The 56,084-nt window shown below is 72.0% G+C and carries 54 protein-coding genes and 1 other RNA gene (2 of these 55 running past the window's edge); 19 read left to right on the top strand and 36 right to left on the bottom strand.

From position 1 onward, the window contains the following. A protein-coding gene (locus FCN18_RS28820; protein WP_112276158.1) for a GlxA family transcriptional regulator crosses the window boundary here: on the top strand, window positions 1–250 show its 3' end. 740 nt of this gene lie to the left of the window's left edge; the window shows 250 of its 990 coding nt (coding positions 741–990); its start codon lies beyond the left edge, outside the window; the stop codon is at window positions 248–250. 10 nt (window positions 251–260) lie between these two features. Further along, a complete protein-coding gene (locus FCN18_RS28815; protein WP_112276156.1) occupies window positions 261–953 on the top strand; it encodes an LppX_LprAFG lipoprotein in 693 nt (230 codons plus the stop codon). On the opposite strand, the gene FCN18_RS28810 is transcribed toward FCN18_RS28815, so the two are convergent. After that, window positions 950–2,530 (bottom strand): alpha/beta hydrolase, encoded by a 1,581-nt coding sequence (locus FCN18_RS28810; protein ID WP_170200615.1) that lies wholly within the window; start codon window positions 2,528–2,530, stop codon window positions 950–952. The two genes, FCN18_RS28815 and FCN18_RS28810, sit on opposite strands and share 4 nt — an antisense overlap. An 84-nt stretch (window positions 2,531–2,614) precedes the next feature. Between FCN18_RS28810 and secA2 the strand changes: the two genes are divergently transcribed. From secA2 to FCN18_RS28795, 3 genes are all read left to right on the top strand, one after another. Next, on the top strand, window positions 2,615–4,939 hold the full coding sequence (gene secA2 / locus FCN18_RS28805) for an accessory Sec system translocase SecA2 (protein WP_137096578.1): 2,325 nt from the start codon (window positions 2,615–2,617) through the stop codon (window positions 4,937–4,939). Between the two features lie 155 nt (window positions 4,940–5,094). Further along, window positions 5,095–6,819, top strand: coding sequence for an NAD+ synthase (locus tag FCN18_RS28800; RefSeq protein ID WP_112276222.1), 1,725 nt, complete (start codon window positions 5,095–5,097; stop codon window positions 6,817–6,819). Between the two features lie 137 nt (window positions 6,820–6,956). Next, window positions 6,957–7,502, top strand: a complete 546-nt coding sequence (locus tag FCN18_RS28795; protein WP_170200614.1) for a methylated-DNA--[protein]-cysteine S-methyltransferase — start codon at window positions 6,957–6,959, stop codon at window positions 7,500–7,502. Here the strand turns inward: FCN18_RS28795 and FCN18_RS28790 are convergent. Then, window positions 7,469–8,047, bottom strand: coding sequence for a DinB family protein (locus FCN18_RS28790; RefSeq protein WP_137096577.1), 579 nt, complete (start codon window positions 8,045–8,047; stop codon window positions 7,469–7,471). The two genes, FCN18_RS28795 and FCN18_RS28790, sit on opposite strands and share 34 nt — an antisense overlap. A 27-nt stretch (window positions 8,048–8,074) precedes the next feature. Then, window positions 8,075–8,764: a DUF998 domain-containing protein gene (locus tag FCN18_RS28785; protein ID WP_112276150.1), complete on the bottom strand. Its 690-nt coding sequence runs from the start codon at window positions 8,762–8,764 to the stop codon at window positions 8,075–8,077. A gap of 188 nt (window positions 8,765–8,952) precedes the next feature. On the opposite strand from FCN18_RS28785, the gene panB reads away from it, so the two are divergent. Both panB and pip read left to right on the top strand, forming a co-directional pair. Next, entirely contained in the window at window positions 8,953–9,825 is an 873-nt protein-coding gene (gene panB / locus FCN18_RS28780; protein ID WP_113644853.1) for a 3-methyl-2-oxobutanoate hydroxymethyltransferase, read from the top strand. Window positions 9,826–9,878: 53 nt separating this feature from the next. Further along, window positions 9,879–10,838 carry a prolyl aminopeptidase gene (gene pip / locus FCN18_RS28775; RefSeq protein ID WP_137096576.1) on the top strand — a complete coding sequence of 320 codons (960 nt, stop codon included), beginning with the start codon at window positions 9,879–9,881 and terminating at the stop codon, window positions 10,836–10,838. Here pip and FCN18_RS28770 read toward each other — a convergent pair whose 3' ends face one another. Then, on the bottom strand, window positions 10,839–12,287 hold the full coding sequence (locus tag FCN18_RS28770) for a PucR family transcriptional regulator (protein WP_137096575.1): 1,449 nt from the start codon (window positions 12,285–12,287) through the stop codon (window positions 10,839–10,841). Between the two features lie 75 nt (window positions 12,288–12,362). On the opposite strand from FCN18_RS28770, the gene gabT reads away from it, so the two are divergent. Both gabT and FCN18_RS28760 read left to right on the top strand, forming a co-directional pair. Next, a complete protein-coding gene (gene gabT, locus FCN18_RS28765) occupies window positions 12,363–13,694 on the top strand; it encodes a 4-aminobutyrate--2-oxoglutarate transaminase (protein ID WP_137096574.1) in 1,332 nt (443 codons plus the stop codon). Further along, window positions 13,691–15,118: an aldehyde dehydrogenase family protein gene (locus FCN18_RS28760; RefSeq protein WP_112276140.1), complete on the top strand. Its 1,428-nt coding sequence runs from the start codon at window positions 13,691–13,693 to the stop codon at window positions 15,116–15,118. The genes gabT and FCN18_RS28760 overlap by 4 nt, the downstream gene beginning before the upstream one ends. On the opposite strand, the gene FCN18_RS28755 is transcribed toward FCN18_RS28760, so the two are convergent. Genes FCN18_RS28755 through FCN18_RS28745 form a run of 3 tightly spaced genes read right to left on the bottom strand, consistent with a single transcriptional unit; the run spans window position 15,090 to window position 17,636 of the window. Then, window positions 15,090–15,860, bottom strand: a complete 771-nt coding sequence (locus tag FCN18_RS28755) for a helical backbone metal receptor (protein WP_113644856.1) — start codon at window positions 15,858–15,860, stop codon at window positions 15,090–15,092. The two genes, FCN18_RS28760 and FCN18_RS28755, sit on opposite strands and share 29 nt — an antisense overlap. Beyond that, the gene (locus tag FCN18_RS28750; protein ID WP_137096573.1) at window positions 15,857–16,237 is read right to left on the bottom strand and encodes a DUF4326 domain-containing protein; all 381 of its coding nucleotides are present in this window, start codon (window positions 16,235–16,237) and stop codon (window positions 15,857–15,859) included. Before FCN18_RS28750 ends, FCN18_RS28755 begins: the two co-directional genes overlap by 4 nt. Continuing rightward, window positions 16,224–17,636, bottom strand: coding sequence for an RNB domain-containing ribonuclease (locus FCN18_RS28745; RefSeq protein ID WP_137096572.1), 1,413 nt, complete (start codon window positions 17,634–17,636; stop codon window positions 16,224–16,226). Before FCN18_RS28745 ends, FCN18_RS28750 begins: the two co-directional genes overlap by 14 nt. A gap of 113 nt (window positions 17,637–17,749) precedes the next feature. Here FCN18_RS28745 and FCN18_RS28740 point away from each other — a divergent pair, with 113 nt between their 5' ends. Next, window positions 17,750–18,697, top strand: a complete 948-nt coding sequence (locus FCN18_RS28740) for an ATP-binding protein (RefSeq protein WP_137096571.1) — start codon at window positions 17,750–17,752, stop codon at window positions 18,695–18,697. 236 nt (window positions 18,698–18,933) lie between these two features. Here the strand turns inward: FCN18_RS28740 and FCN18_RS28730 are convergent, their stop codons facing one another. From FCN18_RS28730 to FCN18_RS28685, 10 genes are all read right to left on the bottom strand, one after another. Continuing rightward, entirely contained in the window at window positions 18,934–19,143 is a 210-nt protein-coding gene (locus tag FCN18_RS28730) for a hypothetical protein (protein WP_110335235.1), read from the bottom strand. Window positions 19,144–19,181: 38 nt separating this feature from the next. Then, the gene (locus FCN18_RS28725) at window positions 19,182–20,360 is read right to left on the bottom strand and encodes a hypothetical protein (protein WP_137096570.1); all 1,179 of its coding nucleotides are present in this window, start codon (window positions 20,358–20,360) and stop codon (window positions 19,182–19,184) included. A 21-nt stretch (window positions 20,361–20,381) separates the two neighbouring features. Continuing rightward, on the bottom strand, window positions 20,382–21,374 hold the full coding sequence (locus tag FCN18_RS28720; protein ID WP_112276128.1) for a C40 family peptidase: 993 nt from the start codon (window positions 21,372–21,374) through the stop codon (window positions 20,382–20,384). A 1-nt stretch (window position 21,375) separates the two neighbouring features. Beyond that, on the bottom strand, window positions 21,376–21,972 hold the full coding sequence (locus FCN18_RS28715; RefSeq protein ID WP_137096569.1) for a hypothetical protein: 597 nt from the start codon (window positions 21,970–21,972) through the stop codon (window positions 21,376–21,378). A 9-nt stretch (window positions 21,973–21,981) separates the two neighbouring features. Then, window positions 21,982–24,060 (bottom strand): magnesium transporter, encoded by a 2,079-nt coding sequence (locus FCN18_RS28710; protein ID WP_137096568.1) that lies wholly within the window; start codon window positions 24,058–24,060, stop codon window positions 21,982–21,984. After that, entirely contained in the window at window positions 24,057–26,939 is a 2,883-nt protein-coding gene (locus tag FCN18_RS28705) for an ATP-binding protein (RefSeq protein ID WP_112276122.1), read from the bottom strand. The genes FCN18_RS28710 and FCN18_RS28705 overlap by 4 nt, the downstream gene beginning before the upstream one ends. A 3-nt stretch (window positions 26,940–26,942) precedes the next feature. Next, the gene (locus FCN18_RS28700; RefSeq protein WP_112276120.1) at window positions 26,943–27,470 is read right to left on the bottom strand and encodes a hypothetical protein; all 528 of its coding nucleotides are present in this window, start codon (window positions 27,468–27,470) and stop codon (window positions 26,943–26,945) included. A 15-nt stretch (window positions 27,471–27,485) separates the two neighbouring features. After that, on the bottom strand, window positions 27,486–27,749 hold the full coding sequence (locus tag FCN18_RS28695) for a hypothetical protein (protein ID WP_110335228.1): 264 nt from the start codon (window positions 27,747–27,749) through the stop codon (window positions 27,486–27,488). A gap of 502 nt (window positions 27,750–28,251) precedes the next feature. Next, window positions 28,252–29,121: an SCO6745 family protein gene (locus FCN18_RS28690; protein WP_137096567.1), complete on the bottom strand. Its 870-nt coding sequence runs from the start codon at window positions 29,119–29,121 to the stop codon at window positions 28,252–28,254. A 107-nt stretch (window positions 29,122–29,228) separates the two neighbouring features. Then, window positions 29,229–30,857: a serine/threonine-protein kinase gene (locus tag FCN18_RS28685; RefSeq protein WP_199543475.1), complete on the bottom strand. Its 1,629-nt coding sequence runs from the start codon at window positions 30,855–30,857 to the stop codon at window positions 29,229–29,231. Window positions 30,858–31,042: 185 nt separating this feature from the next. Here FCN18_RS28685 and FCN18_RS28680 point away from each other — a divergent pair, with 185 nt between their 5' ends. Beyond that, window positions 31,043–31,417, top strand: a complete 375-nt coding sequence (locus FCN18_RS28680) for a hypothetical protein (protein WP_228714169.1) — start codon at window positions 31,043–31,045, stop codon at window positions 31,415–31,417. Between the two features lie 14 nt (window positions 31,418–31,431). Next, complete coding sequence (locus tag FCN18_RS28675) at window positions 31,432–31,623, top strand: hypothetical protein (RefSeq protein WP_113644864.1); 192 nt, start codon at window positions 31,432–31,434, stop codon at window positions 31,621–31,623. 123 nt (window positions 31,624–31,746) lie between these two features. On the opposite strand, the gene rnpB is transcribed toward FCN18_RS28675, so the two are convergent. The 4 genes from rnpB to FCN18_RS28655 all read right to left on the bottom strand — a co-directional run bounded on the left by rnpB (window position 31,747) and on the right by FCN18_RS28655 (window position 34,928). Then, an RNA gene (rnpB, locus tag FCN18_RS28670) (RNase P RNA component class A) lies at window positions 31,747–32,138 on the bottom strand. A 128-nt stretch (window positions 32,139–32,266) separates the two neighbouring features. After that, window positions 32,267–33,376 carry a bifunctional RNase H/acid phosphatase gene (locus FCN18_RS28665; protein ID WP_137096566.1) on the bottom strand — a complete coding sequence of 370 codons (1,110 nt, stop codon included), beginning with the start codon at window positions 33,374–33,376 and terminating at the stop codon, window positions 32,267–32,269. Further along, the gene (locus FCN18_RS28660; protein ID WP_112276112.1) at window positions 33,373–34,110 is read right to left on the bottom strand and encodes a zinc ribbon domain-containing protein; all 738 of its coding nucleotides are present in this window, start codon (window positions 34,108–34,110) and stop codon (window positions 33,373–33,375) included. The genes FCN18_RS28665 and FCN18_RS28660 overlap by 4 nt, the downstream gene beginning before the upstream one ends. Then, complete coding sequence (locus tag FCN18_RS28655) at window positions 34,107–34,928, bottom strand: Nif3-like dinuclear metal center hexameric protein (RefSeq protein ID WP_137096565.1); 822 nt, start codon at window positions 34,926–34,928, stop codon at window positions 34,107–34,109. Before FCN18_RS28655 ends, FCN18_RS28660 begins: the two co-directional genes overlap by 4 nt. A gap of 127 nt (window positions 34,929–35,055) precedes the next feature. On the opposite strand from FCN18_RS28655, the gene FCN18_RS28650 reads away from it, so the two are divergent. Beyond that, entirely contained in the window at window positions 35,056–36,291 is a 1,236-nt protein-coding gene (locus FCN18_RS28650) for a cytochrome P450 (RefSeq protein WP_137096564.1), read from the top strand. Here the strand turns inward: FCN18_RS28650 and FCN18_RS28645 are convergent. The 5 genes from FCN18_RS28645 to FCN18_RS28625 form a co-directional block, all read right to left on the bottom strand. Then, on the bottom strand, window positions 36,257–37,492 hold the full coding sequence (locus tag FCN18_RS28645; protein ID WP_137096563.1) for a cytochrome P450: 1,236 nt from the start codon (window positions 37,490–37,492) through the stop codon (window positions 36,257–36,259). The two genes, FCN18_RS28650 and FCN18_RS28645, sit on opposite strands and share 35 nt — an antisense overlap. After that, a complete protein-coding gene (locus tag FCN18_RS28640; protein ID WP_199543476.1) occupies window positions 37,489–38,043 on the bottom strand; it encodes a GTP-binding protein in 555 nt (184 codons plus the stop codon). The genes FCN18_RS28645 and FCN18_RS28640 overlap by 4 nt, the downstream gene beginning before the upstream one ends. Window positions 38,044–38,077: 34 nt before the next feature. Next, on the bottom strand, window positions 38,078–38,437 hold the full coding sequence (locus FCN18_RS28635) for a DUF742 domain-containing protein (RefSeq protein ID WP_112276103.1): 360 nt from the start codon (window positions 38,435–38,437) through the stop codon (window positions 38,078–38,080). Continuing rightward, window positions 38,437–38,853, bottom strand: a complete 417-nt coding sequence (locus FCN18_RS28630) for a roadblock/LC7 domain-containing protein (RefSeq protein ID WP_113644904.1) — start codon at window positions 38,851–38,853, stop codon at window positions 38,437–38,439. Before FCN18_RS28630 ends, FCN18_RS28635 begins: the two co-directional genes overlap by 1 nt. A gap of 69 nt (window positions 38,854–38,922) precedes the next feature. Further along, window positions 38,923–40,356, bottom strand: a complete 1,434-nt coding sequence (locus FCN18_RS28625) for a sensor histidine kinase (protein ID WP_407675799.1) — start codon at window positions 40,354–40,356, stop codon at window positions 38,923–38,925. Between the two features lie 153 nt (window positions 40,357–40,509). On the opposite strand from FCN18_RS28625, the gene FCN18_RS28620 reads away from it, so the two are divergent. The 3 genes from FCN18_RS28620 (at window position 40,510) to FCN18_RS28610 (ending at window position 42,896) form a co-directional block, all read left to right on the top strand. Then, complete coding sequence (locus FCN18_RS28620; RefSeq protein ID WP_112276101.1) at window positions 40,510–40,968, top strand: low molecular weight protein-tyrosine-phosphatase; 459 nt, start codon at window positions 40,510–40,512, stop codon at window positions 40,966–40,968. Continuing rightward, entirely contained in the window at window positions 40,965–41,840 is an 876-nt protein-coding gene (locus tag FCN18_RS28615; protein ID WP_112276099.1) for a fructosamine kinase family protein, read from the top strand. The genes FCN18_RS28620 and FCN18_RS28615 overlap by 4 nt, the downstream gene beginning before the upstream one ends. 231 nt (window positions 41,841–42,071) lie before the next feature. Next, a complete protein-coding gene (locus FCN18_RS28610) occupies window positions 42,072–42,896 on the top strand; it encodes an SURF1 family cytochrome oxidase biogenesis protein (protein WP_137096561.1) in 825 nt (274 codons plus the stop codon). Window positions 42,897–42,982: 86 nt separating this feature from the next. Here the strand turns inward: FCN18_RS28610 and FCN18_RS28605 are convergent, their stop codons facing one another. From FCN18_RS28605 to FCN18_RS28590, 4 genes are read right to left on the bottom strand one after another with little or no spacing between them, the layout of a single operon-like run. Beyond that, window positions 42,983–43,933 carry a cobalamin biosynthesis protein CobD/CbiB gene (locus FCN18_RS28605; protein WP_112276095.1) on the bottom strand — a complete coding sequence of 317 codons (951 nt, stop codon included), beginning with the start codon at window positions 43,931–43,933 and terminating at the stop codon, window positions 42,983–42,985. 49 nt (window positions 43,934–43,982) lie between these two features. Beyond that, on the bottom strand, window positions 43,983–44,984 hold the full coding sequence (nudC, locus tag FCN18_RS28600) for an NAD(+) diphosphatase (protein ID WP_112276093.1): 1,002 nt from the start codon (window positions 44,982–44,984) through the stop codon (window positions 43,983–43,985). After that, window positions 44,981–46,363 (bottom strand): M16 family metallopeptidase, encoded by a 1,383-nt coding sequence (locus FCN18_RS28595; protein WP_112276091.1) that lies wholly within the window; start codon window positions 46,361–46,363, stop codon window positions 44,981–44,983. The genes nudC and FCN18_RS28595 overlap by 4 nt, the downstream gene beginning before the upstream one ends. Continuing rightward, entirely contained in the window at window positions 46,360–47,646 is a 1,287-nt protein-coding gene (locus tag FCN18_RS28590; protein ID WP_112276089.1) for a M16 family metallopeptidase, read from the bottom strand. Before FCN18_RS28590 ends, FCN18_RS28595 begins: the two co-directional genes overlap by 4 nt. Window positions 47,647–47,747: 101 nt before the next feature. Here FCN18_RS28590 and FCN18_RS28585 point away from each other — a divergent pair, with 101 nt between their 5' ends. Next, window positions 47,748–48,554, top strand: a complete 807-nt coding sequence (locus FCN18_RS28585; RefSeq protein ID WP_112276212.1) for an SDR family NAD(P)-dependent oxidoreductase — start codon at window positions 47,748–47,750, stop codon at window positions 48,552–48,554. Here FCN18_RS28585 and FCN18_RS28580 read toward each other — a convergent pair. Next, on the bottom strand, window positions 48,547–49,395 hold the full coding sequence (locus FCN18_RS28580; RefSeq protein ID WP_112276087.1) for an RDD family protein: 849 nt from the start codon (window positions 49,393–49,395) through the stop codon (window positions 48,547–48,549). The two genes, FCN18_RS28585 and FCN18_RS28580, sit on opposite strands and share 8 nt — an antisense overlap. Before the next feature lie 52 nt (window positions 49,396–49,447). Here FCN18_RS28580 and FCN18_RS28575 point away from each other — a divergent pair, with 52 nt between their 5' ends. Next, the gene (locus FCN18_RS28575) at window positions 49,448–50,455 is read left to right on the top strand and encodes a stage II sporulation protein M (protein ID WP_137096560.1); all 1,008 of its coding nucleotides are present in this window, start codon (window positions 49,448–49,450) and stop codon (window positions 50,453–50,455) included. A 281-nt stretch (window positions 50,456–50,736) separates the two neighbouring features. Here FCN18_RS28575 and FCN18_RS28570 read toward each other — a convergent pair whose 3' ends face one another. From FCN18_RS28570 to FCN18_RS28550, 5 genes are read right to left on the bottom strand one after another with little or no spacing between them, the layout of a single operon-like run. Further along, window positions 50,737–52,032, bottom strand: a complete 1,296-nt coding sequence (locus FCN18_RS28570; RefSeq protein WP_137096559.1) for a DUF58 domain-containing protein — start codon at window positions 52,030–52,032, stop codon at window positions 50,737–50,739. Then, complete coding sequence (locus FCN18_RS28565) at window positions 52,032–52,991, bottom strand: AAA family ATPase (protein ID WP_112276081.1); 960 nt, start codon at window positions 52,989–52,991, stop codon at window positions 52,032–52,034. The genes FCN18_RS28570 and FCN18_RS28565 overlap by 1 nt, the downstream gene beginning before the upstream one ends. Further along, complete coding sequence (locus tag FCN18_RS28560) at window positions 52,988–54,067, bottom strand: DUF4350 domain-containing protein (protein WP_137096558.1); 1,080 nt, start codon at window positions 54,065–54,067, stop codon at window positions 52,988–52,990. The genes FCN18_RS28565 and FCN18_RS28560 overlap by 4 nt, the downstream gene beginning before the upstream one ends. After that, window positions 54,064–54,690, bottom strand: a complete 627-nt coding sequence (locus tag FCN18_RS28555) for a DUF4129 domain-containing protein (RefSeq protein ID WP_112276077.1) — start codon at window positions 54,688–54,690, stop codon at window positions 54,064–54,066. Before FCN18_RS28555 ends, FCN18_RS28560 begins: the two co-directional genes overlap by 4 nt. Next, entirely contained in the window at window positions 54,687–55,643 is a 957-nt protein-coding gene (locus tag FCN18_RS28550) for a hypothetical protein (protein ID WP_112276074.1), read from the bottom strand. Before FCN18_RS28550 ends, FCN18_RS28555 begins: the two co-directional genes overlap by 4 nt. Before the next feature lie 130 nt (window positions 55,644–55,773). Here FCN18_RS28550 and FCN18_RS28545 point away from each other — a divergent pair, with 130 nt between their 5' ends. Next, window positions 55,774–56,084, top strand: the beginning of a protein-coding gene (locus FCN18_RS28545; protein ID WP_113644877.1) for a neutral zinc metallopeptidase. 784 nt of this gene lie beyond the right edge of the window; 311 of the gene's 1,095 nt are visible here — the first part of the coding sequence; the start codon lies at window positions 55,774–55,776; its stop codon lies beyond the right edge, outside the window.

The raw sequence follows: 56,084 nt of genomic DNA, 5'->3' as shown, positions 1-56,084 counted from the left end.
GCGCTTCCGGGAGGAGACCGGCCTGCCGCCGCACACGTGGCTGACGCGGCAGCGAGTGCTCCACGCGCGGCATCTGCTCGAGACGACGGACCTGCCCGTCGACCGGGTCGCCGCCGAGTCGGGTCTCGGCAGCGCGGCGTCGCTGCGCCAGCACCTCAACGCGGCGATCGGGGTGTCCCCGCTGGCGTACCGGAAAACGTTCTCCCAGCGAGCGGGAGGCGTGAGCGAAAGGGTCGAAACGCACCGCTAACGTAGGTCGCATGGTGTCCCGACGGATCCTGCTCGTCGTCCTCGCGCTCGGGTTGCTCACCGGCTGCACGTCGGCGCCGGGCACCAGCGGCCCCCTGCCCGACGGAGCCACGCTGGTCGACGCCTCGGCCGATGCCCTGCGCGACCTCGAGAGCGTGCGGTTCGACTTCCGCGTGAGTAGTGCGATCCCCGGGCTTTCCATCCGCGCCGTCGACGGCGTGGCACGGCGCTCGGACGGGCGGTACGGCTACGCGCGCGGTGACGCCGACGTGCAGCGGCACACCGACCGGGCGCAGTACGACTTCCTGCTCTCCGGCGACCGGCTACGGCTGACCGACCGCGACGGCGACCAGTTCGAGCAGGCCGTGCCCGAGCAGTTCGTGCCCGCCCGGATCCTCGACCCGGAGCACGGCCTCTACCAGCTGCTCACCCACGCGACCGCGCTGCAGACCGAGACCCGCGAGGAGCTCGACGACGTGACCGCGTACCGGGTCAACGGCGAGCTGTCGCGAAAGGTCGTCTCGCAGCTCGTGCCGGGCATCCAGGCCGACGTCGACGTGAAGTTCTGGGTCAGCGAGCAGCAGAACCGCAACCTTCTCCGGCTCTGGATCCAGGTGCCGCCGCGGCAGAAGAACGAGGGCTCGGTGATGCTCGAACTCGCGCTCTCCGACCACAACCGGCCCGTCGAGAGCATGCAGGACTAGCAGCGGGCCCCTTCTTCGGGGAGTGTGCCCTCGACGAGGTACTCGACGCCGATGTCGTCGACGCAGGAGACGCCCTGCAGGAACACCGTGTGCTGGTTGCCCTCGTACGTGAGCAAAGCTCCCTTCATCGCCTTCGCCAGGTTGACTCCGGCCTGGTACGGGGTCGCCGGGTCGTTGGTCGTGGAGATGACGAGGGCGGGCGGCACGCCCTCGACGTTCGGCAGGTGGGGCTCCGAGGTGTTGGGCACAGGCCAGAAGGTGCACGCGTCACGGGCCGACGACGGGGGCGTTCCCGGGTCGAGGAACGGCGCGACCTTGGCGTAGCGCTCCTGCGCCTCGCGGATCTTGTTCTTGTCCGTGACCCTCGGGTCGTCGACACAGCGGACGGCGACGAACGCGTCCTGCGTGGTCGAGTACTCGCCGCTCGCGCTCCGCTCGTTGTACATGTCGGCGAGCCCCATGAGCGCGCTGCCCCGGCCCTGCCTCAGCTCGCCGAGCGCGCTGTTGAGGTGCTCCCACAGCTGCTCGGTGTAGAGCGCCTGGATGGTGCCGGTGGTGGCGTCCTCGTAGGAGAGGCCACGCCCGTCGCCGACCTGGACGGGGTTGTCGATGAGCGGGCGGGTGAGGTCCTGGTAGGCCTTGGTCGCGCCGGCGGGGTCGCTGCCCAGCGCACAATCCTGCTGCTGCGCACACCAGCCGGCGAACTCGCCGAACGCCTTGCCGAAGCCCTCGCCCTGCGCGACCAGCGACTCCACGAGGTCCTGCTCCGGGTCGAGCGCACCGTCGAGCACGAGCGCGCGCACGTTCTTGGGGAACGCCTCGGCGTAGGTGTAGCCGATGCGCGTGCCGTAGGAGTAGCCGAGGTAGCTGAGCTTCTCGTCGCCGAGCACCGAGCGCAGCACGTCGAGGTCCTTCACGACGTCGCGCGTGCCGAGGTGGGCCAGCATGTCCTTGCCGTGTTCGGTGCGCTGGGCACACCGCTGCGCGAACTCCCGCTCCTGCCGCTCCGTCTCGGCGACGCCCTGCGGGGTGCCGTCGAGCTCGGAGTCGTCACCGCGATCCGCGTCGCGCTCGTCGCCGGTGAGGCACTGCACGGCGGGCTCGCTCGCGCCGATCCCGCGCGGGTCGAAGCCGACGATGTCGAAGCGCTCGCCCAGCTCCTGGTTCGCGACACCGGGGGCGAGCGAGGCCGCGGCGGTCATCCCGGACGCACCCGGACCGCCGGGGTTGAGCACGAGGGATCCGATCTTGTCGTCGCCGCTGGCCCGCTGGCGCAGCACGCCGAGGGTGATCGTGGTGCCCTCGGGATCGGAGTAGTCGAGCGGCACGGTCAGCCGCGCGCATTCGAGGCCGTCGCCCTGAAACGTGGAGCGGGCGCTGTCCGATGTCGCGTAGGGCGCACAGTCGCCCCAGTCCAGCGCCTGGCCGTAGAACCGGTCGAGGCCGGCGGGCACGGGGCCGGTCGGCCCGGTCGGCTCCGACCTCGGCTCCGAGTCCGAGGCCGACGAGCAGGCCACCAACCCGCTCAAGGCGAGTAGACAGGCAGCCAGGGACAGGTAGCGTTTCTGCGCGGGCACATGTCGATCGTGCCATTGGCACAGGAACTCGACGGCACCAGCATTGCGTTGGGCGTGGCAGAGACTCGAGATGGGAGACCACGGGTGGCGTTGATGAGCCGGGTGGGCAAACGGCTGCGCAGGATCATCCAGCGCCCGGGGAGCGTGGAGCTCACGCGCTACGAGGCGCTGCTCCCCGCGATCGAGAAGCGGGAATCCGAGCTGGAGGGCCTCTCCGACGAACAGCTCACCGACGCCGCCGCCGCGCTGCGGAAGGTGGACTCCTTCGGCAACGAGCAGCTGATCGCCCTGTGTGCGCTCGGCCGGGAGGCGGCCCGCCGCGGGCTCGGCGAGCGCGCGTTCGACGTGCAGCTGCTCGGCACGATGGGCCTGCTGTCCGGCCACGTGGTGCAGATGGCGACAGGCGAGGGCAAGACACTCGCCGGCGCGCTGGCGGCGGCAGGGTACGCGCTGCAGGGCAAGCGCGTGCACGTCATCTCGGTGAACGACTACCTCGCCCGCCGCGACGCGGAGTGGATGCGCCCGGTGTACGAGCGGCTGGGCGTGCGGGTCGGCTGGGTGGAGCCGTCGCTCACCGCGGAGGAGCGGCGCGAGGCGTACTCGGCCGAGGTCTGCTACGGCGCGGTGAGCGAGATCGGGTTCGACGTGCTGCGCGACCGGCTGATCACGCGGGAGGAAGACCGCGCGCAGGCGTCGCCGGACGTGGCGATCGTCGACGAGGCCGACTCGGTGCTGGTGGACGAGGCCCGCGTGCCGCTCGTGATGGCCGGGTCGGTGGACGCGGGGGTCGCCGACGAGGAGGTCGCCAACATCGTCCGACGGCTGCGTCCGGGCCTGCACTACGAGACCGACGCGGACGGCCGCAACGTATGGCTCACGTCGGCGGGCGCGTCGGTGGTGGAGAAGTCGCTCGGCGGGGTGGACCTGTACGACGAGGAGGGCTCCGACCGGCTCGCGTCGGTGAACGTCGCGCTGCACGCCCACGCGCTGCTCACGCGCGACGTCGACTACCTGGTGCGCGACGGCAAGGTGCAGCTCATCAACGCCTCGCGGGGCCGGGTCGCCGAGCTGCAGCGGTGGCCGGACGGGCTGCAGGCGGCCGTGGAGGCGAAGGAGCAGCTGGCGCCATCGGACCACGGCGAGATCCTCGACTCGATCACCGTGCAGGCGCTGCTGGCCGGGTATCCGCAGGTGGCGGGCATGACGGGCACGGCGGTGGCGGTGGCCGAGCAGCTGCGCGAGTTCTACAAGCTCGAGGTGGCGGTGATCCCGCCGAACACGCCGAACATCCGCGAGGACTCGCCTGACCGGATCTACGCGTCGCCCGGCAAGAAGCTGCGGGCGATCGTCGAGGAGATCCGCACCGTGCACGAGAGCGGACGGCCGATCCTCGTCGGGACCCAGGACGTTGCCGAGTCGGAGGAGCTGGCGGAGAAGCTCGCGAAGGCGGGCCTGCCGTGCGTGGTGCTGAACGCCCGCAACGACGCCGAGGAAGCGGCGATCATCGCGGAGGCGGGTACGTACGACCGGATCACGGTGTCGACTCAGATGGCGGGCCGGGGCACCGACATCCGCCTCGGCGGCGCCGACGGGGCGGACCGGGAGCGGGTGGCCGAGCTGGGTGGGCTGCACGTCATCGGCACGGCGCGGTACCCGAGCAGCAGGCTCGACGATCAGCTGCGCGGGCGCGCGGGCCGCCAGGGAGACCCTGGCAGCTCGGTGTTCTTCGCGAGCCTCAACGACGAGCTGGTGCTGGCGAACGCTCCGGACGTACCGGAGGGCATCGAGGCCGACGACGAGACCGGGGAGATCACGGACCCGGCCGCGCACCGGCAGATCAACCACGCGCAGCGGGTGGCCGAGGGCGTGGACCTGGAGATCCACCGCAACACGTGGCGCTACACCCGGCTGATCGAGCATCAGCGGGCCGAGCTGCTGAAGTGGCGGGAGGAGATCCTGGGCACCGAGGCGGCTCGGGAGCTGCTGGAGGCGGCGGAGCCGGACCGGTTCAAGGAGCTGGCGGAGACGCTGGACGAGGACGCGCTCACGCGGGTGTGCCGTGAGGTGCTGCTGTACCACCTCGACCAGCTGTGGGCGGACCACCTGGCGTTCCTGACCGACGTGCGCGAGACGATCCACCTGCGGGCGATGGCGCGGGAGACCCCCCTGGACGAGTTCCACCGCGCGGCGATCCCGGAGTTCCACAAGATCCGTGGCGAGGCTGAGAAGCGGTCGGCGAAGACGCTGGTGGAGGCCGAGATCACCGAGGACGGCATCGACCTCGCGGCGGCGGGCGTGCGCAGGCCGACCTCGACGTGGACCTACCTGGTGCAGGACAACCCGTTCGACTCCGACGCCGAGCAGGCGTTGAAGAAGGTGCGCGGGCTACTGCGGAAAAAGCGCGGCTGAGCGGAGGCTCATCGGGGGAGCAAGGGAGCTTTGCTCTCGTTTCGCGGGAGTAAAGCTCCCTTGCTCCCATTTTCGTGGGGTTCCTGAGGCGGGTGGGACACCCGGGTGCGCGCCGACACATGAGCATCGGCGCGGCCGTGCGCGAGAATGGGGGCATGCCGCAACTGCGCATCGCACTGGCCCAGGTGAACCCGACCGTCGGCGACCTGACCGGCAACTCCGAACTGATCGTCGACTGGGCGCGCAAGGCCGCGGAGGCCGGCGCGCACGTCACCGTCTTCCCCGAGATGTCCCTCACCGGTTACCCGGTCGAGGACCTCGCGCTGCGCAAGGCGTTCGCACAGGCGTCCCGGGCCCAGGTCGAGACCGTCGCCCGATCGCTGGCCGACGCCGGCTGCGGCGAGATGCTGACCTACGTCGGCTACCTCGACCAGGACGAGGAGGGCCCGCGCAACGCGGCCGCCGCGCTGCTCGGCGGCGAGATCGTGGCGAGCCAGTTCAAGCACCATCTGCCCAACTACGGCGTCTTCGACGAGCGCCGCAACTTCAAGCCCGGCCACACGCTCGACGTGGTCCGGCTGCACGGGCTCGACATCGGGATGGTGATCTGCGAGGACCTCTGGCAGGACGGCGGGCCGGTGTCCGCGCTCGGCGAGGCAGGCGTGGACCTGATCGTGTCGCCGAACGCCTCGCCGTACGAGAAGTCGAAGGACGACGTGCGCCTGCCGCTGGTCGCCGGGCGCGCCCGCGAGGCTGGGGCCCCCGTCGTCTACACCAACCAGGTCGGTGGTCAGGACGACCTCGTCTTCGACGGTGACTCGATCGTCGTCGGCGCGGACGGGCAACTGCTCGCCCGCGCGCCGCAGTTCGTGGAGCACCTGCAGGTGCTGGATCTGGACCTCCCCGCGGGCGGCCACTCCGCCGAGGGCGAGTTCGCCGGGCTGCGCGTCAGCCGCCGGATACTGAACGCCGAACCGCTGCCCGCCTACGAGCCGCTGCCGGAGCCGACGATCAGCGAGCCGCTGTCGGAGGACGCCGAGGTGTGGTCGGCACTCGTGACCGGCCTGCGGGACTACGTCCGCAAGAACGGCTTCCGCTCGGTGATCTTCGGCTTCTCGGGCGGCATCGACTCGGCCGTCACCGCCGCGCTGGCTGTCGACGCGCTCGGGCCGGACGCCGTGCACGGGGTGTCGATGCCGTCGGAGTACTCGTCGGAGCACTCCCGTTCGGACGCCGCGGAACTGGCGCGCAGGCTCGGCTGCCACTTCCGGACCGAACCGGTGGCGGACATGGTGAAGGTGTACGTGGACCAGCTCTCGCTCGCGGGGACCGGTCTCGCCGAGGAGAACATCCAGGCCCGCACCCGGGGCATGCTGCTCATGGCGCTGTCCAACCTGGAGGGTCACCTGGTGCTGGCCACCGGGAACAAGACCGAGCTGGCCGTGGGCTACTCGACGATCTACGGCGACGCCGTCGGTGGCTTCGCGCCGATCAAGGACGTGTTCAAGACCCACGTCTGGGCGCTCGCCCGGTGGCGCAACGCCGAGGCAGAGAAACGGGGCGAGACCCCGCCGATCCCGGAGAACTCGATCAGCAAGCCGCCGTCGGCGGAGCTGCGCCCCGGTCAGCTCGACACGGACTCGCTGCCCGACTACCCGCTGCTCGACGACATTCTCGACGACTACGTGGAGGGCGACCGCGGCTTCAAGGACCTGCTCGCGGCCGGCTTCGACGCCGAGGTGGTCGACCGGGTCGTGCGCATGGTGGACAAGGCCGAGTACAAGCGCAGGCAGTATCCGCCGGGCACGAAGATCACCTTCAAGGCGTTCGGGCGGGACCGCCGGTTGCCCATGACGAACGCCTGGCGCGAGACACACTGAGGCCTAGACGGGAGCAAAGCTCCCTCGCTCCCGTCTGGCCGGAGCAAAGGGTCCCCCGCTTCCGAAAAACGGGAGCAAAGCTCCCTTGCTCCCTCAGGGCCGCGATTCTGTCGGACCGGGGGCGTAGCGTGCGGATCGTGGCGACACAGGGGTTCGCGGTGTACGAGACGCCGATCGGGCACTGCGGCATCGCGTGGAACGAGCACGCCGTAATCGGCAGCCAGCTGCCAGAGGGCGGTGAGGAACGGACGCGCGCCCGCATCGCGCGACGCTTCCCGGATGCCGTCGAGCAGGAACCGCCCGAACACGTCCGGCGCGCCGTCGACGCCGTCAGGGCCCTCCTGCGTGGCGAGGACTCACCCGAGCTCGCCCACGTGCCCCTGGACCTCAGCCGCGTGCCGCCCTTCCACGCGCGCGTCTACGAGGTCGCGCTCGCGATCCCGGTGGGGCGGACCATGACCTACGGCGAGATCGCGGCACAGCTCGGCGATCCCGGTTCCGCCCGCGCGGTGGGCCAGGCACTCGGCAGCAACCCGTTCGCGCCCATCGTGCCGTGCCACCGCATCCTGGCGGCCGGCGGCAAGAAGGGCGGCTTCTCCGCGCACGGCGGCACGAGGACGAAGCTGGAGATCCTGGCCATCGAGGGCGTTCACGTCGAGGAGCCCACGTTGTTCGACCTGTAGCGCCACGGCTTCAGGAACGGCGTCTCCGGCCAGCCCTCGGCCGCCGCCATGAGGGGGAACGCGGTGGCCCCGTCGATCGACTCGCGCAGGATGTCGGCGTGCCCCGCGTGGCGCGCCGTCTCCTCGATCACCCGCAACAGCACCCAGCGCACCGACCACGCCCCCACGTCGTCGGGGAACCACGGCACGTCCTTGGGCACGGGCACGGGCCTGCCGAGGTCGTCGATCCCGGCGACGATCTCCTCGGTCTCCGTGGCCACGAGCTCGTACTCGGTGATCACGTCGGCGAGCGTCTCCCCAGGGGCCATCCCGAAGTCGGCTCCGCCGTCGGGGACGTGGCCGAGCACCGTCCTCAGCCAGCCCCGCTCCGTCGCCGCCACGTGCTTGATCAACCCGCCGACGCTGAGCGCGCTGACGGTCGGTGTCGCCCTCGCCTGCTCGTCGGTGAGGCCGTACGCCGCCAGGCACAGGACGTAGCGCTGCTGCGCGAGGTACCCGAGGAGCGCCTCCCGCTCATCGGCGACCGGACCGACCAACCCGGGCATGCCACCTCCTCCCCGTCCGCACGGCGCTCACCCGCGCGAATCCTCCCATCGCGTCCGCACGTGCCGACCCGTGGTGAGCAGGTACGTCCCGCCGCACACGAGCACCGCGGCGCCGCCGAGCAGCTGCATCCGCATCACCAGGCCCACGAACTGGCCGGATGCCGCCACGCTCAGCGCTACGAGCGCCACCCACGCCGCCGACTCCACCGCCACGATGATCGAGGGCACGATCCGCCAGCGCCCCTCCCACCAGAGCAGCAATGTCACCGGGCCGAGCACGTAGACCACGCTCAACAGCACGGAGATCACGAAGTTGAGGTTGTGGGACACCGAGTGCGCGGACTGCCGGCACATCGACTCGATCGACGAGGCACAGTCGAGGGGGAACGCGGCTCGCAGGATCAGCAGCGCACCGAAGACCCCGACCGCCACGATCGTCGTCCGTGCCCGCCACTGCACGGGCGCCAGCCGCGCGAGCGGCGGGCAGGCCAGCAGGAACGCGATTCCCGCCGTGAGCTCCAGGGTGCGGAACAGCTCCCCGTACGGCTGTCCCCGCGCGCTGAGGTCGTTGGGCGCGGCGTGCAGCGGGGAAAGCCCTGTGTCGAGGAAGAACTCGGCCATCCAGCCCACTTGAGCGGTGGTGCCGATGCCGACCAGCCCCACTCCGGCCACGCGGACCGCCGCGAGAGTGTGGATGCGGTTCAGGGTCGGCAGCATGGCGAAGTACTTATCACGCTGGGCGATCAGTCGGGAACCCAACAGGTTCGCCCGGACTCCCCGCTCCGGCGTGTGAAGCTGGTCGCAGGGACTTGGACGGGACCCTTCGCGGTGCCACGCTCGTGTCATCAGCGATCCACGACCCGGGGACCTCGCACGAGGCCTCGAGGGAAGGACGGTCGACGACGATGTCCATGCCTGACAACGCGGGCGAAGTCTCCGCACCTTACGGTTCCGGCCCCTCGGCGCAGGCCACTCCGCCGCGCAAGAAGGTCCGCATTCACCACCTCCGTGAGCTGAAGGAACGCGGCGAGCCGTGGCCCATGCTCACCGCCTACGACATGTACACGGCCGAGCTGTTCGACGAGGCGGGCATTCCGGTGCTGCTGGTCGGCGACTCGGCCGCCAACAACGTGTTCGGCTACGACACCTCGCTGCCGGTGACGGTCGACGAGCTGCTCCCTCTGGTCCGCGCGGTGACGCGCTCGGTCAAGCGGGCGCTCGTGGTGGCCGACCTGCCGTTCGGCTCCTACCAGCTCTCGCCGCAGCAGGCGCTCGAGACGTCCGTGCGGTTCATGAAGGAGGGCCGCGCGCACGCCGTCAAGCTCGAGGGCGGGCGCCGGTTCGCGGCGCACGTCGAGGCACTGACCTCGGCAGGCATCCCCGTGATGGGGCACATCGGGTTCACGCCGCAGAGCGAGCACAACCTCGGCGGCTACCGGGTGCAGGGCCGCGGCTCCGCGGCCGACGACCTCCTCGCCGACGCGCTGGCGCTGCAGGAGGCGGGTGCGTTCTCCGTCGTGATGGAGATGGTGCCCGCCGAAGCCGCCAAGCGCGTGACCCACGAGCTGAAGATCCCGACCATCGGCATCGGGGCGGGCCCGGACTGTGACGCGCAGGTGCTGGTGTGGCAGGACATGGCGGGCCTGCGCCGAGGCAAGGCGCCGCGATTCGTCAAGCGGTACGCGGACGTGGCGGGGGTGCTCTCCACCGCCGCGCAGGCGTTTGCCGACGAGGTCCGCCGCGGCGAGTTCCCCGCCCCGGAGCACGCCTTCCACTGACCCGGGTGCTATGAACGTCGCGGAGACGTTCACGGCTGGAGGCGTGGAGCCACATGGAGGAGCTGTACCCGGCGCTCTCGCCGCACACCTCGGGAATGCTCGACGTCGGCGACGGCCACTCCCTGTACTGGGAGGTCAGCGGCAATCCCGCCGGTAAGCCCGCCGTGGTGCTCCACGGCGGGCCCGGCAGCGGGAGCGCGCCGTTGAGCCGTCGCCACTTCGACCCGGCCGCGTACCGGATCGTGCTGTTCGACCAGCGCGGCGCGGGGCGCAGCACGCCGCACGTCAGCGATCCAGAGGCCGACCTCTCCGCCAACACCACCTGGCACCTCGTGGCGGACCTGGAGAAGCTGCGCGAGCACCTCGGCATCGAGCGCTGGCTGGTGTTCGGCGGCTCATGGGGCGCGACGCTCGCGCTGGCCTACGCCGAGACGCACCCCGAGCGCGTCAGCGAACTCGTGCTGCGTGGCGTGTTCACCGCCAGGCGCAGCGAGCTGGACTGGATCTACAACGGCGGCGCGGCGAACCTCTTCCCCGAGGAGTGGGCCGACTACCTCGCGCCGGTGCCCGAGGACCAGCGCGGCGACCTCGTCGACGCGTACCGGCGGCTGCTCGACGACCCCGATCGCACGGTCGCCGAGCGGGCGGCGGTGGCCTGGAGTGCGTGGGAGGGCGCGATCGTCTCGATCGTGCCGCAGCAGGGCTACCGGGTGGGCTACAGCGCGCCCTCGTTCGCGGTGCCGTTCGCTCGCATCGCGCTGCACTACTTCGCCAACGACGCGTGGCTGGAGGACGGGCAACTGATCCGCGACGCGGGCAAGCTGGCCGGCATCCCCGGCGTGCTGGTGCAGGGCCGCTACGACGCGGTATGCCCGCCGGCGACGGCGTACGAGCTGCACCGCGCGTGGCCGGACTCGGAGCTGGTGCTGCTCGAGGGCGCGGGTCACGCGATCACCGATCCCGGGATGCTCGCCGCTCTGCGCAGGGCGCTGGACTCCTTCGCCGGCACCTGATCAGACCTGCAGGGCGAGCCACAGCTCCGCGCGCACGCCGGGCGAGCCGAGGTCGCGGCCGGTCAGCTCGGCGACCTTCGTGATGCGGTTGCGCAGCGTGTGCCGGTGCACGCCGAGCCTGGCCGCCGCGGCGTCCCAATGCCCGTTGTGCTCCAGCCAGCAGCGCAGCGACTCCAGCAGCTCGCCCCGGCCGGTCGCGTCGTGCTCGCGCAACGGAGCCAGCAGCTCGCGCGCGAACCCTCGGGCCGCGGCCGGGTCGATGAGCGCGAGAACTCCGTCCGCGGCGTGGTCGGCGTGGCGGACCGTCGGCCTGCCCGCCGACCGCGCCGCCTCGGCGGCCTGCTCCGCCCGCCGTCGAGCCAGTTCGAAGTCCACTGTGGACAACGAGATCCCGGCGTGCAGCCCGGTGATCCGCTCCGGCAGGTTCAGGATCTCCGGCTCCTCCCCCAGCACCACCACGGTCTCGCCGTGTTCGGCGAAGAACGCGCGCTCGTGCTCGCTCTCCAGGATCTCCAGTGCCGCGGCCCTCGCCCGAGCCGCGCCCACCAAGACCACCACCGGCCCCGGCCCGGCGGGCGCGTCACCGAAGACGGTGCGGGCGGTGTCGAGCGCCAGCTCCGTCCTGCCGTCGAGCAACAACCGCAGCAGCCCCGCACGCAGGCCCCGGAACATCGCTCCCCGCGCCCGGTCACGTTCCTGCGCAAGCGAGAGGAGAGCGGTCGCCGTGGTGACGATGTGCTGACCGGCCGCGTCGAGCCGCGTGGGCCTGCCCACCGCGAGGAACCCACGTGTTCGCGTGCCCAGCGCCTGCACCACCACCTCCTCGCCCGCCACGGTCGCCAGCCGCGAGCCGGTGCGCACGCGGTCCAGCTCGGCCCGCAGCGGCTCCGCGAACGACCGGGCCGACGCCGGAGCGGACTCCCGCACCCCGCCCGTGCCGTCGAGCAGCAGCACCCAGCCGTCGACGAGCTGCGCGAGCCTGCACACGAGCGCACCGGGGCCGCTGCGCCGCAGCGCGGTCCTGGTCAGCTCCTGCTGGCCCCGGCCGGTGCGCACGACCGACTCGTACTGTTCGGCAGCCAGCGCCGCCGACACCGCCTTGGTGATCGCGATGAACGGCGTGGGCACGGGCACCTCCAGCAACGGCAGCCCCACTCGCTCCGCCGCCTCCACGAGTTCGCCGGGCACCTCGGCGTGACTGAGCCCGACCCCGAAGCCCAGGCCGGTCACGTTCGCGCCGACGAGCCTGCCGACGTAGTCGCCCGCCTGCTCGGCCGCGAAGGTGAGGCCCGTGGTGAGCAGCAGCTCGCCCCCGTCGAGGTACGGCGAGGGATCGGCCAGCTCGGTCGGGTGCACCCACGTGATCTCGCGGTCGAGCCCGGCCCGCCCGGCACGGACCCGCAGGCCGAGCGAATGCCGGGCGACGAGCGCGCGCGGGGTGAGTGCCATAGTGGCCAATTCTAGGCGCGAATTTGGACGATTCGGCAGGCTGACGGCGCTCGAACCCCGACTCATCCTGGGGGCATGACCGCCACGACACACCGCCGCTTGCGTACCGAGATCCCCGGCCCCGCCTCGCGGGCACTGCAGGAGCGCCGCGCGGCCGCCGTCGCGAACGGGGTCAGCTCGGTGCTGCCGGTCTACGTCACCTCCGCCGACGGCGGCCTGCTCACCGACGCCGACGGCAACACCCTCATCGACCTCGGCTCCGGCATCGCCGTGACCAACGTCGGCCACGGCGTGCCCGCCGTGGTGGACCGGATCCGCGAGCAGGCGTCGGCCTTCACGCACACGTGCTTCATGGCGACGCCCTACGAGGGCTACATCGAGGTGTGCGAGGCGCTCGCCGAGCTGACCCCCGGCACGCACGAGAAGCGTTCGGCGCTGTTCAGCACGGGCGCCGAGGCCGTCGAGAACACGGTGAAGATCGCGCGGGCCGCGACCGGGCGGCAGTCCGTCGTGGTGTTCGACCACGCCTACCACGGGCGCACCAACCTGACGATGGCGCTGACGGCGAAGTCGATGCCGTACAAGCACGGCTTCGGCCCGTTCGCGCCCGAGGTGTACCGCGTCCACGGGTCCTACCCGTTCCGCGACGCACCGGGGCTCACCGGCGAGCAGGCCGCGGCTGCCGCCATCGACCAGATCGAGAAGCAGCTCGGCGCCGACTCGGTGGCCGCGGTGGTGATCGAGCCGATCCAGGGCGAGGGCGGGTTCATCGCGCCCGCACCCGGATTCCTGCCCACGCTCTCGCGCTGGTGCACCGCGAACGGCGTCGTGTTCGTCGCCGACGAGGTGCAGACCGGGTTCTGCCGCACCGGCGACTGGTTCGCGTGCGACAACGAGGGCGTGGTGCCCGACCTGGTGGCCACCGCGAAGGGCATCGCGGGCGGGATGCCGCTCGCCGCCGTCACCGGCCGCGCCGAGCTGCTCGACGCCGTCCACCACGGCGGGCTCGGCGGCACCTACGGCGGCAACCCGGTCGCGTGTGCGGCCGCGCTCGGTGCCATCGAGACGATGCGCACCCGCGACCTCGCCGCCGCGGCGCGGAAGATCGGCGAAGCCACGCTGCCCCGCCTGCGCGCCCTGGCCGCCGAGACCGGCGTGATCGGCGACGTCCGGGGCCGCGGCGCGATGCTCGCGGCCGAGTTCTGCAAGCCGGGCACCACCGAGCCCGATGCGGAGGCGACCAAGCGGGTCGTCGCGGCCTGCCACGCCGAGGGTGTGGTGGTGCTGACCTGCGGCACGTACGGCAACGTCGTGCGACTGCTGCCCCCGCTGACGCTGCCGGAGGAGCTGCTCGAAGAGGGCCTCGCCGTGCTGGAGCAGGCCGTCCGCGAGGAGGCCGCCCGATGACCACACCGTTCTGGGTCGCGGGCAAACCGGTGAGTGGCGCCGAAACCGTCACCATCCGCAGCCCCTACGACGGCGCGGAGGCCGGCCGCCACGCCGTACCGTCCACATCGGACATCGAGTCGGCCGTGGCCGCCGCGGACGCGGTGCGACACGAAGCCGCGACACTGCCCGCACACGTGCGCGCCGGTGCACTGGACCACGTCTCGCGCGTGCTCGCGGAACGGGCCGAGGAGTTCGCGGCGCTCATCACCGCGGAGTCGGGCAAGCCCCTCAAGTGGGCACGGGCCGAGGCGGGCCGCGCGGCGTCGACGTTCCGCTGGGCCGCCGAAGAAGCCCGCCGCTTCTCCGGCGAGCTGCAGCGGCTGGACACCGATCCCGGCTCGACCGGGCGGCTCGCACTCGTGCGCAGGGTGCCGAGGGGTCCGGTGCTCGGCATCACGCCGTTCAACTTCCCGCTGAACCTGGTGGCGCACAAGGTGGCGCCCGCGCTCGCGGTCGGCGCGCCGATCGTGCTCAAGCCCGCGCCCGCGACGCCACTCACCGCGCTCGGTCTCGGCGAGGTGCTCGCCGAAACCGACCTTCCCGAGGGCACCTGGTCGATCCTGCCCGTCGGCAACGAGCAGTCCGCCGCGCTGGTGACCGATCCTCGGCTGCCGGTGGTGTCGTTCACCGGCAGCGTGCCGGTCGGCTGGGGCATCCGCGACGCGGCTCCCCGCAAGCACGTCACGCTGGAGCTGGGCGGCAACGCCGCTGTCGTCGTCTGTCCCGATTGGACGGACCTGGACTACGCGGCGGAGCGGATCGCCACGTTCGCGATGTACCAGGGCGGCCAGTCCTGCGTGTCCGTGCAGCGGGTCTACGCACACCGTGACGTGGCGACCGAGCTCACCGAGCGCGTGATCGAGAAGGTGCGCGCGCTCGGCACCGGCGACCCGCGCTCGGCCGCCACCGACGTGGGTCCGCTCATCAACACGGCCGCGGCGGAGCGCGTGGAGTCCTGGGTCTCCGGTGCGGTCGCGGCGGGCGCCCGCTGCCCAGTCAGCGGGCAACGCGACGGCGCGACCGTGGCGCCGACCGTGCTCACCGACGTGCCCGAGGACACGCAGGTGATGGCCGACGAGGTGTTCGGCCCCGTCGTCGCGATCAACACCGTCGACTCGGTCGATGAGGCGTTCCGGCACGTCAACGCGTCGCGCTTCGGACTGCAGGCCGGGGTGTTCACGCGCGACCTGCCCACCGCGTTCGCGGCGTCGGCGCGGCTGGAGGTCGGCGGCGTGGTGATCGGCGACGTGCCGAGCTTCCGCGCCGACCAGATGCCCTACGGCGGGGTGAAGGACTCCGGCGTCGGCAGGGAGGGCCCCGCCTCCGCGATGGCCGACCTGACCGAGGAGCGGATCACCGTGCTGACCGGAGTGCGGCTGTGAGCTCGCGGTGGGCGTCGACGAGTGACGGCCCGTACCAGGTGAGGTAGCGGCCCGACACGAGCACGTACGGCACGCCGGGGAACGCCTCGGGCCCGTCGTCGTCGGTGAACTCGTACGGCTCGTCGGGCAGCACGAGCAGGTCGGCCTCGCCAGAGTCGAACCAGCCGCGCAGTTCGTCGAGCTTCGGGCGCGGGTAGCGGTCGGTGTGGTCGCCGTACACGGTCGCGACACCGAGGCGGTGCAGCACGTCGCCGCCGAAGGTGTCACGGCCGAGCACCACCCACGGCTTGCGCCACACCGGGACCACGGCGCGCGCGGAAAGCGGCGCGGTCTCGCCCCACAGCGCCTCGGCCTCGGTCAGCCAGCCCGGAGCGTCCACGCCGAACGCCTGCGTGAGCAGCGCTCGCAGCGACACGAGCGCGGCAGGGACGGTCTCGGGCGCGGCCATGACCCACACCGGCACGCCCTCGGCGCGCAGCCGCTCGACGTCCTCGGGCCTGTTCTCCTCGGAGTTGGCGAGCACCAGGTCCGGCCGCAGGTCCAGTACCTTGTCGACCTTCGGATACTTCGACCCGCCGACTCGGGGCACGGCCAGCTCCGCCGGGTGCGTGCAGTAGTCGGTGGCCCCGGCGAGCGCACCCGGCACCGCGGCCTCGATCGCCTCCGTCAGCGCGGGCACGAGCGACACCACGTGGCCCGGACTTCCGCGCAGGGGGACGTCGGCACCGAGGTCGTCCTTCATCGGCAGTACTCCAGCAGCACGTCGGCGTGACAGGGTTCGGGGGCGCACCAGCAGCCCAGCGCGCGCCCGGAGAGCTCCCCGTCACGCAGCCGCTGGATCAGCTCCGGCCTGCCCTTCAGGTACTCACGGTAGTGCCTGACCATCGCCGCCCGGTCGGTCTTGGCCTCCTTGACGAACGGGTTGGCGAAGTCGGACTGAGGCCACGAGTGCCGGTTGCCGGAGTGGCCGATGTAGACGATCAGGTCGTGCTCGACCAGCCACGGCACGAGATGCTTGTGCGGGCCGGACTTCCGCACGTTCACCGCGACGCTGTGCCCCGCGAGCACCTCGTCGCGCAGCTTCTCCTCCGCTTTCGTCCACGTGTCACGCGCGCTCAAAGGACACCTTCCTCTTCTCGATGTCCACCGCGGTCAGCCGCACCGTGATCCGGCCACTGTCGGGGAAGCCGGTGCCGCTGCACTTGCCCAGCACGGGCGGGTTCTCCAGGAACACCTCCGCCTTGGTCTCCTCGGCCCGCAGCACCACCGCGTCGAACGTCCGCCCGACGTGCTCGGCGAGGATCCACGCCTCCACCTGGTCGAGGCAGGCGCGTTCCACCCTGGCCGCACGGTTGTCCGAAGCGCTCATCAGCTCGGGCAGCTCGCCGAGCGCCTCGCGCACCCAGTCCGGCACGGGTCTGCCGTGGGTGACCGCGAGGCAGACCTCTGTCGCGAACCGGTCGACCAGCCGCCGGATCGGTGCGGTCACATGGGCGTAGGGGCCGCCGATGCCTGCGTGGGCCGCGGCCGAGGGCCTGCCGCCGTCGAACGACGTGTACCCGGCGCCGCGAAGCAACCGCGTGGTGCCCGCGTAGAGCGCGAGCGACGCGGGGTTGCGGGGGTCGAGCCCGGCCAGCAGCTCGGAGACCGTCGCTCCCCGCGGCCAGTCGATGCCCAGCGCGTGAGCGGAGCGGCGCAGCCAGTTGACCGTCTCGTCGTCGGCCTCTGGCAGCGTCCGCAGCACCCCGACCCCGGCCTCGAGCATGATCGACGCCGCGACCATGCCGGTGAGCAGGGAGATCTCGGCGTTCCACGCCTCGACGTCAGGACGCGGACGGCGGGTGAGGATCCACCCGCCGTCCGGCCCCGCGACGATCTCCTGCTCGGGCAGTTGCAGCTCGACCGCGCCCCGGCGCACGGCCAGCTCGCGACGGCGCCTGCCGAGCGCGGGCAGCGCCGAGATCGAGGGGTGCGCGGTGCCCGCGGCGAGCCCTGCGGCAACCGTCTCGTAGTCGAACCGCTCCGTCGAGCGCACGAGCGCGCGGCGGACGTGCACCGACACGGGCTCGCCCTCGGCATCGGTGTCGATCGTCCACAGCACCGAGGGCCGCACCATGCCGGGCAGGAGGCTCGCGGCGCCCTCGCTCAGCTCGGGCGGATGCAGCGGGACGTTGCCGTCGGGCAGGTACAGCGTCTGGCCGCGCCTGCGGGCCTCCCGGTCGAGCGGCCCGCCGGGCGGCACGAACGCGGCGAGGTCGGCGATGGCGTACTGCACCCGGAAACCGCCCCCGGCCAGCGGTTCGATGAGCACCGCCTGGTCGAGGTCCTTCGAGCCGGGAGGGTCGACGGTGACGAGCGGCAGGTCCGTCGCGTCCTCCCTGGACCCGTCGCCCGCGGGATCGCCCGCGACGGACTCGGCCTCCGCCAGGACGTCGGCGGGGAAGGATTCCGGCAGCTCGAACTCGGCGCGCAGCGAGGCGAAGTCGCCGGCGCCCGGCGTGTGGACCGCGAGAGCCACCCTTGAACCCTAACGCCGTTCCGCCGTTGACATGACCTGATCGGGTCCGAGCCGCCCGGGTGTACCTTGCCACCAAAGCTAATGAAAACCGGTCTCACTTTCAGGAGCTCTTCGTGAAGGTCGCCTTCGTCGGCAAGGGCGGCAGTGGCAAGACCACGCTGGCCTCGCTGTTCACCTCCTCGCTCGCCGATGCCGGACTCCCCGTGCTGGCCATCGACGCGGACATCAACCAGCACCTCGCCGTGGCGCTCGGCGCGAGCCAGGAGCAGGCAGACGCGCTGCCGCCCCTCGGCGACAACCTGCCGCTGATCAAGGAGTACCTGCGCGGCGACAACCCCAGGATCGCGAGCGCGGACGCGATGATCAAGACGACCCCGCCCGGCCGCGGGTCGCGGCTGATGACGCCGAGGGAGCACAACCCGATCACCGACGCCTGCTTCCGCGACATCGCGGGCGTGCGGCTGGCCGTAACCGGCCGGTTCGCCGAGGACGACCTCGGCGTTGCCTGCTACCACTCGAAGACCGGTGCGGCGGAGCTGCTGCTCAACCACCTCGTCGACGGTCCGGGCGAGTACGTGGTGGTGGACATGACCGCGGGCGCCGACGCGTTCGCCTCGGGTCTCTTCACGCGCTTCGACGTGACCTTCCTCGTGTGCGAGCCGACAGTGCGCAGCGTCGGCGTCTACCGGCAGTACACCGAGTACGCGCGGGACTTCGGCGTTCGCCTCGCGGTGGTGGGCAACAAGGTGACCGACGAGGAGGACGTGGACTTCCTGCGTGAAGCGGTGGGCGCCGATCTGCTCGGGTGGGTCGGCACGTCGAAGCACGTACGCGCCGCCGAACGCGGGCAGGCGAGGCCGATCGGCGAGCTGGAGCCGCACAACCTCGGAACCCTGCGCACCATGCTGTCCACAGTGGATGCGACCGAGCGCGATTGGGAGAGGTACCAGGCCCAGGCGGTGGAGTTCCACCTGCGCAACGCGCGGTCGTGGGCGGGTCAGGAGCTGGCCGACCAGGTGGACCCCGATTTCGTCCCGGGCCCCTTGGCGGCAGTGGACTGACGGCGGCTGCCGCGAGTCCCCCGCTCCCGCACGCGAGTCCCCCGCTCCGACACGCGAGTCCCCCGCTCCGACACGCGAGTGGCCCGCTCGGGCACGCGATGGCGCGTTCGGGCGCGCGGGGCGCGCGCTCGAACGGGAAACTCATGGGCTTGAACGGGGGACTCGCCGTCCTGAACGGGGGACTCGCCGTCCTGAACGGGAGACTCGCCGTCCTGAACGGGAGACTCGCGGGCTGGTCAGTCCTCGCTGTCCCAGTCGGCATCGGCTCGGTCGGCGGCCCGGGTCCGCTCGCGGGCGATCTCCAGTGCACGGCGAGCGGTCGCCTCGTCCGGGTACGGCCCCAGGCGATCGATCGAACGCGACAGCTCGCCGTGCTCGACCTCACCGGTCCGGGTGTTGTACCACCAGCCTGCGGCCGGGTTCGGGTCCTTGCTCATCGGTGCCATGTTCCGAGCCTGACACGTGGCCGCCCCGGCGGCCACCGTCAGCGGCGGTACCGATACGGGATCTCCGTGGGTTCGTCACCGGTAGGCCCGAACTCGCCGCCCTGACCCGCCTCACTCGGCTCCGCGCGGCCGGCTCGCTCGCCACCCCGATCCCCCGGCATCTCGTCGAACCAGCCCCGCTCTGACCGCGCTTGCCCAGCGGGCGGCTGCTGCGCCGCCGGCTCCGCCGCGGTTTCCGCGGGCCGTTGAACGGCGATGCCCCGTGGCGGGGTGTCCACGTCGACGTCCTCGGCGGACGGAGCCGACGGCGGCTCCGCGGGCGGCTCGGGCGCCGCGGCAGGTTCCCGAACCGCGGACGATCCGGACGCCGGAGCCGACGGGGGCACCGAACGCGTGGCGGTCTCCTGCTCCGCAGGAGACTCGGCTGCCGAGGCCGAGGGGGACACCGGAGGCGCAGGGGTCACCGAGGCCGAGGGGGACACCGGAGGCGCTGGGGTCACCGCCGCAGGTGGTTCCGGCGCGGCCGCCGGTGCCGATTTGGCTTCCGCGGGCGACGCCGGGGGCTGCTCCACCGACTCCCTCGCCTGCGGCGAGGACACCGAGGGCGCCGTCGGCGGAGGCGGCAACGGTGGAGCCGACGGTGCCGAGGCCGACGTCGTACGCCACACCGGCTGCGGACCGATGTTCATCGGCGCCGGCCTGCCCTGCGCGGGCGCCGGCGCCTGCTGCACAGTCTGCTGTGCACCCCGCACGATCGGGTCGAGGCACGACACCAGCACCGTCGTGTGCTCGGGATCCTCCACCTTCCGGCCGCTGCGCTCGCGGTAGACCATCTCGCCGTCAGCGTCGATCTCCACCAGGTAACCGGCCTCGGCGAGCTGCTCCTCGTCGAGGTCGATGAGCCGCTCCGGCCGCGAAGGCACCACCCGGTAGGTCGGCCACGACAGCCGGGCGTGGGTGTCGTGGAACTGGGCGAGCAGCGCCGCCATCTGCTGCTGCCACGGCAGCGGCATCGACTCCGCGATCGAGCGCGGCAGCACGACGTACCCCGCGTCGACTCCCGGCCAGCCCCGGCGCAGGTGGTCGGCGAGCGGCGTGCTGGACGCGGGCGGAGCGCTTCTCGGCGCCTGCGGGTACCCGAACATGTTCCGAGGGTCGGCGTCGAGTCCGGCGGACTGGCCACCCTGCTTTCCGCGTTTACCCCACTTCTTGGCCACGACACTCACTCCACGTAGTACTCACACGCCAGGCCTGACCGCCTGCGGAACGAGCTCGGCCTCGTCCCACGACACTTCCCTCGTGTGCACCGGCACACCACTCTGCTGCGCTTCCACCATCTTCCCGTCACCGAGATACATCGCCACGTGGTGGATGGTGCTCGGGTTCGACGGGTCGTACGCCCAGAACAGCAGGTCGCCCGGCTGGGCCTGCTCCACCGGCAGCATCGCGCCCGCCTTGTACTGGTCCCTGGACACACGCGGCAGCGTGATCCCGGCCGCCTCGTACGCCCGCAGCATGAGTCCCGAGCAGTCGTACGAATTCGGACCGGTCGCGCCCCAGACGTACGGCTTGCCCTGCTCCCCCAGCGCGAACTGGATGGCCTGTCCCGCCACCTGGTTCGGCGGCAACACCGGTCCGGCGCTCTCACCGCAGCCCGACGCGTTCTCGACCTGGCCCATGTTCTCGACGAGGTGGACCGCCATCGGCTCCCAGTTGTGGTAGCGGTCGGGGAACGCCGAGCGCTCGACGGCCTGCGCGACGTCGCCGGGCCGCATCTCCTCCCAGCCGTCGACCTCTTCCAGCACGTCGTAGAACTTGTTGACCTGGTACGGCGGGTTGGTGACCTGCTCGACCGTGCCCCAGCCCATCGACGGCCGCATCTGGAAAATGCCCAGCGAGTCGCGGTCGCCGTAGTTGAGATTGCGCAGCCGCGACTCGGTCATCCCGGCCTGGATGGCGATCTGCCATGCGCGCGGGGAGAGCTTGCGTTCCTTGCCGATCGAGATGATGAGCGAGACGATGCCCCGCTGCTCCTCGTCGAGTTCGCTCGCGTCGGCCTCGCCCTTGCTCGCCAGGCCGGGTTGCGTCGGTCCGATCGCCGCGTCGCAGCTCAGCGGCGTCACGCCCTGGGCCTGCTGCCGCTGGCTGTCGATGATGGCGACCATCCCGACGGCCAGCAGCACGGTGATGACGGCCGCGGTGACACACCCGACCAGTAGCCCCGCGCGCACGCTAACCCGCCTGGTGGTAGTCGGCGACACGCCAGCCGGCGTTCGTGCTGACCACGGTGATGCTCAGGGTGGGGCCGTCCGTGGGTACCTGGACCTCGACGGAGCTGGTGAAGGAGGCGGTGGCGCTGGGCTCCCCGGTGACCTTCGTGGCCGGGATGTTCGCCGGATTCACGCTCCGCATCACCGGCAGGTACTCCTCCGTAGTGTACGGACGCAGGCCTTCGAGCCATTGTTCGTTGGTGACGCCCTGCGGGTGGTTCACCCAGGCCGCCGCCCAGTTGGCCGCGACCCGCAGCGCGGCGGGTGCTGGCGGCGCGGTGGTGGGCTTGGCGAGCGGCTCGGACAGCCGCGTCGGCAACGGGCTGGTGGTGGTCAGCCGGTCGCCGGTGGCCGAGCCGGCGGCACCGGGCGACTGGCCCGCGGGCGGGGTGGCCCCCGCGCCGGAGTCGCCGACCAGCCTCGGCACCACGATCCCCGCGGCCACGAGCACGGCAACGACCACGATGAACGTGCCGATCAGGTGCGTCGGCGAGCGCAGCGGCCAGCCCCACAGGCGGCGGTACACGGCCGCCCGGCCACGGTTGGTACGAATCGGCATCGCGACCCCCTACCGCACCACGTGGTCCGTGTCGCGGGACTCCCCGTGTTCACTGCCCCGAACCTCGAGTCCCCTGGACGGCCGGTACAGCACGAACACCGGCTTGCCTGCCACCAGCTCCGGTTCGACCCGGCGCGGTTGCGGCGGCACGGTCGCCGGTGGCGGCGGTCCCGGCATCGTCTCGCGAGGCTGGTCGGACGACGCCGACCCGACGCCCACGGACGCCATGCGCGAGGGCACGACCACCGGATCGTCGTCGCCGCGGTCCCAGCCGCGGTCGGTCACCGGCGCGGTGTCGACCCGCCTGCTCGACGCGGTCACCGTCCGCGGCTGGGCGTAGTCGCCCGGCGATCGGCCCGGCACGTAGCTCGCGAAGGCGCCCGCGGGCGCGCCTCCACCCGCGGGCAGCGCGGGACGCCCTTCGGCACCGCCCACCGCGGTCGGCCAGTTCGTCGAGGGGTGAGCCGCCGCCGCTCCGCCGGTGTCGAGGCGCTGGGAGTTGGCGAACACGGTGGCCTCGGGACGGAACCGGCCGCCGCTGGTCGCGCCGGCGTGACCCCTGGTCGCCGCACCGCCCGCCGCCTCGTCGTCGTCACGCACGTTGCGCCAGAACTCGTCCTGCGGCGTCGGCTCGTCGCTCTTCTTGCGGAACCGCGAGAGGAGGCCACCTCTCGGTGTCGGGACGGCGGAGCCGACCATGCTCACCGACATCTCGACCATCTGCCAGAGCCGCCTCGCCGGCCTGCCGACGAGGAACAGCAGGATCGTCACCAGGCCCGCGAGCACGATCTGAGTCAGCATCGACAGCGAGTTGCCCGCCGCGAAGATCGCCTGCAACAGCAGCGCGTGCACACCGGCGAGCACGGAGAGCACGATCAGGTTGAACGCCACCGACCCGATGACCTTGCCGACGCGCCGCAGGACATCGTGATGCAGGATCGCGACGAGCCCGATCAGCGGCGCGGTGAGCGTGAACAGGCGCACGAGGATCTGCGCCAGCAGCACGGCCGCCTTGGCGAACAGCTGGAACAGCGCGTAGACCAAGCTCTGCAGCATCGCGAGGAATCCCGCACCAGTGCGGCTTCCGTCCTCGCCGGTGAAATAGCCGGCGGCCGGACCAAGTTGGGTCGAGATGTCCTTGAACGCCTGCTTCTTCTGTTCGATGACCGCTTGGTTGGCGTCGTCGCCATTGCTGATTTGCTGCACGGTGAACGCCTGAGCGTCGAGCAGCGGCCTGCCGAACTGCTCGGCTTGCGGCGCGTCCGGAGCCCCGAACGTTCCCCTGAGCCAGCTGTTGTAGACGACGTGGGTGTGAAGTTGGGTAGGCAGGATGTCGTCGACATTGCGAGCAGCCGCGTTGTCGACAAAGCCCGCCTGGATATCCGTCGTGGTCTGAACGATCGTGCGGTCGATCTCGTCGTAGTAGCGCAAGAGCGCCAATGACGAGGCTGCGAGCCAGACCCCGCCCAAGGCGAACAACGCCCGCTTGCTCACCGTCGCGAGGTCGCCGCGCCAGATATTTCGGAACATGAAAATGGCGAGCAGCAGCGCCACAACTCCGAACAGCTGCGCGTAGATGTTGCTGTAGACGGCCTCGGCGCCCTTGGAGACGGCGTTGTAGATGGGGTTGAGCAGCCCGCCCTCGAGCACCGTGTAGTGCAGTGAGTTGGTGGCCCCGACGATGTTCTTGCCGATATTGAAGAGCTGGTTGCCCGCCCACGTGTCCACGGTGGTGTTGGGGTCGGTGAGCCCCAGCGCACCACTGTCGCAGTCGTAGACGTTCCACACCATTCCGGCGTAGCTGTAGTCGCGGTAGGCGCTGTGCTCCTCTCCACGAACGTCCGGCGGGTCGATCGCGCCGACCATGCCGGATCCGGGGCGTTCCGGGTTGGGGGCCTCGCAACCCTGTGCGTGGGCGGGGGGTGCCGTGACGACGGCCTGCAGACCGAGGATCGCGATGGTCGCGACCAGTGCCGCGTATCTCTTGCGGCCCCGTGCGGGGCCCTCACCTCGTCGTCGCCTCGTCCGTGCGCCGTGCCAGGCCCAGGCGCACAGGAAAACGACGAGCAGCGTCAGCACGGTGTTCATGCGGCGTCCCGGCCGGTGCCGTTCTTGCCCGCCCTCGCCGGTTGCCTCTCCTCACCCGTCCGCTCCGGCGCACGGTCGGGATCGGCCTCCTCCAGCACCTGCTCCTCGGTGAGGCCGACCTCCAGCTCGGCCGCCCGCTCGAGGTCCTCCTCGAAGTCGTCCTCCGGAAGCGGGGGCTCGGGCACGTGGTACTCGGGCTCCCTCGGCTGCTCCGCGCCGGGCCTTGCCGGGGTTCGGTCCTGTGTGGAGCCGGGCGTGGTGTCGAGCGCGTTGCGCAGGTGCTCGAGGTGCGGCCCGGAGAAGTCGACACGGATCCGCTCGACGCCGCCTGCGCCGTCGGCGAAGATGAACTGCCTCGGGTCGCGGTCGCGTTCGACCTCGCGCTGCGAGCCGGGCCGCCTGCCGAGCGCCGCCACGACCTGCTCGTAGCCGACGCCGACGGGCACTTTCAGCAGGCGCAGCGCGTCGGACTGGGTCTCGTCGTCGTCGAGCCTGCCGACGAACACCGAGTCGAGCAGCGCCACGAAGCCCTGGATCTTCAGGAAGTCGGCGGGAATCTGTGACGACAGCAGCACGCGGACGTTCCACTTCCGCGAGTCACGCGCGAAGCGGTTCATCAGCACGCGACCGGTGGGCACCTCGGAGAGGAAGAACGCCTCGTCGATCCAGACGCCCTTGCGCTGGTCCTTCGGCTTCTCGTAGACCGAGCGCTGGGTGAGCCACGCGGCGAGGTTCAGCATTTCCACGCCGAGCGCCTCGGCATCGGTCCAGTGCTCGCGCCCGACGCCCTCCTTGGGCAGCGTCAGCCCGGCCATCGTGAGCACGGTGAGCCGGTCGTCGCGGGTGTCGGAGTATGGGTCGGCACCGGTCTCGGGAATGAGCAGCGACATGCGTTCGCGCAGCTCGTCGAGGAAGTCCGCGACCACGACGGCGTGCTCGTGATGCTCGCTGGAGTCGCGCCGCAGCGCGTCGATGACCTGGCCGGGGTCGGCGTCGTAGCGGCCACCGACGGTCCGCACCGCACGCAGGAGCACGATCCGGGTCTGCGGCATCCTTGCGACGTCGTAGGGCAGCACGCCCGTGAGCACGTCGAGGACGAGACGACGCCGGGTGGCGCCTGCGAGTGCCCGCTCGCGCCGCCACGCGCGCTCCGGGTCCTCCTCGTCGAGGAAGTGGTCGAGCTGCGGTTCGGCGACCACCCGGTACGGGTTGAGGATGCCGGGCTGCGCGTTGAGCAGGTTGATCGGCCGTGCGTACGGGCGCAGCTCGGGCAGGTCGCACAGCCGCGACAGCGGTCCGGACGGGTCGAGAATCGTCCAGTGCGCCCCTGCGCGCAGTGTCTTGTAGACGATGCCGCCGCCGAGGAAGGACTTACCTCCACCGAGTCCGGCGACCATCGCGGTGAGACCGGAGCCGTCGCGGATCTCCTGCGCCATCCACGGGTCCCAGGCGACGGGACGCCGCGTGGCCGTGCAGGTCTCGCCGAGCAGGATCCCGCGCCGGTCGCCGACCTCGGCCGTCGCGGTCGGCACCGACGAGGCGGCCCAGACCACCGAGCCGCGCCGGAGGTAGGCGCCGTTCGACAGCGGCTCGCCCGGGATGAACTCCCTGGCCATCGCGTACTGCGCCTCGGGGTGCTCGATGGCGACCTTGGGCTTGTAGAGGTCCAGCAGCTGCTGGGCCAGGCGCAGGGCCTCGCGCTCGGTGGGCCCGGACACCGCGAGCCGCCACCACGACCGCACGCGGGTGGCCAGCGCGGTGAAGCCCGACGTCATCTCGTCGTCGATCTCCAGCACGCGCGACGCCTGCCGCGCCAGCGACTGCGGCGGTTCCAGCTCGTGCTCGTCGGTGTAGTGCTTGACCTGCGAGCGCACCTTGTTCATCTGGCGCTGCAGCTCTCCCGCGACCTCTTCGGGCCTGCGAACGTAGATGCGGGCCGACCACTCGACGGCGGCGGGCAGGCGGTCGGCGTGCTGCACCCACGGGTCGTCGACCTCGGGGATCTGCAGGCCGTGCATCTGCCCCACGGTCAGCACGGCGACGTGACGCTTGACGCCCGCGTTGGAGCCGGTGCGGCCGCGCACGGTGACGGTCGGCGCGTACGGGTCGCTGTGGAAGTCGGCGGCGTCGGTGAAGCTCGCGAGGTCCTCCGGCTCCCACGCCGCGCCCGGCACGGCGGGCAGGTTGCGGGGCGCGGGCAGGCCCAGCGAGCACGAGCGGTGCATCAGCCAGGACATCTCCTCGGCGTGCACCGGCCTGCCCTCTAGCCCGCTCGACCCGATGACCTGGTCGAGGTGCTCGACCTCGGAGTCCAGCGCCGTCAGCTCGGCGTCCACGGCCTCGGGCAGGATCTTGCGCAGCAGCGGCGCTGCCCGCTCGACGGCACGGTCCACGACCCGGCGGGTCTGGACCTGCACGCCGAGGTAGACCTCCTTCTCCGCCATGGAGCGGCCCATCAGCTGCTGCTGCTCGCCGACGAGGTAGTCGTCGAAGGACAGCGAGCCCGGCACGTCGGACGGCCGGTCGTGGGCGTTGTGCACGTGCGCCTCGGCCCACATCCGGATGGGGTACGGCCGCGTGGTCACGCGCAGGTGCATCCATCGGCCCTGCAACTCGGCGTACTGGCCCGCGATGGCGGCGATCAGGTCCTTGCGCTGCGAGTCGGACCGAAAGGACCAGCGTTGCGGGGCGAGCCGGTACCAGGCGTAGACCTCGTGGCCGGTCCGGAGCAGGTGCCCGTCGATCGAGCGCGCCGCGATGGACGGCGTGTAGGTGGGTATGGCCTGCTCACCGGGCAGCCGCCTGCCTCGGCGGCCGCCTTCGGCCTGCTTCGACTGTGCCGGCTGCTGTGCCTTCCGGCTGCGGTCGCGACCGAACAAGGACTACCTCCCCACCGGCGCCGAGGTACGGCGGCGGCGTGCTCGTGCTGTGCTGTCTCGGGACGGGTACCGGGCGGGGCTCGCAGTGCTCACCGGCCTTCCTGGGACGGGCGGGTTGTGGTCATAGCGTGGGGCCGGGCGCCGCGCCCTGCCCCTGGCACGCTTCGGCCTCGGCCGCTCGGTGCGCACCTTGATCTTGCTGGCGCTCGCCGCCCCGCCGGTGCCGCTGGTCTTCTCGCGCGGGGCCTGCAGCTCCCTCACCCACATCGCGAACACCGCGCTGAGCGGCCGTTCGTGGCTGATCTTCGCGGTGATCAGTCTGGTGAGGGCGATCGTGATGACGAAGGCCCACGCCGTGGTGAAGAAGCCGAAACCGAAGCCGAGCTGCCGCTCGACGCCGAGGGTGACGAGGAACAGTGGAATCCCGATGCCCCACGCCACATACCGGGCGCGCCACGGGAACGTGGCCTTCGGCGGGCCGAGCCAGACCGCGTCGACCCGGTAGACCTCGTCATCGGTTCGAATGCGCACTGCGGCGGCCCCGGGTCAGCCTGTGAACAGGCCGGCGATCCATTCGCCGACGTTGACTCCGAGACCGCTGACCGCAAGCCCGATGATCGCCAACGCGATCACCACACCGGCGAGCCTGCGCATCACGCCGGCGTTGTCGCCCTTGCCGCCGCCCAGCCAGAGCAGCAGCAGAGCGACCGCGAGCAGTACCAGCGGGACAATGTTGTCGAGGAGCCATTGCCGGACGTTGCCGGTGCCGAGCTCACCTTGCGCCAGTGCCGCAAGCGTCATCGTGGTCATCGCGTACTCCCGAGTGCCCGGAGTGTGGTGTGCGACACACTGGTGTGTGCCACACAGAGGTTCCAGCACTTGCCGTGTTCAAACAACATCATGGCGTTACGACACATAGTGGTCAAAGGGCTACGGGCCATAGTGGACCCTTGCGCCCGGTGGTCATCGCCATTGCGCTCACTGAAACTCGTCCGCCCTCCATCATCGCCGGAACAGCGTCCAGGATTAACCCTGTCCACCCGGATTTCCTAGTGTGCGCATGGACTCACTCACACGCGTAGATCCTTCTCACTGTGAGTACGGGGTTCCACCGGTTGATGATGGCGAGAACAGTGAACCATGCCCCGATCGGCCGCAGCACCGGGCTCCGGTCCGTGACAGGGGTTGCGAGCGCCGTCGTGACCGAGCTCCAACCGAAAGAGCGAAGGGCACTACGGCGCGCACAGTCTGGCCCCCTGTTTTCGGCACTCTCCGTGACGCTTAGCCCGTTGTGGGGGTTTTCGTCAGGAGCTCACTTACGCCCAGCGAAGATGCCTGGTGGGAACGCGCCCTCGGCGAGGGCCTTCCTGCTCAGCTCTCGACCGAGCGCGTGGATCCGCTCCGCCTTGTCCGCGCCGATCCACCGGAACGGCGCGACCGCGGCGGCATTGGTCTGGTCCTCGATCCGCTGCCGCGTCTCGGCGCCGAGTTCGGTCAGTTTCCCTTCCGCGTCGAGCAGTCCTCGCTCGCGCAGGTCGTCGGCGGCCTGGGCCCACTGCTCCTCCGACCAGCCGCGCAGCGTCCTGGCGACGTCCTCGATGAAGCCCTTGCCCGTCGCGGTGTGCGTGATCAGCGCGGGCAGCCCGGCGAGGCCCTCGCTCACGAGCACGGCGATGTGCCCGTCGCCCCGGTACTCCCGCAGGAGGGAGGCGCCGTGCCAGAGGACGAGTACAGGATCGTCCGGCCAGTCCAGCGCGGCATGCGCCGCGTAGAGGACGCGGCCTTCGGCCACACAGCCGTCGGCCGCCTCGCGCACCAGCGCGGCGAGCTCGGTGAGGGTGTCCGATTCGGCGAGCTCGGAGCCGAGCAGTCTGCGCAGCGCGGCGCCCGCGGCGTCGAACCGGGCGCCGATGATCGCCTCCGGGCTCGCGATCGTCCACGCGCGCGGGATGTGGCGGGCGACGAGCTCGGGGTTGAAGTTGTAGAACGTCGCGGCGACCACCTCGGGGCCGACGGGGCCGAGCGGGGCGCCCCTGCTGGCGAAGTACTGGAGCCTGCCCCGGGCAAGGCCGACACCGGCATAGGCCTCCTCGGCCTCGGGCGCGAAGTAGACCATCGAGTGGAGGGGTTCGAGAGCACGGTGACAGCGGGCCGCGGCGGCGCGGGCTTCTGCGTGATCCATGGGGGCGAGCGTAGCGGCGCCAGCCGGCCCGGAACGGTCGGAACTGGACGGAACCAACGGCATTGGACGGACTGGGTTGGCCCGGTGGGCCGACGTGTGATCTCGGCTCAGCCGCCGTCGCCGTGGCCCTTCTTTTCCTTTTCGCCCTTCTTGTCCTCCTCGCCCTTGCGGTCCTCGTCCGCCTTCTCGTCGTCGCCTTCGTCCTTGTCGTCATCACCGCGGTCGTCCTCGGCCGGTAACGGCGGAGGTGCGGGTGCCGTGGTCTGGCTGTGCAGGATGGTGTCGGTGACGAGCCGCGGCGTGCCGTCGATGTCGGCGACGCCGAACTGGTGGAACTCGGTCACCGTGGTGCCGTCGGCCATGGTCAGCGTGACACCGGCGTGAACGGTGCCCTGGCCGGTGGCGCGGGGCGCGGAGATGATCTCGACGGCATCGACTCCCGCCCAGTAGCCGTCGAACCGGTCCTTGCCCTGCGCGCGGAGCGTGGGCGCGAGGTGTGTCCAGGCGCGGTCGGGGTGCTCGGGCAGCGCGGCGTAGAACGCGGAGACGACCTTCTGCAGGTCACCCGCGGTGAGTGCGCGCGTGGTGGGGGCTGCTGGGCGGGTCGTGGTTCCGGTGGCGGTGTCGTTGTCCCCGGTCCAGTTCGCGAGGGCGATCCCGGCCAGCACGAGCGCGACGAGCGCGCCTGCGGCGGCCAGCCACCACCGGCGACGGGGGCGAGGAGACGGCGCCGGGGTGGCGGGCTGCTCAGGTGTCAGGTCGTCCAGCGGTCGCAGGTCCAACCGGGTGCCGGACCCTCCGGGCGCAGGCCGGACGGTCATCGTGGGCGCGCTCGTGCTGGCCATCGGGTCGGTGGCGGCGTCGGGCGCTCCCGCGCCGACGAGTGCCGCCGCCGCGGGGGCGAGCATGGGCTCCTCACCCTTCGCCACGGCTCGCAATGCCTGAGCGGCCTCGGCGCCGGTGGGTCGCGCGGCGGGATCCACGGCGAGCATCGCGGTCAGGACCGGCGCGAGCGGGCCGGCCTGTCGCGGCGGCGGCAGTACCCCTGCGGCGACCTGGTGCAGGACCGCGATCGGGTTCTCCTCTCCTTCACCGAAGGGCAGAGCGTCCTCCACCGCTGCGTACAGCGTGGTGCCGAGGGAGAACACGTCCGAGGCGGCCGTGGGCGGTTTGCCCTGGGCGATCTCCGGCGCGAGATAGGCGGGTGTGCCCGCGAGAACTCCGGTCTGGGTGACGGTGACGTCGCCGGTGGCACGGGAGATGCCGAAGTCGGTGATCTTCACCGTGCCGTCGTCGCCGAGCAGGAGGTTGCCCGGCTTGACGTCGCGATGCACGATCCCGGCCTCGTGCGCCGCGGCCAGTGCCGAGGCGGCCTGCGCCCCGATGTCGGCCACCTCGATCGGGGTCAGCGGCCCCTCGGTGAGGACATCGGCGAGACTGCGACCCGGGAAGTACTCCATGACCAGCAGCGGCGAACCGTCGTGCTCGTCGACGTCGTGTACGGCGATCACATGGGGATGCCGCAGCTTGGCGGCGATCCGCGCCTCGCGCATGGCCCGCTGTCGCGCCTCTTCGGCCCGCACGGCGTCCGAGCCGGGCTGGCGGAGCAACTGCTTCACGGCGACCGGGCGGCCGAGCCGTTCGTCGACGGCCTTCCACACCACGCCCATCGCGCCGCTACCCAGCCGACGCCGTAGCCGGTAGCGACCGGCGAGCAACTGCCCGACCTCGCTCACAACGTGCCTCGTCTGCCGTTCACCCGGACAGGGTAAAGGCCGTGAAAGGCAGAAATCGCTCCGCACCACGACAAGAATTGTGAAAAGTGTTCGTTTCCGCAGGTTATGACGCCCGTCCACCGGATGGTGGTCCATATCTCAGAGGGGGTTGTTATTCACGAACCCGGTTGTCAGAATTCGCGGCCATGACTTACGACCCCTACCACGGTTCCGACCCGTACCGCGGCGACCCGCGTGCAGCCGGATACGCCGGCCGCGCTCCCGAGCCCGAGCGGCGCCGCGACGACGGGGCCAATGCCGTCATCGCGCTGGTTCGGGCCGTTGTCAGTGTCGTCGTTGCCGTGTTCGTCCTGCACATCCTGTTCGTGGTACTGGACGCCAACCAGGGCAACGGGTTCGTCGCGACCATCTACACCGTCGCCAAGGCGCTCGTACTCGGCCTGGGCGACGTCTTCACCCCGGACGACGCGGTCCTCGGCGTGGTCATGAACTACGGCCTGGCCGCTTTGCTCTACCTCGTCATCGGCCAGCTTGTGATCAAGGCCCTTCGCCGGCACTGACCCACGAAACCACCATGAGCAGACATCGGCTCGATGACGAGCACAACCCGCACCGCTGGGGAGGTCCCGCGCTCACCTCGACGCCGGGAAAGCGCGCCGGCCGACACGACGCGGATCAGAAAACCGAGCCGCTGCCCACGGGCGCGAACCTGGCCACCGGCAGCACCACGACCCCGTCGCGCGACGGTGAACGGCCGCAGACCTGAGTCACGCGAACCCGGCGCGGCGATTGAAGCAGCCCTGTGTTCCGCCGACGGGAGTTCGGATCGCGTCGCAGGGGTGTCTCCAGACCAGATCAGCGCATCCGGCCGAGGCCGGGACCTACTGGGTGGACGAGTTGGCATGTAAGCCGGATTCTGTTCCCGCGCGAACGCGGGCGGCGACCATCCATCTCGGCCTGCCGTCGCCGGCAGGCTCCAGCGGCCTACCCGCAGGCATCGGGCGGGCTACCCTCGAACGCCTGCGCAGGAGCGTCAGCTCCCTCTTGGCCTTGCTCCGGGTGGGGTTTACCGAGCCGTCCCGGTCACCCGGGACGCTGGTGGTCTCTTACACCACCGTTTCACCCTTACCCCGCGTTGCCGCGGGGCGGTCTGTTTTCTGTGGCACTGTCCCGCGGGTCACCCCGGGTTGCCGTTAGCAACCACCCTGCCCTACGGAGTCCGGACTTTCCTCGGCCCGGCGCCCTCGCGGGCACCGAGGTCGCGGCCGCCCTGCCAACTCGTCCACTGGACGAGGGTACGCCCGCCCTCCCGGCCCCTGCGCCAAAGGGGTGATCTCCTGCGGGAGCAAGGGAGCTTTGCTCCCGCCAAACGGGAGTAAAGCTCCCTTGCTCCCGTTTGGCGGCGTGGGTCAGCGGAGGTGGGAGATGTCGTTGACGAGGCGGACGGAGGCGTTGCCGTCCGGGTAGAAGTCGGCGATCGAAAGGGACGCCGGGTCGAGGTGCAGGCGGAACAGCAGCGAGGGGCCCGCTTCGAGCGCCACGCGCAGCAGCGACTTGATCGGCGTCACGTGGCTGACCACCACGACCGTCCGGCCCGGGTACGCCGCGAACAGCTCGTCCAGAGCCTCTCGTACCCGCTTGTGCACCTGGTCGAAGCTCTCGCCGCCCGGCGCGGCCACCGACGTGTCGCTCATCCACCGCCGGTGCACGTCCGGGTCGCGGCGCGTGGCCTCCGCGAACGTCAGGCCATCCCACTCCCCGAAGTCGGTCTCCACGAGCCCCGGCAGCGTGCTCACCCGCCCGCCGACGGCGTCCGCCACGGCCTGCGCCGTCTGCATCGTCCTCGTCAGCGGTGACACCACGATCGGCAGCGGCTCGTCGCCGAGACCTTCCATCCCGGCGAGCCGCTTCGCCGCGGCCTGTGCCTGCCACCTGCCCTGATCGGTGAGGCCGACGTCGCCGCGCCCCGAGTAGCGGCGCTCCACCGACATCTCCGTCTGCCCGTGCCGCAGCAGCAGCAACCGCGTCGGCGTGCCCGTCGCGCCCGTCCAGCCCGTCGGGCTCACCCGGTCGGGGCCCTTGTCCGCTGAGGGCTCCTCGGAGGAGCCGGACTCCTGGGTGTCCATCGCCTCGTTGGCGAGCCGGTCGGCGTGGGAGTTGAGGGCGCGCGGGATCCACTCGTACCGGACGCCCGCGAACCGGCCGGCCAGCTCACGCGCCCGCGTCGCGAGCGGCTGCAGGGCCGCGTTCTTGATCTTCCACCGCCCGGACATCTGCTCCACCACGAGCTTCGAGTCCATCCGGACGTCCACAGTGGACGCACCCGCCTCTTCGGCCGCCTCCAGGCCGGCGATCAGGCCCCGGTACTCGGCCACGTTGTTGGTCGCGACGCCGAGCCCCTGCTTGCGCTCGGCGAGCACCTGCCCGGTGTCGGCGTCCTTGACCACCGCGCCGTAGCCCGCCGGGCCGGGGTTGCCCCTCGACCCGCCGTCGGCCTCGACGACGACGCGCTCGGTCACAGACCCGACTCCAGCGTGCGCACCATGATCGCCCCGCAGTTCTCGCACCGCACGACCTCGTCCTCGGCCGCAGCCTTGATCTCCGAGATCGCGTTGCGGTCGAGCTCCAGCTGGCACGCCCCGCACCGGCGCGAGCGCAGCAGCGCCGCCCCGATGCCCTTCTGCTCCCGCACCCGCTCGTAGAGCGCGAGCAGGTCGGCGGGGAACCTCGGCACCAGCGCGGCCCGGTCCTCGTCGCGGCGGGCCTGGGTCGCGTCGAGGTCGGCGAACACCTCGTCGCGCCGCTTGCCCGCGTCGGCGAGCTGCTGCTCGGCGTTGCTCACCTCGGCGCTCGTGCGCTGCATGTCCAGCTCGACGGCCTCCCGCCGCTCCATCAGCTCCAGCAGGTCGTCCTCCAGCGCGGACTGCCGCCGGTCGAGCGTCGCCAGCTCGTGTTCCAGGTCGGTGAGCTGCTTGGCCGAGACCGAGCCCGACTCCATCAGCTTGCGGTCCCGGTCGGCGCGGGCCCGCACCGACTCCACCTCGCGCTCCTGCCTCTGCACCTCGCGGTCGAGGTCCGACGCCGAGGTCTGCACGGCAACCAGCGCGTCCCTGCGCTCCCGCAGCGTCTTCTCAGCCTCGGCGATCTCCGCCAGCTCGGGCAGGGTGCGGCGGCGATGCGCCACCCGGGAGAGCTCGGCGTCCACCTTGGCGAGGTCGAGCAGCTGCCGCTGCACGGCGGGGTCTGCCTTCACTTCGTACTCCCGTTCGCTCGGACGTTCCACGGGTCGGTACACCGCGTGGAGACGTGAACCTCGACGGTACCCGCAGACCGGATCACCTCGGCGGCTTGCCCGCACCACGGCCACTCGCTGGCCCAGTGCGTGACGCCGACCAGAGCGGGCGCGGGGCCGCGCTGCTCCAGGTGCTCACCCGCCGGGTGGTGCCGGAGGTCGGCGGTGACGTAGGCGTCGACGCCGGCCTCGGTCGCCGCCGCCAGGTAGCTGTCCCCCGCTCCGCCCGACACCGCGACCGTCCTGATCGGACGGTCCGGGCCGCCGGCGCCGTACACGCCGGGCGCGGTGGACGGCAGTGCCGCGCCGACGCGCTCGACGAACCGGGCGAACGGCTCCGGACCGGGCAGCTCGCCGATGCGCCCGATGCCGGTGTCAGCGTCGTCGGCGTGGGGCGCGAGCGGGCGCAGCACGGTCAGGCCGAGAGCCGCGGCGAGCGCGTCGGAGACGCCGGGGTTGGCGGAGTCGGCGTTGGTGTGGGCGCAGAACAGCGCGATGCCCTCGCGGATCATGCGGTGCACGAGCGAGCCCTTGGCCGAGTCGGCCGCGACCCCGTGCACCCCGCGCAGCAGCAGCGGATGGTGCGCGACGATCAGCCGCGCCCCGGTCTCGATGGCCTCGTCCACGGTCGCGGCGACGGGGTCGACACACACCAGCACGCGGTCGGCGGGCTCGGCGGGATCACCGCACACGAGTCCCACCGCGTCCCACGATTCGGCCAGCTCACGGGGGTACGCCGCGTCCAGCGCGGCGATCACGTCGGCAACGCTCACGGACATGCGCACGATCCTCGCACGAGCGTCACCGGCTTAGGCCAACCGTCTGAACTTGGCGCGGGACCGCCCAGCGCGACCATGATCATCGCTAGCCTCGAACGGTCATTTTCCCGGCTGACCGAGGAGAGCAATGACCGCGGCTCGCGAAGTACCCGACATCCTGTCCGCCGAATTCGCCGAGGATCCCTACTCCGCCTACCGGATCATGCTCGAGGACTCGCCGCTGATCTGGCACGAGCCCATGCAGAGCTACATCGTCTCCCGCTACGAGGACGTGGCCAGGGCTTTCAAGGAGCCCGCGTTCACCACGGACAACTACAACTGGCAACTCGAACCCGTGCACGGCAGGACGATCCTGCAGATGAGCGGGCGAGAGCACGCCGTGCGCCGGGCGCTCGTGGCCCCCGCCTTCCGTGGCCAGGAGCTGCAGGCGAAGTTCCTCCCGGTGATCGAGCGCAACTCCGCCGAGCTGATCGACGGCTTCCGCGAGCGGGGCACCGCCGACATCGTCAACGACTACGCGCGGCACTTCCCCATCAACGTCATCGTCGACATGCTCGGCCTCGACCGCGCCGAGCACGCGCGTTTCCAGCGCTGGTACACCTCGATCATCGCGTTCCTCGGCAACCTCAGCCAGGACGAGCGGATCGCCGCCGACGGCCTGCGCACCCGCGACGAGCTGGCCGAGTACATGATCCCGATCATCCGGGAGCGGCGGCGGAACCTCGGCGACGACCTCCTCTCCACGCTGTGCGCCGCCGAGGTCGACGGTCAGAGCATGAGCGACGAGGACATCAAGGCCTTCGTGAGCCTGCTGCTGGCCGCGGGCGGCGAGACCACCGACAAGGCGATCGCGAGCATCATCAAGAACCTGCTGGAGCACCCGGACCAGCTACGAGCCGTGCGCGAGGACCACGGCCTCATCCCGAGGGCGTTCGCGGAGACCCTGCGCTACACGCCTCCGGTGCACATGATCATGCGGCAGCCCGCGGAGGACGTGGAGCTCGGCGGCGGCACCGTGCCCGCCGGCAGCACCGTCACGTGCCTGATCGGCGCCGCGAACCGCGACCCCAGCCGCTTCAGCAACCCCGACACGTTCGACATCTTCCGCGACGACCTGCCCACGGACACCGCGTTCTCGGCAGCGGCGCAGCACCTGTCCTTCGCGCTGGGCAGGCACTTCTGCGTCGGCGCGCTGCTGGCCAAGAGCGAGGTCGAGGTCGGGGTGGGTCAGCTGCTCGACGCCCTGCCGGACCTGGAGCTCGCCGAGGGCGCGGCCCCGGTCGAGCAGGGCGTGTTCACGAGGGGCCCGGCTTCGCTGCCGGTCCGCTTCACCCCAACCCCGCGGGCACGTACGTCGGAGTGAACCGCACCGGCAGGCTCGCCAGACCTCGCATCCACACCGACGGATGCCACTCCAGCGCGTCCGAGGGCACCGCGAGTGCGAGGTCCGGCAGCCGGTCGAGCAGCACCTCGACGGTGGTCCGCGCCATCACCTCGGCCACCTCGGGGGCCGGGTAGGGGCAGCCGTGCTCACCGTGCCCGAAGGACATGTGGGCGTGGTTGCCGACCGAGTCCGGCGACTCCAGCCGCACCTTCGGGTCGGCGTTCGCGGCGGCGAGACCGAGCACCAGCAGGTCGCCGGTCCTGATGCGCATGCCGGCGAGCTGCGTGTCGCGCGTGGCGAACCGGCCGATGAAGTTCTGCGTGGGCGTGTCGTGCCAGAGCACCTCGTTGAGGGCCTGGCCGACGCTCTCGCGCCCGCCGGCGAGCGTCAGCGCGAACCGCTCGTCGGTGAGCATCAGCCGGATCGTGTTGCCGATCCAGTTCGCCGTGGGCTGCTGCGCCGCCGCGGTGACCACCAGCAGGTCCTGCACGATCTCGTCGTCGGTGAGGTTCGCGTCGTGCTCCAGCAGGTACGACGGGATGTCGGGACCCGGCATCGCCCGCTTTGCCGCGAGCAGCTTGCCCATCGTCTTCTGCACGCGCAGGTAGGCGTCGGCCGCGCCGGGCCCGGTGTCGAGCGACTCGGCGATGTCGCGCACCAGCTCCGGCGTCTCCGTCTCGGGCATGCCGAACATCTGCGCGATCACGTTGAGCGGGATGCGCAGAGCGTACTGCGCCATGAGGTCGGCCTCGCCTCTGCCGGCGAACGCGTCGATGAGCGTGTCGGCGACCCGCTCGGAGTACTGCGCGAGCTCGAACTGGTCGAACGCGCCGAGCGCGTCCCCGATCGCTCCGGCTCTGCGCTGGTGTTCGGCGCCCTCGGTGAACATCACCGACGGGTTGTGGGCCACGTACGGCAGCAGCGGCCAGTCGGCCGGCACCTGCTCCCACATGTTCCACCGGCGGGTGTCGCGGGCGAACAGCTGCGAGTCGCTGGTGACCTGGTGGACTTCGCGGTAGCCGCACACGAACCACGCGGGCACGTCGCCGTCGAGCAACACGGGCGCGACGGGTCCGTAGGTGTTCCTGATCTCGGCGTAGAGCGCGGCCGGGTCCTGCTGGAACCGCGGCCCATAGAGCCGGACGGGGCCGTGCTGCCGGGCGTGCTGCGGGTCGGTCATGAGGCGGTCTCCCTGGCCGATGAGAGCGCGTAGAGGTGGTTGACGAGAGTGATGAGGACCTGTTTGGCGGAATCGCGCTCGCGCGCGTCGCAGTCGATGAGCGGCACGTCCGGAGACAGCGTGAGCGCGTCGCGGACGTCCTCCAGCCCGTGCTGGGGGCCCGGGAAGTTGTTGCGTGCCACGATGAACGGCGTTCCGTGGTGCTCCAGCCGGTCGATCGCGTACCAGGAGTCCTCGAGCCTGCGCGTGTCCACGAGCACCACCGCCCCGAGCGTGCCGGAGAACAACCGGTCCCACAGGAACCAGAAGCGCTCCTGGCCCGGCGCCCCGAACAGGTAGAGCACGAGCTGCTCGCTCAGGCTGATCCGGCCGAAGTCGAACGCGACCGTGGTGGTGGTCTTGTCGGCGACGCCGCCGTTGTCGTCGATCCCGAGGCCAGCCTGCGTCATGGTCTCCTCGGTGTTCAGCGGGCGGATTTCGCTGACCGAGCGGACCATCGTCGTCTTGCCGACCCCGAAGCCGCCGACCACCACGATCTTCAGGCCCTCCATGGCCGTACTGGGCAGCGGCGTTCTTTCGATGGGATCAGAGATTGTGAAGTCCAACGAGCACCTTCTTGAGGAATGCGGGATCCGGCAGTTCGGCGCTGGCGCGGGGCGACGAGGGGTGCCGCGCTGAGACCTGGCCCGCGTCGAGCAGATCGGACACCAGGATCTTCACCACGCTCACGGGCAGGGCGAGCTCGGAGGCGAGCTCGACGACCGCGGTCGGGAACCGGCAGGTCCGCAGGATCTTGACGTGTTCGGACTGCATGCCCGGCGTGGGATCGGCCTCGCTCACGATCAACGTGACGAGGTCGAGATCGCGGACGTCCGCCCGGCTCCGGCCACCGGTGAGGGTGTAGAGCCGGTCGGGGTCCTCGCTGTCGACTGCCCCTCGGACCATCATGCCGGCTGGCTGTGCCGGGGGTGACGTGGCGGCGAGGTGAGGAACGCGCCGATCTGCTCGACCAGCTCGTCCATCTTGTGCCCGATGAGGCCCACGTCGGACTCCTCGGACGCGAGCACCGCGAGGTGCGCGCCCTCCCCCGCCTCGACGATGAACAGCAGACCACCGTGGAACTCGGTCATGGACTGGCGCACCCCGCCGGTGCCGTCGCCGAACTCCACCGACGCGCTCTGCGACAGCGCCTGCACGCCGGCGGCGATGGCCGCGAGCTGGTCGGCCCGGTCGACACCGAGCGCGCGGGTGTGGCACAGCTTCAGGCCGTCCCTGGACAGCACCAGTGCGTGTGTGGCACCCGGCGTGGAGTCGACCAGGTTGTCCAGCAACCACTCGAGGTTCGGATTCGTCGTGCTCATCGGGTATCCGGGGCGCGTCGTCCCGATCTTGGCACCGGGCACGGCCTCGCCCCTCACTCCAATCTGTTGCTAGCTGTCCTGGTTGGCTGAGGGGGAATCGGGTTTCTGTCCGCGCGAGGTGCTCTGCCGGAAGGCACCGAACTTCGCGCCAGCGTCGGTGCGGGGCCTCGGCGGGTGCTGGGGCCTCGGCGACGGGGACGGCTGCGGCGAGTTGGCGAGCGTCTGGCCGCGCCGCCGCTTCGGCAGGCTGCGCAGCGGCTGCTGGGGCTGCTCGCCGTCGAGCACGACCGTCATGGTCTCGCCGGACGGCGTCCGCGTCGCGCCGGCCGAGGCCGTCCGGACCGAACCCGTGGCCGTGACCGCGGGCTGGGACGCGGTGGGCGGGTTCGGGAACTCCGTCCTCGGCTGCGTCACCAGCTGGTTCGGAATCCGCAGCACCACACCGGTCCCGCCGCGCGAGGACGGCCGGAAGAACACGTGCAGGTCGTGCTTGCGGGCGATACAGCCGACCACGGCGAGTCCGAGGCGGGTCCCCGAGAGCTTGGTCAGGTCCAGTTTCTCGGTGGTCGAGACCGCGGTCTTGGCGCGCTCCAGCGCCTGCGGCTTCATGCCGAGTCCACCGTCCTCGATGGTCACCACCACGCCGGTGTGCAGTTCCTCCACGTAGACGTGGACCTCCTCCGACGGCGCGGAGAACTTGGTGGCGTTGTCCATCAGCTCGGCGAGCGCGTGCATCACGTCCTCGGCGGCGTAACCGACGATCGCGGAGGTGCTGGCGGAGTGGATGCGCACGCGCTGGTAGGCCCGGATCCGGCCCATCGCACCACGCAGGATGCTCTCCATGACGATCGGTTTGGTCCAGCGCCTGCCGGACCGCGCGCCGGTGAGCACCGCGATGCTGTCGGCGAGGCGGCCCGCCTGCGCCGTGCTGTGGTCGAGCTTGAGCAGATCACCGAGCACCTCTTCGGAATGCCGGTTCTCCATCTCGCGGAGGTCGGCGAGCATGCTCGTCGCGAGTGCCTGCACGCGCCCCGCGGCATTGGCGCACGCGGCCATCGCGGCGGCGCGCTGCCGGTGCCCGACGCTGATCTCCTTGGTCAGGGTGCGCAGGATGCGTTCGTGGGTTTCGTTGTCCGGCAACGGAATCTCGGTGAAGACCGTGTCGGCCGAAGCGCCCTCGCGCAGCCTGCGCGCTGCGGCGGGCAACGTGTCGTCGGCGAGGTGGTCGAGTTCGGCCTGCAGCCCGGCGACCTCGGCGCGCGCGGCACGCACCTGCTGGTCGCGCAGCACGGCGAAGAACGCGGCGGCGCAGAGCAGCGCGGCGGTGACGCCACCGGCGACGGCGACCGGGAGGCGGTCGGCGGCGGAGGCCTGGAGGGTGACCCACACCCAGGCTCCACCGGTGACGATCAGTGTGGCGAGGAGAACGAGCAGGGCCCGGTTCTGCGGTGATCGCTGGACGTTGGCGCGGTTCGCGGTGGACAGGGAAATGGGAGCCCCCAATGACCTGTGGTGTCTGCTTGCTCCCGCCAACGAGGGCGAGAATCGAGCCGTTGACGAGATCGGGAGCTTAGTACGTTCGCCGCATCGGGGGCTAGGCCTTGCCGAAGGTGTGTCCCCCCGAGGCGCCAGGAAACCGCTTGGCACACTGGGGGCATGCACGTCTGTTTCGTGTGCTCGGGAAACATCTGCCGCTCACCGATGGCGGCGATCGTCTTCCGCGAGCACCTCCGCCGGGCGGGGCTCGCCGGGGAGGTCCACGTCAGCAGCGCCGGCACGGGGCCGTGGCACGTGGGCGAACCCGCGGATCCGCGCGCCCGCGCGACGCTGGAGGCGAACGGCTACGACGTCGGCCACGTGGCCGCGCAGATCGGCGAACCGCACCGCGACGCCGATCTGTTCCTGGTGGCGGACAAAGGCCATCTGCGGGATGTGCGCGCACTCGTGGACGATCCCGGGAAAGTCGTGCTGCTGCGCGATTTCGACCCCACCGCGCCGCCGCATTCCGAGGTTCCCGATCCCTACTACGGCGACGGCGACGGCTTCACCGACGTGCTCGGCATGATCGAGCGCGCGATGCCTGGGCTGCTCGACTGGGTGCGGGAACGGCGATGACGGCCGAGGAGGCCAGGGCGGCGGTGCGGCGGCACGTCGGCGTCGAACCGGGTCGGACCTACTCGCTCGGCGGTGCCGTGGTGGTGAGCCTGTCCGGCGGCGGCCAGGTGGTCGCCAAGCGGGGCGCGGGCGTGAACGCGACGGCGGCCGAGGCTGCGGGACTGCGCTGGCTCGGCGAGTCCGGCGACGTGCCGGTGCCAGGAGTGCACGGCGCCGACGACGAGTGGCTCGTGCTCGACTACGTCGCGCCGGGTGCGCCGAGCGTCGAGGCGGCCGAGGCGTTCGGGCGCGGGCTCGCGGCGCTGCACCTGCGCGGGGCGCCCGCGTTCGGGTCGCCACCGCCCGGCGGCCCCGCCGACGCGTGGATCGGCCTCGCGCCCATGCGCGCCGAGCCGCGCGCGGACTGGGCGGAGTTCTACGCGCGCGACCGGATCGAGCCGTACGTGCGCGACGCCGTCGAGCAGGGCCTGTTCACCACCGAACAGGCCGCCGTGTTCGACCACGTCTGCGCGCGCCTTCCCGAGCTCGCCGCGGCGCCGGAACCACCGGCCAGGCTGCACGGCGACGCCTGGAGCGGCAACGTCCACTGGGCCGCGGACGGCAGGGCCTGGCTCATCGACCCCGCCGCGCACGGTGGACACCGCGAGACCGACCTCGCCATGCTGCGGCTGTTCGGCACGCCGTTGCTCGACCACATCCTCGGCGCCTACACCGAAGCGGCGCGGGACGCGGACGCCCCACTCGCCGACGGCTGGCCGGAACGCGTGCCGCTGCACCAGCTGTTCCCTCTGCTCGTGCACACGGTGCTCTTCGGCGGCGGCTATGCCCGGCAGGCACTGAGCGCCGCGAAGGCCGCCCTCCACGCAGGCTGACCACACTCGGTCGATTCGTTGATCGTTCTTCCCGCCGCTTCCTGGCGTGCCAGCTGGTCACGGGGCGAGGCGGGGCGGGCCACGCGTCACACCGTGACGATGCCGGTGGCGGCTGGGACGGTGCGCCAGATGGTGCCGCGCGGGGTCCCCGACGGCGGGAGCTGGGTGGCGCGCCGGGAGGGACTGTCCCCCGCGCTGTGAGTGGCCCGCGCCACGGCATACCGTTGAGGGGTGCGGTGGAAGTTCCTGCTCAAGCCCGGCTGGCTTGCGTTGACGGCGGTCGTGTTCGTCTTCGCCGTCTGCTGCTACACGCTGCTGGCGCCGTGGCAGTTCCAGCGCCACGACGAGCGCGCCGCACAGAACGCCGCCGTGTCGGCGTCGTTCAGCGCGACGCCGAAGCCGATCTCCGAGGTCGGGCCGCAGGACCAGGAGTGGGAGCGCGTGCTGATCGAGGGCACGTACCTGCCGGAGGCCGAGGTGATCGCGCGACTGCGGACCGTGCAGGGCGAGCCCGCGTTCGAGGTCCTGACGCCGCTGCGCACCACTGACGGTCAGGTGGTGCTCGTCGACCGGGGCTACGTGCGGCCGGACGACCGCACCCGGGTGCCCTCCTACGCGGCGCCGCCGCAGGGCGTGGTGCGGGTCGAGGCGCGGATCCGCAGCGACGAACGGGACCCCAACGACCGGGACGCCTTCGCCAACGCGTCCACCGGCGGGCGCCTGCACGCTTACTCGGTGAACTCGCAGGTCGTCGCCAGGGCGACCGACCTGGACATCCGGCCCGGCTACTTCCAGCTGAGCGCCGACCAGCCGGGCGTGCTTGGCGCGCTGCCGCTGCCGCAGCTGCAGGCGGGGCCGTACTTCTCGTACGCGCTGCAGTGGATCGCGTTCGGCACGATGGTGCTGCTGGCCTGGCTGTACTTCACCATCCGCGAGATCAAGCCGGGCGGGGCGCTGGCGGAGGACCGCACCGCTCAGGAGCGGACCCGCCGCAAGTCGGTGGCCCAGATCCTCGCGGAGGACGAGGAACGCGAGCAGGCGAGCACCACACCCTGAGCGAGGTCACCCGTCCGCAGTGAAGGCCACCTTCACTGCGTTGAACGCAGTGAAGGTGGCCTTCACTGCGGTGGGGGGGCAGTGGCTCAGCGGCGGCGGCGCAGGAGGCCGAGGGTCAGCGCGAGAGCGGCTGAGGTGACGCCCGCGAGCCAGCCGACCACCCGGGACAGCTCGACGGCGCGGGTGACGTGGCCCGCGTCAGGGTTGCGGCCGTTGCCGAGCACGGGCAGCTCCTCGACACCATGCGGGTAGACCGTCCGCCCGCCGAGCCGGATCTCCAGCGCGCCCGCGAACGCCGCCTCGACGCGCCCCTCGTTGGGGCTCGGGTGCACCACGGTGTCGCGCCGCCACGCCTCCCAGGCGCGGCCTGCCGAACCGCCGACCACCGGCGCGCCGGTGACCGTCAGCAGCGCCGCGACCCGCGTCGGCAGCAGGCTCACCAGCTCGTCGAGGCGCGCGCCGACCCAGCCGAACCGGCGGTACCTCGGCACCTTCGGCGCGACAAGCCCGGCGAGCACCGTCACCGCGCGCGAGCCGAGCAGCCCCGGCACCCCGGCGATCGCCCCCCAGACGAGCGGACCGACCACGGCGTCCGACGTGCTCTCCGCGAGCGTCTCCACCGACGCCCTCGACAGCGCGGGCACGTCGAGGTCATCGGTGCACCGGGTGTCCAGTGTGGACAAGGTCTCCCGGGCCGAGTCGAGGTCGCCGGTCTCCAGGTCCCTGGCCAGCTCCGTGCCCTCGGCCACCAGCCGAGCCCCGCCGACCACGGCCCACGTCGCCACGGCGGTGCCCGCCACCTGCACCAGGGGACGCCCGCGGCCGGCCCGTTCGGTCAGCACACCGAGCGCGACGGCCCCACCGGCGAGCCCACCCGCGTAGAGGGCGCCACGCGCGGGGTGGTCGGCGTAGACGCGCTCGCGTACGGCGGACGCGGCCTTCGCGAAGCCGGTGATCGGCCGCCCGCGTCTCGGGTCGCCGATCGCCCCGTCGGCGATGACACCCAACAGCAGTCCGATGGCCCGTGCCGCGCTCACCCGGAAACTCCCCCGATCCTCCGCCCGAATGCGGCGAGACTACTGGACGCTACGCCTCCGCCCGCGCCCACGCCCTGAGCATCACGTGCGCGATCGACGAGTTGCCCGGCAGCAGCAGCTGCTCGTTCTCGCCCCGGAACGCGGCGCGGACCGCTTCCCTGGGCACCCACCGCGCGTCCTCGATCTCCCCGTCGGCGGGGCTCAGCGCGGCACCGGCGTCGGCGCGCGCCGCGAAGCCGAGCATGATCGAGCGCGGAAACGGCCACGGCTGGCTGCCGAGGTAGCGGATGTCGCGGACCTCGACACCCGCCTCCTCGCGGATCTCCCGCTCGACGCAGCCCTCCAGCGACTCGCCCGCCTCGACGAACCCGGCGAGCACCGAGTACCGCTTCGGCGGCCAGATGGGCTGGCGGGCCAGCAGCACGTGCTGCCCGTTGACGCCGACGTCGTCGTGGACGAGGCAGATCACGGCGGGGTCGGTGCGGGGGTACTCCTCGCGCCCGCACGAGGAGCACTGCGTCGCCCAGCCGAACTGCCGCCGCTGGGTGGCGCCGCCGCAGCGGGCGCAGAACCGGCCCCGCCAGTGCCAGTTCCGCAGCGCCTCGGCGGTGGTCAGCAGCCCGGCGGAGGTGTCGTCGAGCAGCGAGCCGTGCCCGCGCAGCTCGACCCACGCCTCGCTCTCGGCCGAGGGTGCCTGCTGGCGAACGCCCCAGACGCCCTCGATGTCGATCATCTCGGCGTCCTCGGGCGGGGCTCCCGGCACGAGCCAGTAGTCCGTGTCCTGCCACTGCCCGAGGAACGCCGCCGTCTCGGGCGGCTCCTCACCGAAGCTCAGCGCCTTGCGCGTCGCGAGCGGGATGCCGCCCGGCGGCAGCTCGTGCACGGCGGCCAGCGGCACCGGGGAGCGGCCGTAGCGGTCGACCACCACCACACGCGCGTCCGGCCACCGCGACAGCAGCCGTTCCGGGTCCGTCCGCAGTGTCTCATTACGGTCCACAGTGGACCGGGACAGCGCAGGCAGCGCCCCAAGCTGGAAGGGCGCACTGGTCATGACTCGGAGCTCTCCACGGTCACGCCACCGAGCGCGGTCAGCTGCGGGGCCAGCGTCTCCGCGTCGCCCACCACCACGCCGGTGAACCGGCTCGGCGCGAAGAAGTCCAGTGCCGCCTGCGCCACCTCGTCGGTGGTCACCGCTGCGACGCGGCCGGGGTGTTCGACCAGCCACTCGACCCCGAGCCCGACGGCCGCGAGGCCCAGCAGCTGGCTCGCGAGGCCCGCCTGCGACGAGGAGCCGATGAGCAGCGAGCCGACGGCGTACTGCCGCACCGACTCCACGTCGGCGTCGGTGGGTGGCACCAGGCCGAGCCTGCCCAGCTCGTACCGGGTCTCCAGCAGCGCCGCCGCGGTCACCTCGTTCGCCGTGTCGGCCTCCACCTGCACGGTCGCGTTCTGCCCGGTGAACTCGAAACCGGAGTGAGCGCTGTAGGTGTAGCCCTTGTCCTCGCGGATGTTCTCCACCAGACGCGACGAGAAGTAGCCGCCGAACACGAGGTTCGCGAGCTGCAGCGCCGGGTAACGCGGGTCGGTCCTCGGCAGCGACTGCGCCGAGAGCCGCAGCTGCGACTGCACCGCACCGGCTCTCGGCACGAGCAGCAGGTCGCCGCCTTCCAGCACGGGCAGCGCGGGCAGCTCCCTGGCCGCCTTCTCCGAGGCCCACGCGGACAGCGCCCGCTCGAGGTCGCCGATCACGGCGTCGGGGTCGATGTCGCCCACGAGCACGAGCACGGAGCCACTCGGCAGCACCGCGGAGGCGTGCAGCGCGCGCACCGCCTCGGGGGTCACCCGCGCGACGTCCTCCGGCTTCGGCACCTCACGCGTGTACGGGTGGTCGCCGTAGCGGTGCCGCTGCAGCGCCTCGCGCGCGATCACGCGCGGCTGCGTGCGGGCGACGGCGAGCCGTTCGACGATGCGGTCGCCCTCCCTGCGCACCTCGTTGTCCACATAGGACGCCTCGGTGAGCACGTCGGCGAGCACGTCGAGCAGCGTGGGCAGCCCGCTCGCCAGGGAACTGGCCGACACCGAGAGGTGCTCGGGGTCCACGGCGGTGCCGAGGTCGCCGCCGATGAGCGCGAGCTCGGTGTCGATGGCGACCCGGTCGCGACGGCGGGTGCCGGTGGCGATGGTCTCGGCGAGGACCTCGGCCGTGGCCGGGTGCGACGGATCGTCGCCCGCGAACGGGATGGCCATCCGCAGTTCGACCATGGGCACGTTGGCCTTGCGCACGGCCAGCACTCGCAGGCCGTTGCCGAGCACGGTGTCGGTGTGGGCGAGGTCGGCCGCCGCGCGCTGCTCACCGAGCGGCGGCAGCGCCCTCGGCCCGGTCGCCGTACGGCCGATCTCCTCCGCGCTCCGGTGCGTCGCTGAGGTCACTGGGCGTCCCCCTCCTGAGGCTTGACGACGAGCACGGCGCGCGAGTCGGGGCGCAGGCCCTTCGCGGCCTCGGCGACCTGCTCGGGGTTGACGGCCGCGATGCGGTCGGCGACGCCGTAGGCGAGCGCCGCGTCACCGTAGAGCAGCTCGAACGCCCCGAACGCGAGGGTCCGCGAGACGAGCCGGTCGTGCTCGGAGTGCAGGTTGGCGCTCCACCGCGCCGTCACCTTCGCGAGCTCCTGCTCGTCGGGTGGCGTGCTGGCGAGCGCGTCGAGCTCCTCGTCGAGGGCGCCCAGCACACGGTCGGCGGTGACGTCGGGCGCGTGGATGGCCGTGACCGAGAACGTGTCGGGGTCGCGCGCCTCGAACGGTCCGAACAGGCCCGCGCCCGCGTTGATGTCGGTGACCAGCGGCTCGCGGTGCACCAGCCGCTGCTGCAGCCGGGAGCCGTCGCCGTCCGCGAGCACCCCGGCGAGCACGAGGTGGGCCAGGTAGCCGTCGAGCTCGTTGACCGGGTCCGGCATCCGGTAGCCGACCGCCAGCGCCGGCAGGGGCGCGTGCGGGTCGGTGTGGGTGTCGCGCAGCTCCGTGGTGGGCCTCGGCTCGGCGAACGACGGCCGGTGCGGCATCGGCCGCGCGGGCACGTCGCCGAAGTGCTTGTCGATCAGCTCACGCGCGCGGTCCACCTCGAAGTCGCCCGCGACCGTCAGCACCGCGTTGGCGGGCGCGTAGTAGGTGTCGAAGAAGGCCGCGCAGTCTTCCAGCGAGGCCTGTTCGAGGTCGGTGAAGTCGCCGTACCCGTTGTGGGCGTTGGGGAAGGTCGAGTAGAGCACCGGGGGCAGGAGGATCCACGGGAACCCGCCGTAGGGCCGGTTCAGCACGTTGAGGCGGATCTCCTCCTTGACCACGTCGATCTGGTTGGCCAGGTTGTCCCGCGTCAGCTTCGGCGCCCGCATGCGATCGGCCTCGAGGAAGAGGGCCCGCTCCAGCGCGGCGGACGGCAGCACCTCGAAGTAGTCCGTGTAGTCCGGGTGGGTGGAGCCGTTGAACGTTCCACCGCTGCCCTGGATGTGCCGGAAGTGCGCGAGCTTCTCGAGGCTCTCGCTGCCCTGGAACATCAGGTGCTCGAAGAGGTGCGCGAACCCGGTCCGCCCCTCCGGCTCGGACCGAAAGCCCACGTCGTAGTGCACGCTTACACCGACGACCGGCGCGGTCCGGTCGGGCGCGAGCACGACCCGCAGGCCGTTGTCGAGGGTAAGTCTGTATAGCTCGGGTGCGGCCATGCTCACACCCTACGGGAGCGGTGCCACTCGGCGGCCCGGCCCGGACTGGGTAGTGTCGAGGTCATTGTGGTGACTGTCACTTCGCACCGATGGGCGAGCACATGAGACCACTCCGCGAACAGACCATCCTCATCACCGGCGCCACCGACGGTCTCGGCCGCCGCCTCGCCACCGAGCTGGCCGGGCAGGGCGCCCGCGTGATCGCACACGGCCGCGACCCCGGCAAGCTGATGGCGCTCCGCGACGAGGTGGGCACCGAAACGGCGAGGGCCGACCTGGCCGAACTGCGCCAGGTCGAGCGGCTCGCCGAGGAGCTGACCCAGCGGTACGACCGCATCGACGTGCTGGTGAACAACGCCGGTGTCGGCTTCGGCTCCGACCCGGCGCTTCGCGAGGAGAGCGCCGACGGCATCGAGCTGCGGTTCGCCGTGAACTACCTCGCCGGCTACCACCTCACGCACAAGCTGCTCCCACTGCTCTACGCGCCGGCGCGGATCGTCAACGTGGCGTCGGCGGGCCAGGAGGAGATCGACTTCGCCGACCCGCTGCTGCACGAGCACTACGACGGCGTCCGCGCCTACCGGCAGAGCAAGCTCGCGCAGGTCATGTTCACCATCGACCTCGCAGAGGAGCTGCGCGGCACCGGGATCACCGTGAACGCGCTCCACCCGGCGACGTTCATGGACACCACGATGGTCCGCGAGACCGGCACCACGCCGCACAGCAGCATCGACGAGGGTGCCGCCGCGACGCTGCGGCTCATCACCGCGCCGGAGCTGGGCGGGGTGAGCGGGCACTACTTCAACGGCCTGCGGCCCGCACACCCGCACCGGCAGGCCGAGGACCTGAAGGCTCGCGAGAGCCTGCGCCTGCTCAGCGACGAGCTGATCGCCGCCGCGCTCAGCTAGGCGGCGTGAACGGCGACTCCCCCGGCGAGTCCGAAGTGGACGGCCGTGGCGGCTCGGCGGGCTGCTCCTGCGGCCTTGGTGCGGCCGAGAGCCGGGCGTAGTCGCGGGCCTGACGCTCGGCGAGTACGGCGGAGAGGTAGGCCCAGGCAGGCGTGTACGGCGGCACCGGGGCGCCGACGTGCTCCGCGACCTCGGCGGCCAGCTCGGCGCCGATGCGGTCGCGGGCGCCCTGGTTCAGCTCGTGATAGCGGCCGAGGTACTGACGTGCCTGCAGGGCCAGCGCGTCGGGCAGGCGCGTGAGGTCGAGCTGGGCAGCCCAGTGCGCGAGCGCGGGCGGCATCATGAAGCCCGCGCTGCGCGACTCCGGCACCCGCTCCCTGATCACGACCGTGCCTGCGAGGTAGTCACCCACCCGCTTGCCCTTCGCCGAGGCCAGCGAGGTCAGGAATCCGACGAAGCTCCAGGCGCCGAACGGCCCGAAGTCCACGAACGCGCCCGCGAGCGCGCGGATGAGCGCGTGCCGGAAGCGGATCGGGCCGCCGTCGTCGCGCACGACGCGCAGGCCGAGCGCGGCCTTGCCGAGCGTGCGGCCCCTGGTGAGCGTCTCGCAGACCGCGGGGTAGCCGACGAGCACGAGCACCTGCACGGTGGTGACGATCGCGACCACGAGCGCGGTGTCCTCGGGCACGGCCGTGAGCGCGAACACGAGGAGCACGAGCAGCAGCGAAGCCACCTGCACGAGGAGGTCGACGCCGTAGCTCAGCGCGCGGCTGGCCGAGCGCGCCAGCCGCAGGTCGAGCACGACGGCGTCACCGGTGACGAGATCGGGTTCCCGCTGCACACGACCAGTATCGTTTGCCCACAGGGGCCAACGGATCGGCAGGGGTGTTCGCGTGGATCTGGATGTGTTCGTCGCCGCGCACAACGCCGAGTGGGACCGGCTGGCCGAGCTGGTCTCCCGCGGCTCGCGGCTGCGGGGCACCGAGGCCGACGAGCTGGTGCGGCTCTACCAGCGCACCGCCACCCACCTGTCGATCCTGCGCTCGACCGCGCCCGACCCCGCTCTGCTGGCGCGGTTGTCGGCGCTGGTGGCGAAGGGCCGCTCCGCGGTGACGGGCACCCACAACCCCGCCTGGCGCGAGGTCGGGCTGTTCTTCTCGCGCCGATTCCCCGCGGCGGTGTACTCCAGCCGCGCGTGGTGGGGAGCGACGGCGGCGGTGTTCGTGCTGGTCACCGGAGTGCTCTCGGCGTGGGTCGCCGGTGACGAGCGGGTGCGGGCCACCATCGCAGCGCCCGAGGAGATCCGCGCGATGACGCAGCCGGGCGGCGCCTACGAGAGCTACTACTCCAGCGGGCCCGCGGGTTCGTTCGCGGCGCAGGTGTGGACCAACAACGCGCAGGTGGCCGCGGCGTGCCTGCTGCTCGGCGTGCTGCTGTGCGTCCCGGTGGTGCTGGTCCTGTGGCTGAACGCGCTGAACCTGGGCGTCGGCATCGGGCTCATGGCGTCGGCGGGCCGCGGCGAGTTCTTCCTCGGCCTGCTCGCCCCGCACGGGCTGCTGGAGCTGACGGCGGTGTTCGTGGCCGCGGGCGCGGGGCTGCGGCTCGGGTGGACGGTGATCGACCCAGGCGGCAGGCCCAGGTCGGTGGCGCTAGCCGAGACGGGGCGCGCCGTGGGCGCGATCGCGCTCGGCCTGGTGTGCGTGCTGCTGGTGTCCGGCGTGATCGAGGCGTTCGTGACGCCATCGGGCCTGCCGACGTGGGCCAGGGTGGGCATCGGCTGCCTCGCCGAGGCCGCGTTCCTCGCCTACGTGTTCGTGTTCGGTAGGCGCGCGGCGGCCGAGGGCGAGACGGGCGACGTGGACGCCCGGCACGCCGGGGACACGCTGCCCTCAGCCGGGTAGCGACGCGCGGCCGGGTAGGGACGCGGCCGGGTACCGACACGACCGAATAACCGCGCGGCCGGGTAGCCCCGCGATCGGATGGCCCCGCGGCCGGGTACCGACACAACCGGATGGCCCGGGTACCGACGCGACTGGGTAGCGACGCGCGGCCGGGCCGCAGCCACGAGCCCATTCGCGGCGGCATCGTCCTCGAGGGGCCCCGCGACGCCGCGAGCATCTGGGAGCAAGGGAGCTTTGCTCCCGTTTTCCGGCAGTAAAGCTCCCTCGCTCACCCACGGCGGTCAGAGCCGGCCTGCCGCCTTGAGGTCGAGGTAGCGGTCGGCGAGCGCGGGCGGCAGCCGGTCCGGGACGGCGTCCACCACCTCGGCGCCGTGGCGGGCGAGCAGCGCGGTGACGTGTGCGCGCTCCGCGAGCGTGCGTTCCGCCGCGGCGGCTCCGTACACGGCGTCGGCGTCACCCCGCCCGCGCGCCAGTTGGGCGACGGCGGGATCGGCGACGGCGGCGACCAGCAGCCGATGCCGCGCGGTGAGGGACGGCAGCACCGGCAGCAAGCCCTCCTCCAGTGGCGCCGGGTCGAGCCCGGTCAGCAGCACCACGAGCGAACGGCGCCGCGTCCGCCGCAGGACCTCGCCGACGAGCCCTCGCGCGTCGGACTCCACGAGCTCCGGTTCCAGCGGAGCCATCGCCGTCACCAGCGATGGCAGCAGCTGCGCGGCGGCGACCCCCTGCACGCTCGCCCGGACCCCGCGGTCGTAGGCGAGCAGGTCCACGCGGTCGCCCGCGCGCGAGGCCAGCGCGGCGAGCAGCAACGCCGCGTCCATCGCCGCGTCGAGCCGGGTGCCGTCACCGATCCGGCCCGCCGCCGTGCGCCCGGTGTCGAGCACGAGCAGCACGTGCCGGTCGCGCTCGGGCCGCCACGTGCGCACCATGACGTCCGCGGTCCTGGCCGTGGCCCGCCAGTCGATGGAGCGGACGTCGTCGCCGAGGACGTACTCCCGGAGCGAGTCGAACTCGGTGCCCTGCCCGCGCACGTGCGCGGCGCTGCGGCCGTCGAGCCTGCGCAGCCGGTCGAGCCTGCCGGGCAGATGCCGTCGGCTGTGGAACGGCGGCAGCGCGCGCACCGCCCACGGCACCTCGTGCGAGCCTTGCCGCGCGGCGAGCCCGAGCGGGCCGACGGCGCGCACGGTGACGCGGTGCGCGAGGCGGTCGCCGCGCCGGGTGGGCCGCAGAACGGTCGTCAACGTCCGGGCCTGCCCCGGTGGCACGGCGACGCGGTGACGGTCGGTCTCGGCGCCAGCGCTCGGCTGCCACGCGTCACGCAGCACACCACGCACGGTGCGCCTGCCGGGGTTGGTCACGCGCAGGCGGACCTCCGCCCGCTCCCCGAGTCGCACCGACGTCGCGCCGTCGCGCGAGAACGTCAACGCCCGCACGCTGCCCGCGAACAGCAGGTCGGCGACCACACCGGCGAGAATCACCGCGCACACCGCGAGCACCCCGGCGAGCGTCGGCGCGAGCAGCGCCACGACGAGCGCGCCGGCGAGTGCCAGCAGTGGGGTGCGTGCGGTGAGCGCCATCAGCGGGGCACCGGGACGGTCGCGAGCAGGCGGTCGAGCAGGCCGTCGGCCGTCGCGCCCTCCAGCTCGGCCTCCGGCCGCAGCTCGACGCGGTGCCGCAGCGCGGGACGGGCGAGCGTCTTGACGTCGTCGGGGGTCACGTAAGCGCGGCCGGAGAGCCACGCCCACGCCCTCGCGACCGACAGCAGCGCGGTGGCCCCTCGCGGCGAGACGCCCAGCCGCACCGCGGGTGCCTCGCGGGTGGCGCGGCACAGGTCGACGACATAGCCCGTCACCTCGGGGCCGACGGTCACCTCGCGCACCGCCGCCCGCGCGGCGGCGAGCTCGCCCGCGCCCGCGACGGGCCGCACCCCGGCACCGGCGAGATCGCGTGGGTCGAAGCCCTCGGCGTGCCTGGTCAGCACCGCGATCTCGTCCTCTCTGGACGGTGCGGGCATCGTGAGCTTGAGCAGGAACCGGTCGAGCTGCGCCTCCGGCAGCGGGTAGGTGCCCTCGTACTCGACGGGGTTCTGCGTGGCGATCACCACGAACACCTCGGGCAGCTTCCGGGGCTCGCCGTCGACGGAGACCTGCCGCTCCTCCATCGCCTCCAGCAGCGCCGACTGGGTCTTCGGCGGCGTCCGGTTGATCTCGTCCGCCAGCAGGAGGTTGGTGAACACCGGGCCCTCGCGGAAGGAGAACTCGGCGGTGTGCGGGTCGTAGACGAGCGAGCCCGTGACGTCGCCGGGCATGAGGTCGGGGGTGAACTGCACGCGCGTGGTGCGCAGGTCGAGCGCCGCTGCCAGCGTGCGCACGAGCAGCGTCTTCGCCACGCCGGGCACGCCTTCGAGCAGGACGTGTCCCCGGCACAACAGCGCGAGGATCAGTCCGGTGACGGCGGCGTCGTTGCCGACGATCGCCTTGGCGACCTCGGAGCGCAGCGCGATGAGCGACTGCCGGGCGTCGTTCGATGCGGTCACAGGCGAACCTCGTTCTCGAGTGCGTCCAGTTCGTCGGCGAGCCGCACGAGGGCGGCGTCGTCGGCAGGGGGCGGACCGTACAGCAGCGCTGCGGTGTCGCGGCCGGTCCGTGCCGCGATCGCCGCCACGACGGCGGCCGGTTCGGCGTCGCAGGGCAGGCCCAGCGCGGACAGCAGCCGCTCGATGCTCGCGCGGCGCAGTGCCTCCGCGGCGTGGTCGGCGGCGCCGCCCCTGCGGTAGAGGCGCGCCCTGCCCTCGACGGTCTCGGCCGCGCGCACCACCACCGGCAGCGGCTCGCTGACGACGGGGCCGAGCCTGCGGGCACGCCACAGCGCGAGCAGCACCGCGGCGACCCCCACCTGCGCGGCGCCGAACACCCAGGCGTCCGGCAGCAGGTCCGTCAGCGCCTCCTCGCCGCGCAGCGCGGGGTCGCCGGGCGAGGGCAGGTACCAGACGAGCCGCTCGTGCCCGCCGAGCACGCGCAGGGCCAGCGCGGCGTTGCCCTCCTCGTCGAGCCGGGCGTTGGTGAGCGGGGCCGGCCCGCCAAGCACGGTCACGGCCCCGTCGGTCGCCAACGCGCCGTCGTAGCACGTGAGCACCGCGGCGTAGTCGGTGCCGCCGAGCGTCACACCCCCTGCGGCGACGGCGGCGGGCAGCGCACAGCCGGGCCGCCGGACCTCCTCGGCGAGCGGTCCGACCTCGGCGATCCCCGGCGCGACCGCGTCGAGCGTGTCCTGGGAGGGCGCGAGCAGCACCACCGAGGCCGCCTCACGGGTCAGCGTCCGGAGCGTGCCGGGGTCGACCAGGTCGGGCCGGGTCACGAACAGCGTCGCACCGCGCGCGTCCAGGCCCCGGCTGGAGTGGCGGGCCTCCACGGTCACACCCTGTGCGCCGAGCAGCCTCGCCACGGCGCGGCTGCCGTCCTCGGTCGCCGACTCCGGGTCGAGCGCGCCGCCGTCGCCGCTGCGCGACAGGCTCAGCACCACGGCGGTGGCGAGCACCGCGAAGACGATCACGAGCGGCGCTCTCGCGGCCCGCCACACGCGTGCGGCGTCGGGCGAGACCGAGGTGCTCACCGGGCCACCGTCCTGAGCTCGCGCACGGCGGCGTCGAGCGCGGCGAGACGTTCGACGCCCTCGGCCGTGGCCGCGCTCCCGCCGTAATGCACCTGATCGAACAGCACGGCCGCGGCTCTCAGCTCGCCGGCCGAGCCGGGCAGCAGAGCCCCGGCCTCAGCGGCGACCTCGGCGGCGGTGCGCCCGGAACGCTCGTCGAGCACCCCGCCTTCCTCCAGCCCACGCACGATCGCGCGGAACCACTCGCGCACAGCCTCGGCGTGCTCGCCGTCCGCCCGCGCCCGTTCGGCCGCGAGCCGGTGGGCGGCGGCCGTGCGGACCGGACCGGAGAACACCTCGGCCCGGCGCGCCCGCCGCCGTCGCACGATCTTGCCCGTGCGCAGGCGGACCACGGCAGCGAGCACGACGAGCAGCACCAGGAACAGCACCAGCCCCGCCACGCCGCCGGGCGCCCCGTCGAGGGCGCCGAAGAAGTCCGCGAGCAGGTCGGCGACCCAGTCGACGACGCGCTCGACCGGACCGGGCCGCGCCTCCTGGTACACCCGGTCGGCCAGCTCATCGCGAGCGGCCCGCTGGGCCTCGTCGCGACCGACGTCGACCGGGACGTCGGCGAGTCCGATCATTCGCCGCCGGCCGCGCGCGCCAGCTCCCTGTCGAGTCCCTCGCGGCGCATGCGCTGGTCGATGTAGAGCAGCGCGGTGACACCTGCCGCGAACGGCACCGTGATGGTCTGCGCGATCGCCCTGCCCAGCTCACCGATCAGCAGGTCGCCGGTCGAGGCGCCCTGACCTATGTCGGCGCCGCCCGCGAACCCGAACGGGATCTGGATGATGAAGCTGATCACGAACGTGATGATCAGGGCTACGAGCAGGATACCGAACACTCGCCACCACGAGCCGCGCACCAGGGCCGTGGAGCGGCCGAGCGACCTGCCGACCTTGCCCCGCTCCAGCACCAGCGCGGGCGTGGCCAGGCTCAGGAACACGTAGGCCACGATGCCGGGGACGATGAAGAGCACCGTGCCGACCGCGACGATCAGCGCTACCAGCAGGGTGAGCCCGAGCAGCGGCAGCAGGCGCGGCCGCAGCTCCTCCCACGCCTCGGCGAAGGTGATCGGCTGGCCCAGCACGGCCTTGCCGACCACGACCATCAGCAGACCGGTGAGGAAGGTCTGCGTCACCATGGTCACGATCAGGATCACGGCGTTGACCGGCAGGGTCTGGCGCAGGGCCTCCCACAGCGCGTCGAGCTGCTCCTCCTGCGTCGCGTTCGGGCTGAGCATGACCTGCTCGACCGAGCCGAGCAGCCACATGTCGGCCAGGAGGAAGAGCACCGCGCTGATCAGGGCGACGACAGCCGAGGAGCCGAACACGATGCCCGCGTACTTGCGCATCGTGCCGATCGCGCCGTCCAGTATCTCGCCGAGCGCGAGGGGCCGGAGCGGGATCACGCCAGGCTGCCCCTGCGATCCGCCGCCCGCGCGGGGGTTCTGCGGATACTGGGGGTACTGCGGGTACTGCGCGCGGCGGGGCTCGTCGCCGGAGTCCGGCGAGGACCAGCCACTGGGATCTGTCATTGAGCAATCCTCGCATTTCGTAGGAACCACGCACGTCGTCGGTGCCGCCCAGATTAGGCAAGCCGCACCCCGGTGGCTCACCCGCTCGTTATGCTGAGCCGGAAATCGATCTAGGCGTCGGGACGAGCACATGACACAACCGCCGCAGGGCCCCTACGGTCCCCAGTGGCCGCAAGGACCACAGGGGCCGCAGCAGCCCCCGGCTCCGCATCCGTACGGGCAGGCCGGGTACGGGTACCCGGGCTACCCGCCGCGGAAGCCACGCGGTCCCCTCATCGTGGCGTCCATCGGCGGTGCCACTCTGCTCGTGCTGAGCCTGATCGTCGTCTTCACCCTGACGAACGGCCGGGACAACGAGCCGTCGGCCGACGGCGGCTACACCAACAACGCCGCCACAAGCACGGTCGAGTCGACCACCACGACGGCGTCGAGCACCACCTC

It is taken from the genome of Prauserella endophytica (assembly GCF_005146945.1).
GTDB lineage: Bacteria > Actinomycetota > Actinomycetes > Mycobacteriales > Pseudonocardiaceae > Prauserella_A > Prauserella_A endophytica.
The sequence above is the reverse complement of the archived record's forward strand: the minus strand, read 5'-3'. Positions and strand labels throughout refer to the sequence as shown.

Excerpts from the sequence above, each read along its gene's own strand:
- FCN18_RS28715 (WP_137096569.1), bottom strand. The coding sequence starts at position 21,972 with ATGCCGATTCGTACCAACCGTGGCCGGGCGGCCGTGTACCGCCGCCTG.
- FCN18_RS28620 (WP_112276101.1), top strand. The coding sequence starts at position 40,510 with ATGCACGTCTGTTTCGTGTGCTCGGGAAACATCTGCCGCTCACCGATG.
- FCN18_RS28680 (WP_228714169.1), top strand. The coding sequence starts at position 31,043 with ATGACTTACGACCCCTACCACGGTTCCGACCCGTACCGCGGCGACCCG.
- FCN18_RS28760 (WP_112276140.1), top strand. The coding sequence starts at position 13,691 with ATGACCACACCGTTCTGGGTCGCGGGCAAACCGGTGAGTGGCGCCGAA.
- nudC (WP_112276093.1), bottom strand. The coding sequence starts at position 44,984 with ATGACCAGTGCGCCCTTCCAGCTTGGGGCGCTGCCTGCGCTGTCCCGG.
- FCN18_RS28630 (WP_113644904.1), bottom strand. The coding sequence starts at position 38,853 with ATGAGCACGACGAATCCGAACCTCGAGTGGTTGCTGGACAACCTGGTC.
- FCN18_RS28785 (WP_112276150.1), bottom strand. The coding sequence starts at position 8,764 with ATGCTGCCGACCCTGAACCGCATCCACACTCTCGCGGCGGTCCGCGTG.
- FCN18_RS28585 (WP_112276212.1), top strand. The coding sequence starts at position 47,748 with ATGAGACCACTCCGCGAACAGACCATCCTCATCACCGGCGCCACCGAC.
- FCN18_RS28755 (WP_113644856.1), bottom strand. The coding sequence starts at position 15,860 with ATGAAGGACGACCTCGGTGCCGACGTCCCCCTGCGCGGAAGTCCGGGC.
- FCN18_RS28770 (WP_137096575.1), bottom strand. The coding sequence starts at position 12,287 with ATGGCACTCACCCCGCGCGCGCTCGTCGCCCGGCATTCGCTCGGCCTG.
- FCN18_RS28650 (WP_137096564.1), top strand. The coding sequence starts at position 35,056 with ATGACCGCGGCTCGCGAAGTACCCGACATCCTGTCCGCCGAATTCGCC.
- FCN18_RS28555 (WP_112276077.1), bottom strand. The coding sequence starts at position 54,690 with ATGATCGGACTCGCCGACGTCCCGGTCGACGTCGGTCGCGACGAGGCC.
- FCN18_RS28635 (WP_112276103.1), bottom strand. The coding sequence starts at position 38,437 with ATGGTCCGAGGGGCAGTCGACAGCGAGGACCCCGACCGGCTCTACACC.
- FCN18_RS28730 (WP_110335235.1), bottom strand. The coding sequence starts at position 19,143 with ATGGCACCGATGAGCAAGGACCCGAACCCGGCCGCAGGCTGGTGGTAC.
- FCN18_RS28655 (WP_137096565.1), bottom strand. The coding sequence starts at position 34,928 with ATGTCCGTGAGCGTTGCCGACGTGATCGCCGCGCTGGACGCGGCGTAC.
- FCN18_RS28790 (WP_137096577.1), bottom strand. The coding sequence starts at position 8,047 with ATGCCCGGGTTGGTCGGTCCGGTCGCCGATGAGCGGGAGGCGCTCCTC.
- pip (WP_137096576.1), top strand. The coding sequence starts at position 9,879 with ATGGAGGAGCTGTACCCGGCGCTCTCGCCGCACACCTCGGGAATGCTC.
- FCN18_RS28815 (WP_112276156.1), top strand. The coding sequence starts at position 261 with ATGGTGTCCCGACGGATCCTGCTCGTCGTCCTCGCGCTCGGGTTGCTC.
- FCN18_RS28675 (WP_113644864.1), top strand. The coding sequence starts at position 31,432 with ATGAGCAGACATCGGCTCGATGACGAGCACAACCCGCACCGCTGGGGA.
- FCN18_RS28645 (WP_137096563.1), bottom strand. The coding sequence starts at position 37,492 with ATGACCGACCCGCAGCACGCCCGGCAGCACGGCCCCGTCCGGCTCTAT.
- FCN18_RS28615 (WP_112276099.1), top strand. The coding sequence starts at position 40,965 with ATGACGGCCGAGGAGGCCAGGGCGGCGGTGCGGCGGCACGTCGGCGTC.
- FCN18_RS28570 (WP_137096559.1), bottom strand. The coding sequence starts at position 52,032 with ATGGCGCTCACCGCACGCACCCCACTGCTGGCACTCGCCGGCGCGCTC.
- panB (WP_113644853.1), top strand. The coding sequence starts at position 8,953 with ATGTCCATGCCTGACAACGCGGGCGAAGTCTCCGCACCTTACGGTTCC.
- FCN18_RS28800 (WP_112276222.1), top strand. The coding sequence starts at position 5,095 with ATGCCGCAACTGCGCATCGCACTGGCCCAGGTGAACCCGACCGTCGGC.
- FCN18_RS28690 (WP_137096567.1), bottom strand. The coding sequence starts at position 29,121 with ATGGATCACGCAGAAGCCCGCGCCGCCGCGGCCCGCTGTCACCGTGCT.
- FCN18_RS28550 (WP_112276074.1), bottom strand. The coding sequence starts at position 55,643 with ATGACAGATCCCAGTGGCTGGTCCTCGCCGGACTCCGGCGACGAGCCC.
- FCN18_RS28710 (WP_137096568.1), bottom strand. The coding sequence starts at position 24,060 with ATGAACACCGTGCTGACGCTGCTCGTCGTTTTCCTGTGCGCCTGGGCC.
- FCN18_RS28640 (WP_199543476.1), bottom strand. The coding sequence starts at position 38,043 with ATGGAGGGCCTGAAGATCGTGGTGGTCGGCGGCTTCGGGGTCGGCAAG.
- FCN18_RS28695 (WP_110335228.1), bottom strand. The coding sequence starts at position 27,749 with ATGACCACGATGACGCTTGCGGCACTGGCGCAAGGTGAGCTCGGCACC.
- FCN18_RS28590 (WP_112276089.1), bottom strand. The coding sequence starts at position 47,646 with ATGGCCGCACCCGAGCTATACAGACTTACCCTCGACAACGGCCTGCGG.
- gabT (WP_137096574.1), top strand. The coding sequence starts at position 12,363 with ATGACCGCCACGACACACCGCCGCTTGCGTACCGAGATCCCCGGCCCC.